Source organism: Tissierellales bacterium (assembly GCA_025210965.1).
Lineage (GTDB): Bacteria > Bacillota > Clostridia > Tissierellales > JAOAQY01 > JAOAQY01.
On record JAOAQY010000072.1, the window covers coordinates 1 to 57,671 of the forward strand.

The following is a 57,671-nucleotide window of genomic DNA, read 5'->3' on the forward strand; positions in this document are numbered from 1 at the left end:
CCTACTAACTATTTAGATGAACAACATATAGAGTGGCTAAAACGCTATTTACAGGAATACGACAACGCATTTATATTAATTTCTCACGATATTCCATTTTTAAACAGCGTAATAAACTTGATATATCACATGGAAAACAGGAAATTATCTAGATATGTAGGTGATTATGATGCGTTCCAAGAAGTATATGAAGTAAAAAAGAAACAGTTAGAATCTGCATATAGAAAACAACAGCAAGAAATCGCTGATTTGAAAGATTTTGTTGCAAGAAATAAAGCTAGAGTCTCAACTCGTAATATGGCTATGTCTAGACAAAAGAAACTTGATAAAATGGCTGTTATCGAATTAGCACAAGAAAAACCGAAACCTGAGTTTGATTTTCTTTATTCTCGTGCCCCTTCTAGATTTGTATTTGAAACTAATGATTTGGTCATAGGTTATGATTCTCCATTATCTAAACCACTAAATTTAACTATGGAACGCGGACAAAAAGTCGCATTAGTTGGAGCTAATGGTATTGGCAAAACAACTCTTCTAAAGAGTATTTTAGGTGAAATCAATCCTATTTCTGGCTCAGTACAATTAGGCGATTATCAAGATATCGGATATTTTGAACAAGAAATTAAAGATGCAAATTACAATACATGTATTGACGAAATTTGGTCTGAATTTCCGTCGTATAACCAAAATGAAATAAGGGCTGCTTTAGCTAAATGCGGACTTATGACAAAACATATAGAAAGCAAAATTTTAGTACTGAGCGGTGGAGAACAGGCTAAAGTCCGACTTTGTAAGCTTATAAATCGCGAATCAAATATACTAGTACTAGATGAGCCTACTAACCATCTTGATATCGATGCAAAAGATGAATTAAAACGTGCCTTAAAAGCATACAAAGGCAGTATATTATTGATCTGTCATGAGCCTGAATTTTATAGTGATATAGTTACCGATGTTTGGAATTGTGAATCTTGGACTACTAAAGTCTTAGGCTAATTAACTTATAGAAATGAGGAATGCAAAATGTCTATTATAATCGGTGGAGCCTGGCCATATGCTAATGGTTCTCTTCATATTGGTCATTTAGCTGCTCTACTTCCTGGAGATGTCCTCGCACGCTATTATAGAGCAAAAGGTGAGAAAGTTTTTTATGTATCTGGCTCTGATTGTCACGGAACCCCAATAATGGTTCGATCAAAAATGGAAAACTGCGAACCAAAGACACTTTCAGATAAGTATCATTCTGAGTTCTTAAGAGATTTTGCTAGATTGAATTTTTCTTATGACTTATATGCGAAAACATCAGATGATTTTCATAAAGATTTTGTAAAAGATTTTTATTTATCTCTTTTTGAATCTGGATCTCTTTTTGAAAAAAATTCATACCACGCTTATTGCAAACATTGCGAAAAGTACTTGCCAGGCAGGTACCTTTTAGGATATTGTTCAAGTTGCGGACATGAAACTACGGGTGGAACTTGTGATTATTGTGGTTTACCAATAGATCCAGAAACTCTGTTAGAGCCTAGCTGCAGTTTATGTGGTTCTACTCCAGTTTTCAAAGTTTCTAAACATCTTTATATAAGATTAAAGCCATTTGAGGATGTTTTAAAAAAATACTTGAGTGAAAAAACTAATTGGCGTCCTAATACTAAAAAACTAGCTCTCGGCTATATACGTGAAGGTCTTAAAAATAGAGCAACTACGAGAGATTTAAATTGGGGCATCTCAGTCCCTGTTGAAGGATTTACTCACAAAAAAATATATGTTTGGATTGAAGCTCTCATTGGGTATCTTTCAACTATAAATGAACTTGCTATTCGTGAAGGTTTAGAATTCGAATCACTTTGGAATTCAAGCTACCACTACTATGTTCATGGCAAAGACAATGTTCCTTTTCATGCAATTATATTTCCTAGCTTGCTTTTATCAAAAGGCAATTTAAAGCTTCCTGACCATATAATTTCGAGCGAACATGTAACACTCAATGGATACAAAATTTCAACTAGCCACGATAAAGCTATTTGGATTTCTGAAATGTTAGAAACTTATACATCTGATTCTATACGTTACTATTTTCTAGCAAAAAATCCAGAACTTCAAGATTTGAATTTTACTATATCTGACTTCATAACAACACATAATGCTGATTTAGTCGGAACTTATGGCAACTTCGTTCATAGAACATTAGCATTTATTGACAGACATCTAAATGGAATCTTTCCTAAAGGTTCTATTGATAAAAATATAGAAAGTAAATTATCTCTTTTATATACTTCTGTTGGTTCTAAATTAGAACAAGGTGCTTTCAGAAGCAGTATCTACGATATATTTAAACTTATACATTGGAGTAATAAATATTTTGACGAACACAAACCATGGATTACCAAGGAATCAAATTTAGTCGAATGCGAGAACGTGTTGTACAATTGCCTTCATTTGATAGCCAATTTTGCTATTTTATTGAAACCTATTTTGCCAGACAGTTCTTCAAAATTAATTAGTTGGTTTAATTTAGATGATTCATGGAATCAAAAACAAATGAAACCCTTTGACAAAATGCCAAGTTATGACGTTTTGTTCAAAAAAATTGACAATGATAATTAGAACTTAATTTAAGGAGGATATAAAAAATGAATAAACCAAATCCAGCCATGTCACGTGGCTTTTCAAAAGTATTATCTGAACCGTTTATAGAATCTATGACAGTTGCAAGTACAATAAACAAAACTTTTATGTTGCTCGCAATTATGATGATTTCTGCAGCCTATACTTGGGCTAGATTTTTTGCAAGCGGAGGCTATCAACCAGATATAATTAAATTCGCAATAGGTGGTGCAATCGTTGGCTCTCTAATAGGTCTTATAACTTCTTTTGCTCCTAAGCTTGCTAAATTTACTGCTCCTCTATACGCTATAGCGGAAGGTTTCTTCATTGGAGGTATTTCTGCTATAATCGAAATGTCTTATCCAGGAATTGTACTTCAAGCTGTTGGATTAACATTTGCGATAGCATTTGTAATGGCTTCACTTTATAGAAGTGGAATAATAAGAGCTACTAGTAAATTCAAATCAATTATGCTTAGTTTGATATTTGGTGTAGTATTATTTTCTGTTATAAACATAGTATTATCTATGTTTGGAATTTATTTCCCTGCTATTTATGGTAATGGACCTCTAGGCATCGCTATAAGTCTTTTCATTGCAGGTGTAGCGGCTTTTAGTTTGATTATAGATTTCGACTTCATATACAGAGCCTCTGAGCATGGCGCTCCTAAATACATGGAATGGTATGGTGCTTTTGCTCTTATGGTAGGTCTCGTTTGGCTATATCTTCGTATTTTAAATCTTTTAAGCAAGTTACAACGTGACTAATAATAAAAAAAGTTGCTATCTTAAATAATCTGAGATAGCAACTTTTTTGTTTTACTATTTAAACTGTTTTTCTTTTTTCTATGAATTTCATCAACATATATATTGGTACTCCAACTGCCAAACCGCCCAGTCCAAATCCTATTTTGTATAGAGATGCTTTAGATAGCATCCACAGTGAAACAGCTACTGCAAGTATAGCTATCGCTGGTCCACAAGGAACTTTAAATGTAGTTTCTAAATCTTTTCTTTTTCTCAAAACAATTATAGCAATACATGTTGGCAAATACTGTGCGAATCTAGAAATTACAGATATAGCAGCTAATGTTGCAAAAGAACCTGACCAAGCCAGTACTAATGCTAATACTACTGTTATCAATATCGCATAACCCGGCGTACCGTATTTAGATTCCTTAGCTATAAATCTTGGAACTAAGCCATCTTCTGCAAGCGCTACACCAGATCTTGGAGTTATAAATGATGCTGCTATATTTATTCCACCTATAGATATTATTGTACCTGCTGATACTATTGAAAATCCGATTGGGCCTAAAAACATTTTAGTTGCATCTGCTATAGGAGCATTACTTGTTGCTAATTGATCTCCTAATGTTCCAATCGATACTCCCATTATAACTAAATAGAATACTGAAACTATACCTATAACCAATACTATAGCTCGTGGTATATTTTTTTCGGGGCTTTCCATATCTTCAGCCGCTACTGCTATTGATTCAAATCCTGTAAAAGCATAGAATATAAGTATTGCTGCTGCTGCAAATGCTCCAGGCTCTGAAGCTTTTGCTATGGTCTCTGCGCTAGGAGTAAAATTACCTCCATTTATGAAAAATATACCTACGGCACAGAACATTATTAACGGTAAAAGTTTACCTATCGTTATAACGTTATTTAGTAATTTAGAAATTTTTACGCCAAGATAATTAAGTGCACCAAGTCCTACTATAACTATAGTTATTATTACGTTTTTAACCAAATTTTGTTGTGCTGGTTCCCATATATTTCCTAGTGCTTGTGCAAATGCAGCTGCCATAGCTGCCCATGCAATAATCGATATTGCCCATTTCATAAATCCAACTTCAAATCCTACAAATTCACCGAATGCTTCTCTTGCGTACACATACGGTCCGCCATTCTTTTTGAAGTAGCCTCCAGCTTCAGCGAAGCAAAGCGCCAAACTTCCCACCAATAATGCATCAAATAATATTACCCATATTGATTTTGGTCCCATTATAGAATATGCCTTATTTGGCAACAAAAATATTCCTGAACCTATTATTCCATTGATTCCTAAAAGTACTATAGACCAAAATCCAAACTTATTTTTCATACTACTCCTCCTTGACAATTACTATATTTACCTTTCCCCAAATAAGTATCTACTTTGTAGCTTCAGCAATAAAGTTATCAAAAACCGACTGCATAGTTTCATTTCTCTCTGACATCATTTCTGGATGCCATTGAAATCCAACAACTAATTGTTCTGAAGTACCCTCTATCAATTCGACAACTCCATCCTTGGCTCTAGCTGTTACTTTCAATCCATCCCCAACTTTTTTAACTGATTGATGATGGAATGAATTAACTAGTACCTCATCTCCTAATATTTCGTGAAAAAAACTATCTTTCTCTATTATTGCAGTATGCGTTGCTAAATGCGATGTATGTCCTTGCCAATGCTTAACATATGAAGACTCACAGTAACTATTGTCTTGATATATGGAACCTCCATGATAAGTATTTAGAATTTGCATCCCTCTACAAATTCCCATAATTGGAATTCCTTTTTTCTTTGCCTGTTTTATCAATTCAAAGTCAAACTCATCTCTTTCTGGAAATATTTGAGTTAATTTGACATCCGGTTCTTCACCATACAATAGTGGATTTACATCATGCCCACCACTCATTATCAAAGCGTCTATTTTGTCAAAAAAAACTTCAATCAAATCCTTGTCATTGAGTATAGGAAGGACCATCGGTACACCTCCTGCTCTCTCAACGCTTTTAATATAATCATTGTTGACATATGTCTTTTGATATCCTGGAAGCATTCCTCCCTGATCAATAACTATACTTCCTGATATTCCTATAACTGGTTTTTTCATAGCAAAATCTCCTTATAATTTATTTTACAGTTCTAATATAAAGCAAAATACATGCCAATTACTTTTTCCCCAAAGCAACTGGCATGTATTCAAGCTTATTTCTTTACAATTACGAAATATTTATATTTTATTTTCATACCCAATATCTTATTTTCACACTATTAGCACCCCAAAACACAACTATAGGCACCCTGTAATTTCTATTCCCAATTCGCTAATATGTGTTCCTGCACTACCTCTTCCAATATTAATATAACCTAATTCTGATAATTTTTTTATTAATTGTCGATATTTCATCTCACTTATAGACCATTTTTGTTCTTTCATCATTTTTATCATATGTTGCCTACCAGTGGGTTCATTTTTTTTATATTTATCCCAAAAGACAAGTAACAAATCACGTTCTATATTACTGAGTTTTACCCCAATATCAGATTCCTTTGTCTTAGTTATATATTCTGGTAAATCTTCCAAATACAAAGTACCTTTATTTTCTCGCATCAATTCGATATATTTAGAAACATTACTCAGTTCTCTAATATTTCCTGGCCAAGAATAATTAACCAATAAATCAGCAATCTTTAAATCAAATTTATACTTTTGATCTAAAAACGTATCAAGTAATAACAATATATCTTCTTTTCTTTCTCTTAGCGGTGGTAAATTTATAGGCAACACATTTAACCTATAATATAGATCTTCTCTAAAACTCCCACTCTTTATTGATTCTTTCAAATCTCTGTGAGTTGCAGCTACAACTCTAACATCTACATTTATAACCTCATATGAACCGATTCGTGAAATTTGATGCTCCTGAAGTACTCTTAATAACTTAGCTTGTAGCGTTAATGGCATATCTCCGATTTCATCTAAAAATATGGTTCCATTATGTGCTATTTCAAACAATCCTTTTTTACCATCTTTTAGTGCACCTGTAAACGCACCTTTTTCATATCCAAATAACTCACTTTCCAACAAATTTTCTGGTATTGCCGCACAATTTACTGCAACAAATGGTTGACCTTCTCTATCTGAATAATTGTGTATTGACTGTGCAAAAAGTTCTTTTCCCGTACCACTCTCTCCACAAATTAGTATTTCATATTCGCTGTTGGCAAGTTTCTTAGATAGTTCTATAACTTTATTCACATTTTCAGACTTCGTAATAATATCTTCAAACCTATACCTAGCAACTTGCCCTTTTTGAATTAATTTACCCGATAATTTTTGTTCTATCTTCTTTATGTAAGTAATTTCTGTGATTACTATCAAAAAACCTTTTTCAAATCCATTGTCTGCCAATTCTGTCTTAGTGATATTAAAATATCGATTATTTCTGATATATACCTCGCCTATCGAGTCAGTCTCTTTCATTATTTTCTGTGCCACATCGCGATCAAATTTAAATTTTGTCATACAATAGTTGAATCCTTTACTAATTTCATTTTCATCAATGTCCATATATATCTTAAATTTGTCATTATACAATTTGAAATTCCCTTCAAAATCTATTATTGCTACTCCACTAGATGAATTATCCAATAATGTCTTTAGTATCTGATTTTTTTCAGCTAATTCCTTAAATTTAGCATGAATACCATCTCCTAGAGCTACTATTTCTTTTATATATGCAATCAATCTCCTGTGAACTATATTCTCTTCTATTCCAAGCTTTGTTATTATTTCTATAAATGTAGAACTATCTATAACTCTATGACCTACATCAACTATATTTTCGTATTTTTTTGGTATTAAACTCCCTTCTCCAGGTGTTATAAACGAACTATCATCTGCATAACTTTCATATGGTTTATATGGTTCCAAATTACAATTTCCAAACATCGAACTTAGCTGTTCTGTAAATTCAATTGTTGTACTATAATGATCGTTTACTATTATGAATTTTTTATCTTTAGGCAATTTTTGCAATTCAAGCCATGCCTCTACAGTTATAGTTCTATTTACAACTAAAATTTTATTCTTATTTTCAACAAAATCATGTAATTCTATAGATCTTTCTTTACTCATTGAAAGTATTAAATCTTCATTTAAGTGTTGACTTTTTTCAAATTTTTTTAGATAGTACAATCTTATATCTACAAATCCACCTAATACTTTCTCAAGATTTAATTTTAATAAATTAGCTAATTTATCACTTTTATCAACTACAATAGCTATTGTTTTCATAAAAACAACCCCCTCAGATAGATTCTATCAGTATATACCAAAATCATCTATTTGAGGAGATTATTTTTAAAGTTTTATATTGAGTTCATTGATTCTCTTTATTAACGTTTCTCCAATTACAGCTGGAGTTTCTGCTACTTTTATTCCGCACTCTTCCATTTTCTTTATTTTTGACTCAGCTGTACCTAATCCACCAGATACTATCGCTCCTGCGTGACCCATTCTCTTGCCCTCTGGGGCAGATGAGCCACTTATAAAACCTATAACTGGCTTATTCATATTTTCTTTTATCCACTCAGCCGCTTCTTCTTCTGCAGTTCCACCTATTTCACCAATCATTACAACAGCCTTTGTTTCATCATCTTCATTAAAAGCTTGTAATACATCAATAAAATCAGTTCCATTGACAGGATCTCCTCCAATTCCAACAGCTGTAGATTGTCCTATGTTTTCATCACTAAGCTGATGAACTGCTTCATACGTAAGTGTACCTGAACGAGAAACTATACCCACAGATCCTTTTTTGTGAATATAACCAGGCATTATACCAATCTTGCATTTTTCAGGAGATATCATCCCAGGACAATTGGGACCTAGAAGCCTAGTACGCTTTCCTTGCATATAATGCTTCACTCTAATCATATCTTGAACTGGTATGTGCTCTGTAATACATATAACCCAATCAAGTTCTGCCTCAACAGCTTCAATTATAGCTTCCGCGGCAAACTTAGGTGGAACATAGATCACTGAAACGTTTGCTCTAGTTTTATTTACAGCTTCTCTAACTGTATCAAATACTGGGACTCCTTCAACTTCTAATCCTTCTTTACCAGGAGTTACACCTGCAACTATTTTTGTCCCATATTCTAGCATCTGCTTTGTATGAAATTTAGCCGTTTTCCCAGTTATTCCCTGCACCAAAACTCTTGTTGATTCATCAATCCAAATACTCATCTTTTACCTCCCTATAAACTTTACTTAATGAACTCTTACTTTTTCAGCTATAAGTTTTGCTCCTTCACCCATCGATTTCACTGTTTCTATCTCTAAAGTTGAATCTCTAAGTATTTCTCGACCTCGCTCTACATTCGTTCCTTCCAATCTTATAACAAGAGGTACTTTAAGTTCTAATTCTTTTGCAGCCTGAACTATTCCTTCCGCTATTACATCACACTTCATTATTCCACCAAAAATATTTACAAAAATTCCTCGCACATTAGAATCTGACAATATAATTTTGAAAGCTTCTTTAACTTTTTCGGTCGTAGCTCCACCTCCTACATCTAAGAAATTCGCCGGTTTAGCTCCATAATGCTCTATAATATCCATAGTTGCCATAGCGAGACCTGCACCATTTACAAGGCAACCAATACTTCCATCTAATGCAATATAAGATAGACCATGCTTAGATGCCTCTAGTTCACGTTCGTCTTCTTCACTCTTATCTCTTAATTTAAGTATATCATCCTGTCTAAATAAACCATTATCATCAAAATTAATTTTAGCATCTAGTGCAACAATTTTATTATCTTTTGTCGTAACAAGTGGATTGATTTCAGCAATACTTGCATCCTTCTCTACAAAACATTTATACAAATTTTTCATCATTTCAGTTGCATTTGAAATCAATTCTGGTGGAATATTTACACTTTTTGCAACATATCTTGCTTGAAATTCTGTTAATCCAGTAAATGGATCTATTGTTAGTTTTATTATTTTTTCTGGATTATTTTTTGCGACCTCTTCTATCTCAGTTCCACCTTCTTCTGATGCAATTAAAACAATTTTAGATTTTGATCTATCAAGCACTAAGCCTATATAATATTCCTTGTCTATATCGCACCCCTCTTCAATCCAAACTTTCTGAACTGATTTACCTTCTATCCCAGTCTGATGGGTTACCAGTGTCTTTCCGAGCATCTCTTTAGTATATTCAATAACTTCATCTATACTTTTAGCAATCTTTACTCCTCCTGCTTTACCTCTACCACCTGCATGAATTTGTGCTTTTACTACAGCTACATCAGTCTCTATTTTCCACGCAATAGACTCCACTTCTTCTAATTTCGTTATTAAAAATCCATTGGGTACATTAATATCATACTGCTTTAGCACTTGCTTTGCTTGGTATTCATGTATTTTCATATTTATCCCCTTTCTTTCATTATGGTAGTGTAAACTATTGCACTACCCAATTACAATTATTTAGACTCTAATAATTAGTCTCAAAAACAAGAAAAACCAGCCATATGGCTGGTTATATAGAAATTGCGTTCTTTTTTGCACAAATAAACAACAGATTGTAAATCTGCTTTCGAACACCTTCTCATCCTCGTGAGTTATAAACAGCGCTGTTACCATTGGCAGGTCTCCTGACTCGAGCATAACAAATTTTTCCCTTCCCACACTTATGTGCAGTGGTTTTGAAAAATTCTATCTCCTACAGTGGCGGGACCGTACTGGACTTTGACCAGTTTCCCTTTTAAGTAAGTTCATCACAAACTCACACCAATAGTCTCCATATGGAGAATTTAAAATTCTCATTTTTATGACGAATTTATTGCAAAAAATGTTCTTTTGCAATATTTATTTCACTATCAAAATAAATATATCATCTCGAATTTTAAAAGTCAAGCGCAAAACTATCACTAGTACTTAATATTTATATTATTTCTCAAGTAATTTTTTTATGCTCTCTGTTGCATCTAACAAAGGCGCTATTGATTTTTCTTGATTCAAATTGTAAATTATATGAGCTAAGAATTTAGAAACATCTACTTCTTCAAACCATTCAGCTTCTTTAACTGAATCTGGAATATAAGTTAAGTTAGTCGAATAAACTTTATCTATAAGACCTTCTTTGTGATATCTCTCAAATTTCTCCACTCCTGATGTAAATAATGCAAAAGTCGTAGCAACTGTAATTTTAGCAGCTTTTCTTGCTTTTAATTCTTTAGCTATATCAAAAACTGATTCGCCAGATGCAATCATATCATCGACAATTAATATATTCATACCTTCAACATCTTTACCAAGATATTCATGCTGAACTATAGGGTTTTTACCATTTACTATTGTACTATGGTCTCTTCTCTTATAGAATAATCCGATATCTACACCCAATACGCTTGAATAATATATTGCTCTATCCATAGCTCCTGTATCAGGGCTTATCACCAACATTCTATCTTTATCGATATTTTTGTTTCCTTCTTTTTTCAAATATGTCTTCACTATCTCGTAAGTAGGATAAATATTGTCAAAAGAAATGAGTGGTACAGCATTTTGAACATTAGGGTCATGAACATCAAATGTAACAATGTCCTCTACGCCTAAACGTTCTAATTCTTGAAGAGCTAAAGAACAATCTAACGACTCTCTCCCCTTACGTCTATGTTGTCTTCCTGCGTAAATCATTGGCATTATGACAGTAACTCGACGTGCTCTTCCTCCAATAGCTGATACCACTCTTTTTATATCCTGAAAATGTTCATCAGGTCCCATTCTGTTTTCAAAACCAAACATATTATATGTGCAACTATAATTCCCAACATCACACAATATATATATATCCTTACCTCTAACTGTTTCTGATAGAACAATCTTACCTTCACCGTTTGAGAAACGAGTTTCTTTCGTTGAAATCAAATAAGAATCCGTATCAGATTTACCTCTCTTAGCTTCTAAATGTTCGTTAATGCTCTCACCTAGTTTGCTAGCACTCTGTAGTGCTACAATGCCCAATTCGCCACACGGCATTGATTTTGAATTTTCACAGCCCATGAATAGTTCCTCCTTTATATTTCCCATTTCGAGTTTATAACTCTATACACTATCCTTCACTATTCTACTATTGTATACAACATTCTGCAAGTCTTTTTACCCATAAATTTATTCTTTTTTGTTCATTTTAAATACTTGCTTTTATCTTCGCTTACTTTTACAATTAAATAAACAATATATTTAGGAGAGGATGCAATGTGTAAATTAACCAAGTTGCTTATATCTACAATTATATTCAGTACATTAAGTATTTCAAATGTTTTAGCAACAGACTCCATATCAATTTTTGATATTTCTGTTCCAAGCAATGTAACTATATCAGACAATTCAAATTTACTAGACACTACTAGTCTACAAGTCTCGACTCTGACAAGTGAAAATACTTACTATAAGTACATTGTCAAAAGTGAAAGACCAAGTGAAATGGATTGGAATAATGCCAAATTAGAACCATTTTACCGAACTTTGATTTTTACTCCCAAAAAAGATAACCAGTGGATAATGTTGATATCCAAAAACGAATCTAAAATATATGGTGTAAAGGGACGAAATACACTTCCTACTCAAAGCTTTCCCATAGATCCATGGGAATACACCTCTAAATTAGGCGCTGGATTTGATGTTACATGGACTCAGTTCAAATCCGGTATAGAATCTTTTTCCGAAACTCAAATAGTTGCAATAAAAAAAGCAGGATTTAACCATGTAAGGCTCCGTTCTACTGCAGCAGCTACTGAATCTGACCTTTTTTCGTTTATGGACAAAACTGTAGAACTATGCCTAAGACACGATATATATCCTATAATCGCTAGAGGAGTAAAAGAAACAAAAGATGGAACTCTTTCTAAATCGCAGCTAGATGATTATGTAAATTGGTGGTCTGCTGTCTCTGAACGCTATAGATATAAGTCTAACAAATTAGCATTTAATTTATTCATTGAAATTTCTGGCAAATCGAAGTTATCGGATTGGTCCATTCTAAATCCATTGTATGAAGAAATCACAAATTCCATAAGAACGTATAATCCAACTAGAAACATTATTTACGCTAGCACTCATGTTTCCAGCCCTCATGAATTAGAGCATCTCATAGTACCAACATCTGCAGGAAATTACTATTTTGCAGAATGGCATAATTGGGCTGCTGGTCCTGGGAAAAGAAATGGCGACAAACTATGGACTACTGGCACTGACATCGAAAAAGAGGCCATTCTTTCTGATATAAATGCAGCAAAAAATTGGTCTAAAATAAATAATAAACCAACTTGGGTAGGTGCATGGATGCCTGGATATTATAATTACAATGATAACGTAATATATTCCGAGCAAATATCTTTTTCAAAATTTTTGATACAATCATTAGAAAATGAAAAGATTCCGTATGCTGTAAACGCTTTTCCGTCTCATTATTACGACACAGAGATTAATCAATGGAAAATACAAAAATTACCATTGCTAGAAGTTTTAAATGGTGCAATTACAATGAATTTAGATGATATTGATGCTGATGGCATTACAAATATAAATGAGATGTCTCTAGGTACAAATCCAAAATATGCAGATACTGATTTTGACGGTATTTTAGATGGCGATGAATTAAAATACGGATTTAATCCTTTAAATTCATCAGATGGCATCGGAGATGCTGATGGTGATAGCATGAGCAATTCTATAGAGATATACTATAATCTCAATCCACTTGATTCTACAGATCAATATCTTGACCCTGACGCTGATGGTCTAATAAACAGTTATGAAATCCTTATAAAGTCAAATCCTTGCAAATACGATAGTAGAAAAAGTGGAACTAGTGATTCGTTAGCTGATTTTGACAAAGACGGAATAAGTAATATAAAAGAATTAAAAAAAGGAACCGATCCAAATATAAAAAACAATAAAAAGAAAAAGAAGAAATAAAAAATAAGCTGTCTTAAACAGATAAATTAATCCATTTGAGACAGCTTGTTTTTTAAATTCCAGGATACTATCTAACTTCATCCACGAATTCAATAAAGCCTATTTTTCTAAAAAAATCTACTTCTTCTAGAGAAGGAATTTGTTTATTCACTATTGACTTTACTATATTTTCTTCAAATGGTATCTCTAAGGCTATATTTAGATTGTGCTCTAAACAATAATCGTTTATACCTTTTCGTCCACTATTTGATAAATCCGATTTATTAATAACAACATATATCGGTAAATTAAATCTATTAATTAATCTATGCACTTTTTCTAAATCATGAAGTCCTGACAGTGTTGGTTCAATAACTATTATAACCTTATCCGTCCCTGTTATAGATGAAATTACATTGCAAGCTATTCCAGGCGATCCATCAATTATTATATACTCAGCATTGGTTTTTTCAGCCAATAACTTAGCTTCTTTTCTAACTCTAGCAACCAACTTACCAGAAGTTTCTTCGCCAGGTATAAGCCTAGCATGCGCCATCGATCCATACTCAGTATCTCTTGTATAAAGATGTCCTACTACAGAATCTTTTAACTCAATTGCATTTACTGGACATACATACTCACAAACCCCACAGCCTTCACATTTGTCATAAATTATATCTATTTCTTCTGTAAATGCTTTAAATTTGCAGTGTTCTCTACATTTTCCGCATTTTATACACTTATCTTTATCGATGCTCGCACGTTTGAGTCCAATAAACTCTTCACTTGTTTTATTTTCTCCCGAAAAAAGTATCTTCAAATCAGGTGCATCAACATCGCAATCAGCTAGCACCACTGAATTCAAATACGGAACCAACGATGCAACAAGTGTTGTTTTTCCAGTTCCACCCTTTCCAGAAATAACTACAATCTCTTTGGTTTTCATCGCCTATCTGTCCTCTCTTTTAAATTCAGCACTAGTCCTATCTATAATGTTTTTTAGTAGCTCATCCATCATTTTTCGGTACTCATCCGATATTTCGCAAAGCAAAAATCCCTGAGCACTTTTTTCTGCAAAGTCTTTCCTAAAAGGAATCTCTTGCAATATATTAATACTCTCAGTTTTACAATATCTATAAATTTCGTCATCGCCAAGTCCAGCTTTATTTACTACCACACCGAAATCAATATCCTTCTCGCGAAGCATCTCTACAACCATAGTCATATCACTAACTCCAAATGGTGTTGGTTCTGATACTATAATTGCAAAATCGACATCTTCTATAGCTGCTACTGTAGAACAAGATGTTCCTGGTGGAGAATCTATCCACACCATGTTTTCATCTTCAACATAATCTCTTAGCGTTTCTATAATAGTAACCCCAGAAACTTCTCCAACCTTCAAATCGCCATAAGCAAATTTAAACATCTTCGATACTTCTCCTAAATGAATTTTCCCAATTATTCTTTTTTCATAGGAAATTGCACCTTTCGGACAAACTAATTCACAACCACCACAATCATGACACATTTCGTTAAATACTAAAACATCCTTTTTTGCTGGTAAAATAGCATTGTAATGACAAAATCGTCCACAATCGCCACACAAATCACATTTATCTAAATTCACCACCGGATGACTCTTATATACTGCTTTTTCTCGCATAGATTCTACGTTTAAAAACAAATGACCATTTGGTTCTTCAACATCTGTATCTATCAAAAAACCTCTACCATATACGCTAGCTAAATTTGTCGAAAGTGTCGTCTTTCCAGTTCCACCCTTTCCACTCAATACCGCTATTTTCATCACTCTGCCTCTCATCTAAGCTCGTCTAAGCCCATGATGCCCTTCATGAGTATTTTCTTTAAGTTCTTTCAAATTTCCTTCTTTAAAAGAATCAACTGCTTCTTGAACTGTACTAGGTATATTATATGAATACGCCTTTATATCGAATGCCTTCAATGCCGTCATTGCTTTTGGTCCTAATTCGGGTACTAGCGCTATCTCTACATTTTCTTCAGACAAAAGTCTAACCGCCATGTTTCCGGCTCCACTAGCTTCATTTTTTGCCTTATTCTCAATAGTTTTTACTAATTTACCATCTTCTACTATGACAAAATAATCTGTTCTACCAAATCGCTCTGACACCTTTGCATCTAATCCCATTGAATCTGAACTAATTCCTATTCTCATATCAATTCCTCCAATCAACTCTATTAGTGACAATCATGTCCGTCTTCATGATTATGATCGCATGGAGTTCCTTTAGAACTCAAATCACCTTTTAAAAATTCACTTAAGTTTGATTCAATAGTTCCATTAGCTCCTAAAATAACATCTATATCTTGTTCTTTAAAAAGTCTAATCGCCATAGCTCCCATTCCACCAGTTATTATTGTAGTTGCCTTTTGTTCTCCTAAGAATCTAGGCATAACACCTGGGGCATGCTCTGGGGCATTAACAAATTCTGTATTCACTATATCTTTATCTTCAACTGTATAAATTGCAAAATATCTGCAATGTCCAAAATGCTCATCTACCGTATTTTTATCTGTTGTTGGAAATGCTATTCTCATTGTTTTTGACATTTTCATTCTCCTTTCAAATCACCATTATAGGCATATGCTCATTTAAATTCTATTCCTCTTTTTCAATAATGTCAAGTTTAATTTTGTTGTTAGCCACCTAGCTCAAAGAGTGCTAATTTTTTATTGACAAAATAATTTACTAAAGTTATCATAATAATTAGATAGAAATTAGATATATCTAATTTATTGTTTAAATTTACTATTAGGAGGTTTTTTTATGACAATAGAAAAAGGAAATTTATCCATCCATAGCGAAAATATATTCCCAATTATAAAGAAATGGTTATATTCAGACCACGACATTTTCATGCGTGAACTTATATCAAACGCTTGTGACGCTATAACCAAAGTAAAAAGATTAAGCAGTTTAGGCGAGACAGATCTAGGCGATAATGATAAATTTGAAATAAAAGTCGTACTCGATGCTGAAAATAAAACATTAAAATTTATAGATAACGGTATCGGTATGACAGATGAGGAGATAAAGAAATATATAAATCAAATTGCCTTTTCAGGTGCTGAAGATTTTTTTAAAACTTACAAAGATAAAGGCGAAAACGAGCAAATAATAGGTCACTTTGGTCTAGGTTTCTATTCTGCTTTCATGGTTGCTGACCACGTTCAAATAGAAACATTATCTCACAAAGATGGATCTAAAGCAGTTAAGTGGTTCTGTGACGGTGGTACAGAATTTGAACTAGATGAGTCTTCGAAAACAGATAGGGGAACCGAGATAACTTTATTTATTGGAGATGAAGGTAAGGATTTCTTAAATGAATGGACTGTGAAATCTACTATAGAAAAATACTGTTCTTTTATGCCTTATCCTATCTATGTAGAAGTATTAGGAAAAGAACCTGAAAAAGACGAAGAAGGAAATGTAATAATTACAGAGCCCGTTTCACTAAACGATACTACTCCTCTTTATGCAAAACATCCAAGCCAGTGTACAGAAGATGAATATAAGGAATTTTATAGAAAAACATTTAAAGATTTTAAAGAACCAATGTTTTGGATACACTTAAATATGGACTATCCTTTCAATCTCAAAGGTATATTATATTTTCCAAAATTAAATAATAATTTTGACACTCTAGAAGGCGAAGTAAAGCTATACAATAGCCAAGTTTTTGTTGCTGACAATATAAAAGAAGTAATTCCAGAATTCTTATTACTTCTAAAAGGTGTTATAGATTGCCCTGATTTACCACTAAACGTCTCTAGAAGTTTCCTACAAAACGATGGATTTGTTAAGAAAACTTCTGATTACATCACCAAAAAAGTTGCTGACAAATTAAAAGCTCTATATAACACACAGCGAGAAAGCTATGAAAATTATTGGGATGACTTGAATCCATTTGTAAAATTTGGAACTCTCAAAAACGAAAAATTTGCAGAAGCTGTAAAAGACTTTATACTATACAAGACTACTAATGGCAAATACTTAACCATACCAGAATATAAGGAACTTCATGAAAATAAATTAGACAATGAAGTTTACTATACTACAGATGAACTTCAGCAATCACAATATATCAATCTTTTAGAATCTAATGATATAAGCCCAGTTCTATTGACTCATCCAATTGACTCTGCTTTTATATCTCACATAGAATCTCAAAATTCTGATTTGAAATTTAAGCGAGTAGACTCTGACTTGTCAGATTTACTAACTGAAAAAGATTCTGATGAAGAAAAAACAAAAAACTCTTCTGAAAAACTACAAAATTTCTTTAGAAATGCTCTCAAATTAGAAAATTTGAACATTGAGCTAAAAAGTTTAAAAAATGAAGACATCTCGGGTATGATATTATTATCAGAGTCAAACCGCCGCATGCAGGATATGATGAAAATGTATTCTATGCCTGGTATGGATATGAATGGTTCTTTCCCTAGTGAAGAAACGCTAGTATTGAATCAAAAACATCCTCTTGTAAAATACACATTAGAAAATGATGAAGATGATACTAGTAGATTAATTGCAAAACAGATTTATGATTTAGCTATGATTAGTCATAAACCACTTTCAAGTGATGCCATGGCCGAATTTGTAAAACGCAGCAATCAAATCATGACTAAACTAATATAGTAAGATTAAAAAAGGGACTCAAATTGAAATTTCACATTAACTGAAACTTCAATTTTGAGCCCTCTTTTTAATTAAAATCTAAAAACTCTATTCTCTATTTTATAAACTCCGCTTTACAAAATCCTGCCCCTAATGCTGAATTTTTTTCCCCTATACCAGTAGCCAATGCAATAAATGCAAGTTTTTGAGATATTTCGTCCTCTTTTACCTCTATGCTCACCTTATTTCCAAGCAATTTTATATTCTTATACTTTAGTCCTACTGGTTTTCTATTTTTAAACTCGATTGATTTTACTAAATTTACTTCTGCTTTCAAATCCTCATTAAAATATGATTTGTACTTCTTTTCTAAATTTGCAATCATTCTTTCATTGAAAATTTTTATATCTTGATTTTGAAGCCATGGTTGATCATCAATTGTAAGTATCACAGGACTTAATGTATGAAGAGTTTTGATTTTTCTCTGTTTTACAAGTTTCGCATCTATTGCTAATATCTTAAAATCAAAACTCCTTAATACCCTCAAACATTTTCGCATTTTTTTCATCATTTCAACGTCTATACTTCTTATTTTGAAAATATATAGTTTGCCAGATTTATATTTTTTATCGCGTTCAAATGGATAAAAGGTATCAAATACATAATTTTTGTATTGGTTTTTAGGATGTAACTCTTTTAGTTCTTCATCAAATAGCATAGACTTGTTTATGTTTTTACCTATCACAAATCCAGCCTCATCAAAATCAATATCTTTTTTCAGCTCTATTGTAATTATTAGTTCTAAATATTCCACATCTTCACCTCAATTATTATTTACTACTATATCATTTTATTCCTTTTATACTTTTCTTTCAAGTTTCTTTACAATCTTTAAATCATTGTAGTATACTCTATACAGTTAATACAAATATTAGGAGGTATATGATGCTTAATATACTATCAGATTGCGATCTATGTCCTAGAAATTGCCATGTAGATCGTTTCTCCCATACGGGTTATTGTAACTCTACAAATGAAATAAAACTATCTAAAGCATATCTTCATATGTGGGAAGAACCTTGTATTTCTGGTTCTAATGGTTCAGGTTGCCTATTTTTCTCAAATTGTAATTTATCATGCATTTTTTGTCAGAACTACGAAATAAGTCAAAATTCTAAAGGTAGATTAGTCTCTATCGATCAATTATCAAATCTAATGCTAAAATTACAGAAAAATGGTGCACATAATATAAATTTAGTAACTCCAACTCAATATGTTCCTCAAATTTGTAAAGCTATCATTTTGGCAAAAAAGTTAGGACTTAGTATTCCAATTGTTTATAATACAAATAGTTATGAATCAACAAAAACAATACAAACGATAGCTCCATTTGTAGATATATTTCTTGCTGATTTCAAATATTTCGATGACAAATATGCAAGAGAATACTCAAATGCCCCAGACTACTTTAATGTAGCTAGTGCTGCCATCAAAACTATGTATGATTATGTCGGAAACCCTATTTTTGATTTAGATTCAAAACTGATGAAAAAAGGTCTTATAATAAGACATTTGATGTTACCTGGACATGGCCTAGATACAAAAAACATAATAAATTATTTATTCGAATCATATGGTTCAAATTTTTATTTAAGCTTAATGAATCAATACACTCCTTATTACAAGGCGCTAAATCATCCAAAATTGAATAAACCATTGTCTCAAAACAGATACGAAAAAATGATAGACTATTGTTCCTCTTTAGGTCTAGAAAATGTATTTATTCAAGATAAAGGATCATCTTCCGATTCATTCATACCTAATTTTGACAATCCGAACTTCTAATAAAAAAACAAAGCCCTGTATCTTACGATACAGGGCATAATATCAAACTTAATTATCTAACTACTTCGATATTTTCTGCTTGTGGTCCTTTTGGTCCTTGAACAACTTCGAACTCAACGTTTTGACCTTCTTCTAAAGTTTTGAAACCTTCTACGTTAATTTGTGAGAAGTGAGCGAATACGTCGTTTCCGTCTTCTCCTGTAATAAATCCAAATCCTTTTTCTGCGTTAAACCATTTAACTGTACCTTTCATAATAAAGTACCTCCTAATATAAATTTTCCTTAAATTCTTCAAAATAGATAACAAACACCGTTCTTAATTAGGACAATACTTCAAACATGAGTTCCAATCAGAAAACATTCTTGTTAAGTTTATTTCTTTTTAATTTAAGTACTACTTGAGTATAACACTAAAATATAGGCTTGTCAAATATAAGTTTCTTTTATTTTTAAGTAAATTACAACACTTACTCCCCTCTTATCATTTCTATGTGAGGAATGCCATCTTCCAAATAAACGTCTGAAACTGTTATAAATCCATGTTGTTTGTAAAATTTCTCCAAATATGCTTGAGCAGATATTTTTATTTTAGTTTCATTTAATTCGTTCTCTATAAATTTAATAGCTTCTACTATCATTTTCTGAGCCAAACCCCTGCCCCTACTCTCTTTTATTACCAAAACTCTGCCTATAGAAATTTCATCATATGATAAACCTCTAGGTAATATCCTCAAATATGCTATAACTTTTTCTTCTTCCTCCAAAAATAAATGATAGCTCTTTAAATCCTTGTCATCACAGTCTTGATAAACACAGTCTTGTTCTACTACGAATACCTCATTTCTTGCCTTTAAGATTTTATAGAGTTCTATACTACTTATCTCATCAATTTTTTTTATTTTAAACATATTTAACCCCCTTGTTTTAACATTTTTTGATATTTATTTAATTTTAGCATTCTGCTATTTTATTTTCAAATAAAATAAGTACAGACACATGATTTAACTAAAATCATGTGTCTGTACCATAAGTGTTAATAAAAAGAGGTTTTATGTTATAAGAAAATCTTTAACAAGCTCGTTGCAAGTATGAGCATAAATGCCCCACCTATTCTAGATGAAATTTGTGCAAATGGCATTAGTTCCATTCTCTTTGATGCTGAAAGTACTGCTACATCTCCCGTACCTCCCATATTAGCCATACACAATCCACCTGTTATCGCTGCTTCTATTGGATAGAATCCTAATAGCTTTCCAACTAGCCCTGATCCTATAACTGATCCAACTACTACTGTAAATACTAGAACAATATAAGTAGGATTAATTGCTGCTATAACTTGATTCAAATCTGTATACGCAATACCTATACCAACTAATAATGCTGGTGTTAAATTCGACATTACAAATCTAAACCATTGAAATGCTCCCATTTCGTACTTTCTTGGCAATATTCCAAGAGCTTTAACTACGGCTACTGAAATAATCATCAATGCATATGAGTGAAGCGGTATATAATTTGCTAAAACCTTTCCCCATACAAAAAATACTGTTGAAAGCAATAATCCTATACCCAAAAGTGGTAATTCTAATTTCAACTCAGTCTTGTCTTCGGCTTTAGAGACTTCTTGATTAACCATTAACTTCCCATTTCCTGTAAGACCTGTGTATTTTTGTCCTATTTTATTTAATAGTCCTCCAACCACTATTGCCATCGCATTTCCAAGTGCTAATGCTGGTACCATGACTGACATTATTTCCTTTGGATCAGTTGACAATGCATTTCCAAATATCTGTGAAAGTGGAACTGCTCCAGCTCCCATTCCACCACCCATAATAGGTATAGTAATATAAAGTATAGCTTGCTTCGCACCATAGCCCATAATAGCTCCAACAACTCCTGTAAGTGCTATAGAAACAATTACTCCTCCTAGTATAACTGGTAAATATCTAACAGAAGCTTTTATCAATAGCTCTCTATCCATTCCTAGTATACTTCCTGTAATAAGTGCTGCTATATAGAAACTTAAAAATCCACTACCTGATTTAGTAAAACTTACCATAACTTCTGTAGTTGCCTCTGGAATCAATCCATATGTTGCAAGTGCTGCTGTTCCAAATATAACTACAATTGCTCCACCACCAAAATAACTTTTTACTATTGGTGTTTTGTTTCCTATTTCATTCAATATTGCTCCTAAAACCATCATAAATGGAAGTGCTCCTACAAGCCCTGATGGTAATTTGCCTAAATAAGATGCATAAAATACTATTGCTGTCAAAATACTAAACATTGGAAGAGACATCCCCATTATTTTATAACCTTGCTTTTCATCCAATCTTTCTACTTGAACCTTTGCTGTACTACCCGCCATAAAAAAGCTCCCCTTTCAATCTACCTAGAGTAATTTAAATTCTAGCTGCGCCTGAATCTATTGCCGCCTTCGAAACTGCTTTTGCTACATTTTCTCCTACGCTTTTGTTAAAAGAACTCGGAATAACATACTCACTAGTTATTTCATCTTCAGAAATTACTTCTGCTATAGCCTTCGCCGCGGCTACTTTCATTTCTTCATTTATATCGCTAGCTCTTACATCCAATGCTCCTCTAAATATCCCTGGAAATGCAAGTACATTGTTTACTTGATTTGCAAAATCTGATCTTCCAGTTCCAACTACAGCAGCTCCTGCTTTTATAGCCAAATCTGGCATTATTTCTGGAGTTGGGTTTGCCATAGCAAATACAATCGCATTTTCATTCATACTAGCTACCATATCTTCTGTAACTACACCTGGCGCTGATACCCCAATGAAAATATCCGTACCTTTCATAGCATCTGCTAAACTTCCTGTAACTCCTTCTTCATTTGTCATCTTTGCTAATGATTCTTTCAGCCAGTCATTATGCTCTGCTCCTGGAACTAAAATTCCTCTTCTATCACAAACTTTTATGTGCTTAGCTCCCATTGCAAAAAGCATTTTAGTGATAGACGAACCAGCTGCACCCGAACCACTTAATACGATTTTTACATCTTCCCATTTCTTATTTACTAATTTTAGAGAATTTATAAGTCCAGCTACCGTTACAATTGCTGTTCCATGCTGGTCATCATGAAATACTGGAATATCAAGCTTTTCTTTCAGTTTTTCTTCAATCTCTATACATCTAGGAGCTGAAATATCTTCAAGATTTATTCCGCCAAATGTTGGTGCCAATTTACAAACCAAATCTACTATTTCGTCTACATTTTTAGTATCAATACATACTGGGAATGCATCTACATCACCAAATGCTTTGAATAAAACAGCTTTACCTTCCATAACTGGCATAGCTGCTTCTGGGCCTATATCTCCAAGACCTAATACAGCCGTTCCATCAGATACTACTGCTACTAAATTACCTTTTGCAGTATACTTATATACATCATCTTTATTTTCAGCAATTCTTCTACATGGCTCTGCTACACCTGGTGTGTATGCAGTACTTAAATCATCTTTATCCTCTAATTTAACTTTGCAAGTTATACTTACTTTTCCCTTATTTTCTTCATGCATTTTAATTGCCATTTCGTTGTAATTCATTTTTCCATCTCCTCTAATTTGAATTAGGTTATATGAAAACCTTTTCCTTATGTGAAGATTATATAAAAAAAACCGACAATTGTCGGTTTTTCTAAGTATTCTATATTTTTTCAAACTAAATAATTTTTTGTTAATATTTTATCTTATATATATAAGCCGGACGTCCTCTAGATCCATGAGACATCTCTATCTCGATTTCTCCAATCTTTCCTAGATAATCTAAATACCTTCTAGCAGTAACTTTAGAGATATCGATTTCCTCAGCCACAAAGCTAACATCGATACTTTTTTTATCCGTCGCTTTCAATATTTTTATAACCCTCTGAAGCGTTTTTTTGTGCAATCCTTTTGGTAATTCTATATTCTCATTTTTCTCTGCATTGAAAAAAGCATCTAAATCATCTTGACTCATTAAACTTTTATTTATAAATTCCTTTTTTATACTTAAATATTTTTGAAGTGCTAGTTTAAGCCTATCGTATTCAAATGGCTTTACCATATAATCAAAAGCACCATAACTACGAGCCTTTTTCAAGTCTTCTGCTGAATTTGCAGCTGTAACGAGTATTACATCAGTCAATATGCCCTTACTTCTAATTTTTTTCAGTATTTCAAAACCATTCAGCCCTGGCAAATACACATCTAAGATAAGCAAATCTATCTCCTCATCTTTTATATAATTATAGGCCTCTTTCCCGTTGTGTATAACATTTACAACTGAAAAAAACTCTATATTCTCAATAAATTTTTTATGAATAAAAGCCAACATTGGATCGTCTTCTACTATTAATACCTTTATCACTAAATCCATCTCCCATCAATTATTGTCTTCAATAGGGATTACAATTGTAAATGTAGTACCCTTATCTTTCTCACTCATAACCTCTATCTCTCCCTTCAATCTTTCCACATTAGATTTTACAAGGTCAAGACCAATTCCATTACTTCCTCTTTTAGTTGTAAATCCCCTATTAAATATTGTTTCTATATACTTTTGTTCTATACCTATGCCATTATCCGAAACTTCTATTACAAGGTTTTCTGATGTATCATTTATATAAAATATAATTTTGCCATCATCTCTATTTGTCTTTTGTATAGCTTCTATTGCATTTTCTATCAAGTTTCCTATAATTATTACCATTGCTCCAGAGTTAATCTTATAACCCTCGCAAAGCAACAAGCTGTCACTTGTAACCTCTATATCTATTTTGTCTTCACTTGCCCTATTAATCTTGCCTATTATCAAAGCATTTATAGTCGCATTTTTTATTTTCCCTGAAACTATATCCTGTATTTTAGTATATCTATATCCAAGCCCCATTACATATTTCTTAGCTTCATCTATCTCGTCAAGTTCTAACAATCCGTTTATTAGATGTAGCTTATTCTTGAATTCATGAGTAGTTGCTCTAAGTGCTCTAACCACTTGCTTTATCCCAGTCATCTCTTCAGCTAATGTTACTACATCACTTAAGTCTTTGAAAGTAGCTAGAGCTCCCACCAATCTACCATTTTCATAAATTGGTATTCTATTTGTAAGGATTTGCGCTCCATTTATAAGCTGCTCCCGATCATATTCAGCTATTCCAGTTTCAAGTATTCTAGGAAGCTTTGTCGTTGGAAATACGCTCTCTATATCTACTCCTATAAAATCTTTACCTTCACAGTTCAATATTTTTTTAGCTGAATCATTCATCAGGTTAATACTGCATTTTGCATCAATCGCTAATATTCCTTCTCTAGTTGATTTCAAAATCACATCTTTTTCTCTATAAAGTTTTGCTATTTGATACGGTTCCAAATTTAGCAAACTCTTTTTTATACTAGTGGATATTAGTATAGCACCAACTCCACCTATCAGTATTCCAAAAAAGGAATACACTAAAACACTCCTTCTAATATTCAAAATAGATTCTTCAACTCTATCATATTTTTGAGCTGTCATTACAAATCCAACTTGATTATTTTGAAAATATATTGGAATAAATACTCTAATAGAACGTCCTAAAGTACCTGTCGCGATAGAAGAATATATACTGCCGGTTTCAAGAACTTGCTTTTCATCTCCTCCAACGAAATATTTACCCAGTCTGTCTCTACTTGGATGTCCATATCTCAATCCATCCATATCAGCAATCGTAATAATTTCAATATCTTCTAGTATATCTAAATACCTTTCAACTATTACCTGTACCTCTTCAGTTTTTTTATAATTTAAATTCCATTGAATATCTTGATTTTCTGCTATTATGTGTCCTACATTTCTTAAATTTGCTTCTATCTTCATCTCCAGTCTATCTACTTCAAATTCACTTATAAAATAACTGCTAAGCCCTATCGATAATATGACCAAAAAGATCATTCCAAACAATAATTTAGTTTGCAAACGCATTGGTGTTCTCTCTCTCATTTTCAAAACTCCTTTGCATCTTTCGCATTAGTATTTTTTATAATTGTATCAAATTATTCACAAAATAGCTACACCATGCTAGTATTAGTACATTTATGATATACTTAAATTATTAATGTTCTAAGCTTATAACGGAGGGGCTTCTATGAAAAAACAACTAAATATAGGATTTGCAGAATCTTTAATTTCTCGTGAAAATCCATACTTACAATATGATGAACTAGAAAAAATTATATTACAAAATAAAGCGCTAGATTTAATTTGTTTTCCAGAACTCTATTTGATCTCAGATTCTAAATCAAAATATATAAACGAAAATATTCTAAATGATATCTTTGATAGAATTGATTATCTTTCAAATACATATAATATAGCTATATCTTACGGTTCGATTCTCCCTGAAAACGACAAACTTTTCATCGCACAAATAGTCTCTATACCAAATAAGTCTAGGATAGTATACAAAAAGACTCATTTAGGTAAAAATGAATTATCTACATTTTCAGTCGGTGATCAATTATTCACGTTTGAATACAAATCATTTACTCTTGGAATTCAGCTTTGCATAGAAACTCATATACCAGAGCTGACTACCATACAGAGGTTAAAAGGTGCAAATATAATTATAGCGCCCTTCAATACTCCGTTAAGCGCATCTAAAAGAATTGATTTATGGAAAAAATACATCCCAACTCGCTCTTATGACAATCAATGTTTTTTTCTATGTAATAATTTTTATGGTGGTCAGTTGATAACATCTCCAAGCGGAAAGATTCTATTTGAATCATGTAAGTCGACCACTCAATCTTTTACAATAGAGTATCAAACCTTGAACTCAAAAACTGATTTTTTGAAATATCGCAGACCAGAATTATATAATAATTTGCTTTGAAAAACCAAAAATAAAGAGCACACTATGCAACAAATGTTGTATAATATGCTCTCTATTTTTTCATTGTTTGATTACTACTTAACTACTATTATTTAACTACTATATTACATATCTTACCTGGAACATAAATTTCTTTAACTATCTGCTTTCCTTCCAGATGCTCTTTTATCTTTTCATCAGCTTTAACTGTAGCCAATACAGTATCGTGGTCAGCATCCTTGTTTATGTTAACTCTACCTCTCACTTTACCATTGATCTGAATTGCCATTTCAATGATGTTCTCTACTGTTTTCTCTTCTTCGTATGTTGGCCATTTTGCTTGATTTAGCATTCCTTCAAACCCAAGTACTTCCCATATCTCTTCTGTCATATGAGGTGCAACTGGATTAAGCAATGTTATAAGCGTCTTATACTCTGCTTTATTAATTTTGCCATGTGCATTCATATCGTTAACAAGCGCCATCATCGCTGCAATTGCTGTGTTGAATTTAAGTTTCTCATAATCAGATGATACTTTCTTTATAGTTTGGTGCATTCTGGTTTCTAGAGCCTCTGAATAAACATCACCATCTTCAACTATTTCCTGCAATCTCCAAACTCTATCTAAGAATTTACGACAACCTCGAACTCCATTCATAGACCATGGAACCGCCTTCTCAAAGTCACCTATAAACATTTCGTAAGATCTAAGAGTATCTGCTCCAAATTCTTCTACTATCTCATCTGGATTTACAACATTTCCTCTAGATTTAGACATTTTTTCATTATTTTCACCCAAAATCATACCATGAGATGTTCTCTTTTGATATGGTTCTGGAATAGGTACCACACCATAGTCAAATAAGAATTTATGCCAGAATCTAGAATAAAGCAAGTGAAGAGTTGTATGTTCCATTCCACCATTGTACCAGTCAATTGGTAACCAATATTTAAGCTTTTCTTCTGACGCAAGTGCTTCATTGTTATCTGGATCAATATATCTTAAGAAATACCAAGATGATCCTGCCCACTGAGGCATAGTATCAGTTTCTCTTCTAGCTGCTTTACCACATTTAGGACACGTAGTTTGAATCCATTCCTCCATCTTAGCAAGTGGAGATTCTCCGTTTTCAGTAGGCTCATAGCTATCTACTTCTGGAAGCTCAAGTGGCAATTCCGATTCTGGAATTGGCTGCCATCCACAGCACTCACAATAAACTAGTGGAATTGGCTCTCCCCAGTATCTCTGTCTAGAGAATACCCAGTCTCTTAATTTATAATTTGTCTTTTTCTCACCAATTCCTTTTTCCGATAAAAATTCTGCAATTTTTACTTTCGCTTCATCTACACTCAATCCATTCAATATGTCTGAGTTAATCATAGTTCCTGTAGCAATATCAGTAAATGCTTCCTCTTCTACATTTCCGCCTTCTACAACTTCAACTATATCTAAATCAAACTTTTTAGCAAATTCCCAGTCTCTAGTATCATGTCCTGGTACTGCCATTATAGCTCCTGTACCATAACTCATAAGTACATAATCAGAAATCCAAACCGGTATTGCTTTTCCGTTTACTGGATTTGTTGCAGTAATTCCTTCAATAGCAACACCAGTTTTTTCTTTAACTAACTCGGTTCTTTCAAAATCAGATTTTCTAGCTGCAAAATCCTGATATTCTTTTATTGCATCCATATTTTTTATTTGATCAACATATTTTTCAAGTATTGGATGTTCTGGCGATATAACCATGTAAGTAGCTCCAAATAATGTATCTGGACGAGTAGTATATACAACCAATGTCTCATCTACCTCATTTAGCTTAAATTGAACTTCCATACCAGTAGATTTTCCTATCCAATTTTTTTGCTGAATTTTTACCCTATCTATATAATCTACTAAATCTAAATCTTTTATAAGTCTTTCTGCATATTCTGTAATTTTAAGCATCCATTGGCTCTTTACCTTCTGAACTACTTCTCCACCACATCTCTCACAAACACCATTTACAACTTCTTCGTTTGCCAATCCTACTTTACAATCCGTACACCAGTTGATAGGCATTTCATTCTTGTATGCCAATCCTTTTTCAAATAATTTCATGAATATCCACTGTGTCCACTTATAGTAATTAGGATCTGTTGTATTCACTTCTCTATCCCAATCAAATGAAAATCCTAATGATTTCAATTGTTGCTTAAATCTAGCTACATTGTTTTCTGTAACTATTCTAGGATGTATTTTATTTTTGATTGCATAGTTTTCCGTAGGTAAACCAAATGCGTCCCATCCCATTGGATAAAGTACATTATATCCTTCCATACGTCTCTTTCTAGCAACAATATCAAGTGCTGTATACGGACGTGGATGACCTACGTGAAGTCCTTTTCCCGATGGATATGGAAATTCAATAAGTGCATAGAATTTCTCCTTATCAAAATCATCTGTTGCTCTAAATGTTTTATTCTCATCCCAACGGTCTTGCCATTTTTTTTCTATTTTTTGTGGAAAATATGTCTCCATAAAAAACCCTCCTTAGATTTAATATATCTCATTGCTTAAAACTCTATTTTAAGTTAATAAGTAAATTTTTAATTATATAAAAAAGAGCCCTATCATCTTTAGAGACGATGGGCTCGCGGTACCACTCTAATTGACACTTAAAATTTAAGCATCCACTTAATGACTATAACGGAATCACCGGCACAAACTAATAATTTCATCTGCACAGCTCATAGACGAGTTCAGAAACTAAGCATGCTACTTTTCACCAACCAATAGCTCTCTAAAATACTCCCATTTCCTACTACTTCTACTCACAGCTTTTCTCTACTGCTTAGCATTATATCAAATATCATCAAAAAATAAAAGAGTCTATTATACTTTTTTATTTTTATTTCTAATCAATTTATCTATATCCAAGTCAGTTTCACTATTTACATCTTGATTTTTCAACTCTAAATCAGCTATCTCTTCTTTATTTTGTCTTTCATAAATTTTGCGTTTGTCAGTTTTTCGTATATAAACATCTACTAGCAATAATATCAAGAATATAACTAAAAAATACCGCCAAAGTTCCTTGTACTCTGTTTTCCTAAATTGTTCTTTGCTTTCAAACTCATCCGAACTTTTTAATTCTTCTCCACCAATTTGCGATAGATAAAATCTAAAATTATCTTCATTTCTAATTGTCCAGTCGTATTCTTTAGAATATTGAGTTACAAAATTATAGTCTATAGTTTTGTTTTCCTTATCTCTAGCTATTAAACTGTAAATATATCCATCACCTTTTTTAAACTCTATTTCCCAACCATCAACACTTTTTTTAGTCATAATTGGATATTCTTGACCACTTTGGTCAATCAATTTAAATTCGTAATCTTCTTCATCAGATTGTCTATATACTATAATTTTATGATTTAATCCCATAGATTTTTCATCAAATTCTAACTTTTGTTGATTTTTCTTTAATACCTCATTTATAAGTTTAAGATAAAAAATTCGTCCATTCTCAGCTTTCAAATACTGCTCATTCCACATGCCGTCAAAATCAGAAGTCCATGCATAAACATTTCCAATACCATAATTCCAATATGCTAGCACAGGCTCTTCTTCATCACTCTCCATTATCAAACTAGCTCTAGGTTTTATAGTAGTGGATACATAACCATTTAGTAAAAGTGGTTCTTCTATTAATCCGCTTACAATTTCATTTGCAGAAACTATATTAGGATAAAAAACTCTATTATTTAAATATCTATCTGCCATCATCGCTGTTTCTTTTGTAAATATCTCTGGCAAATTCAAATAATTATCTACCTTGTAAAAACGTCCACCTGCATTTCTTGCTAAAAAATTAAGCAACCTATTGTCAGCTCCTTGACCAATTCCAAGTGTAGTCAATGTAATTTTTTCATCCTTTAAATTCTTCAGTACTTCTCTGTATCCATCCTGTTCTGCTTGTCCATCAGTAACCAATATTATGTGCTTATGCTGAACATTTGAATCTTTCAAACTTTCATATGCCGATTTTAAAGCTGGAATTATACTAGTTCCACCCTCTGCATCTATAGTCCTTATTTTACGCTTTATCTCTTTTGCATCTTGAATATCTCCTACAGGTACTACCCACTTTCTACTATCCGAAAATGAAAGTATTCCAATTTGATCGCCTGGCATCATACTATTTATAGCTTTTGCAGAAGCTTCTTTTGCTACCTCAATTTTTGATTTACCAAGAGAATCTCCCATCATAGAACCTGATTGATCAATAACTATAACCAATCCCATTTTTTCTAATATATTCTTTTGCTTTTTCTCCATACTTACTGGTAGTAGTTCCTCTAATTTTGTCTTATAATATCCACCAAGCGCATAGCTATTTTTGCCACCTGATACTAACAATCCTCCACCATAGTCTCTTAAATAAGTTTCTAAATTATCTAAGAATTTTTTATTCAAATTCTCAAGAGAAACATCTTCGAATATCACCGCATTGTAATTTAGCAGTGAATTTAATTCTAGCGACAACTTTTCTGGTGTTTTTATATCAACACCAATTTCATTTTCATTCAATAGTTTTTCAAATTGTTTTAGGTCATTTTCATTATCTTTAATCAATAAAACTTGAGCTTTCCCATCTATTTGAATAATTTTTCTGTACTTATTGTTTATTACTTGCTCATCATCATCTACTTCTATTACTGCCTCTATCACATTTTGACCAATTTTATTTGAATCAAATTCTCGAGTTAAAACACTATTTCCTTCTGGTATTTTTACCAATTGCTCTTCAATTAGCTCATCATTAACATATATTTTCAAGAATCCTTCCGTATCGTAATTGCTCTCTACTAAAACTGACAACTTATAATCTTGATTCTCAAAAATTCTATTTGGCCCTACTATATCAGAAATTTGAACATCTTTTTTTATTGCTATTTCGTATGGCAACCAATAGACATTAGCTTTTTTTATTTTTAATTTCTGAATAGTTCTAAGGACATCTCCTTCATTTTCTACTCCATCACTCAATATCACTATATTAGCACCTAACTCATCTTCAAGTTCGCTACTAATCATATTAATTACGTTCTCATAATTCGTCGACGATTCATTTACATTTATTTGACTCAAATCTATGCCTTCAAAGTCTCCTGTTTTATTCATCGCTACAATTGAATCTGAACCAAATGACACAATCTTATACGGCTGATCTTGTGGTAATTTTTCAATCATATTTTCTAAAGCTTCTTCAATACTAACTCTATTATATTTTTGGCTATATGATTGATCTACAGCAAAATACACCGGTACTTTTTCAGACTTTGACATCCATTTTATATTAAGCCCAGCTAATAGTACTAACACTATCAATACTGCTCTCGAAATCGAATGTAACATGGGTATATTTTTCTTGCTAGCATCTACTATAATCATAAAAATAACTATCAATGCTCCTAATATCATTAAAGCATTAGCGATCATATCTATATACCCCCCACTCTAAAATTAATATGAAAAATAATAGTATCAATAACACATACCTATAATTCTCAAAATACTCTCCATTTGTAGCATTAGTTTCACCTACTACAGCCTCACTTTTGTAATTTAAACCCTTTTTTTCTTCTTGTGAATCCAAATTTACCGCTATAGTTCTAGTTATATCCATACTATTTTCATCGTATATCCCTGGATTTTTTAGAACTATACTATTATCATAGTATTCATCTACTACAAATTGCTTTTTGCCTATCTCCTTATCTCCTAATAGCCATGAAATACTATTTTTCATTAATATAGGAAATTCTTTCTTTATCATCAAATCACTATCGTATAAATCAAAACCAAACCTCAGAACATTTAGACTTTCTGTTTTTTTACCATATGCAATTAAATTTTGTCCAGAATACATAAGTGGCAGAACATCATTTGTATTTTTAAAACCTTTTGCACTCATTAAGCTAAAACTAGGCTCAATATATTCAAATACGCTATTATCCGTTAATCTATAACCCTTACTAATATCAATATTATCTTCACCATTATTTTCAAATATTAGGACAGCACCTTTTTCAAGCATCTTCTCTGGAATTTCACCAGAAAAAACATATAAGTCATAGCCTCCTATTAAATTATTCTCTTCACTTCTTGTAACTTTTAATTTTTTCTGTACTGATAATGCCTTATCTAGAAAATCATTTTCATCTCCTAGAAGCAGTACCTTTATTTCTTCCATATTTGACTCCGTGAAATAATAAATATTGTCATCATCATACAAATCTTTTTCTCTTATTTTAGCTACGCCAAATTCAAATGGAATATCAATATCAAAAGTTTTAAATAATCGCTCTTCTGCATTTAACTCTATATCTATACTATATTGACTTTTCCCATCAACTACTATATCAATCGTTTTCTTTGCTGAATTATTACTATAATTTTTAACTTCTATTACTATATTATTTTTTTCAATCTTCATATTTTCTATTCCGACATTATCAAAAATTTCTTGTCCTTTTGTTACTAAACGTATCTTATCAGATAATCCATTGTATTTTTGGTCGCTGTAAAACCAAATTTCGTCAATGTCTTTACTCAAAGCTAATTGATTTAATTCTTCTACTGTTTTTAATTCACTTCTGCTTGAATTACTTCCCTTTATATCTACAAGTTTTCCTCTAAAACTAACACTTCCTAATTTACCTTTTTCAATTTCTTTTATTTCACTATCAATAGCATATAGCATAATTTCTTCGCCATTTTTAAGCTCACTTAATTGATTTAAAATCTCTTTTTTTGTTACATCTAGCCGCGTTTCTTCGCCATCAGCTATATTCATGCTATATGAAGTATCCATTACTATAGCCTTAACTATATTTTCACCATTAGTTCTTAAAAATATTGGTTCTATAAGAATAAATGATACTAGTAGAATCATAAATATTTGCAATAAAAGAGGCAAACTACGCCTTAGTTTATTTAATTTTTTACTCGCTTTTTGCTCATTTAGCACTTCTTCCCACAAAAAATTACTTGGAAATATATTTAGCTTGTCTTGTCTAATCAATTTATGAATTATCAATAATGGTATCAAACTAAGTAGTGCAAATGCAAAACTTGGATATAAAAATTCCATATAGTCACCTCAATATTCCTTCTTTTATAAACTCTTGAAAAAATACATATTCGATATCTTTCTCTAAATTTGGCTGTACTACTTTATAGCCATACTTCTTTATTTCATTCTTCAATGCATTTTCATGTTCCCTAAGCTTCTCTAAATACAAATCCCTTGTATTTCTATTCATTTCAACCCTTATTTCCTCATCAGTTTCTGAATCTCTTAACTTTATATTCCCAGTCAATGGTATCTCTTTTTCATTTTGACCTAATGTATACACTAAAATCAATTTACATTTTTTATACTTAAAATATTTTATGATTTCAGACATTTTATCTGTATAGCAATCTGATATTATTATAATCAGCTCTTGTCTCTTTACACTAGATTTAAGCAACTTAGGTAAGAATTCTTCCTTGTTTAAGTCACTCTCTTCAAGCTCAAATTTAGTTATTTGAGCTTTACTTCTCATTATTTCACTTTGCAAAGTTTTATTTAGGTGGTTTTTGTGCCAATGTACTTCATATCCTTGATTAAATGCTATATACGCTAGACCCTTTGCTATTTCAACTGATTTTTCAAGTTTATTTTTATCGCCCGCGCACATAGATGCAGAATTGTCTAGAAATATGTTTGCTTTAAGTTTTTTTTCAGCTTCATAATGCTTTATATAAAGTTTTCTAGTTCTTGCAAATATATTCCAATCAATTCTTCTAGTATCATCTCTAGGTTCATAGCTACTATACTCTGAAAACTCAAGTGATTGACCTTTACTCCTGGTATGCATGTTTCCTTCATGCGCTGATGTAATATCCTTTATCGAGTTGTTTATTTTTAATTTATCTAAAGTCCTATAATCTAGCATTTTCTTTCGCTTCTTTCAATATTTCATCAACTAATTGATCCGCATTTACATTTTCATGAATAGCTTCATAATTTAATATTATTCTATGTCTTAGTACATCTGGAGCTGTCTTTACAATATCATCAAATGATACATTGTATCTTCCATCCAATAGAGCTCTCACTTTAGCTACTTTTATCAATGCCTGCGCTCCACGAGGACTTGATCCAAAAGAAACAAATTCTGAAACTCTAGCCAAATTTTGGCTTGGATGCGTTCCCAATACTACAGCCATAGCAAAATTCATAACTTCATCCGCTATTAATATTTTTTCCGAAAGTTCTATGGCCTCAGTTAAAAATCGTTCTCCATCAAATGTTTCTAAATTAACCCTATCATTTGTAGTTGTTCTAAGAACTATATCTTTTAGTTCATCATGCGTCGGATAATCTACAAAAAGTTTAAATAGAAATCTATCTAATTGTGCCTCTGGCAATGTATATGTGCCTTCCATATCTATAGGATTTTGCGTAGCTAATACAAAAAATGGTTGGTTTAATATATACGTCTGTTTTCCAACAGTTACCGTTTTTTCTTGCATTGCCTCTAATAGAGCACTTTGCGTTTTAGGTGTTGCTCTATTTATCTCATCTGCTAATATTAAATTTCCGAATATAGGCCCTTTGTGAAATTCAAAATTCATTGCTCCACTTTTTTCAGTCCGTATAAGATTCGTTCCGATAATATCTGATGGCATCAAGTCAGGAGTAAATTGTATTCTAGAAAAATCTAAATTCATAATCTGACTTATCGTCTTTACCAAATAAGTTTTTCCAAGACCCGGATTACCTTCTAATAATACATTTCCTCCACAAATCATAGCTATTATGACATTTTCTATAAGATCATCTTGGCCAACTATAGCTTTTTTTATTTCATCTTTAAGCCAGCTTGCTTCTTCTCTAATTTGTTTAATTCTATCTTCACTCATATTTTTTATACACTCCTTATTATTCATCTTCTGAAAAATAATCTTGAACTAAGTCTCTAACTTCCAAAGGTATTTCATCGTCCGATGATGCATTCCATTTGACTTTGTCTCCATACTCTTCAAGTATTTCTTTTGACTTAATTTCTCCTGCTTGACCGCTCATACCATACCACTCTACTATCCAAGGCTTTTCATCCTCTAAATTTTGTCTTTCTGATTTTGCATTTTTAATTTCACTTTCAGAATTCCCTAGCTCAGATTCCGTTCCTTCTATAAATTCTTTTTCTCCTGTATCAAATATTGATGCTCCATCGCCTTTGCCTGAACTACTTCCATTTGAAGATCCATTTCCATTTTGAGCAGAACTTCCGCCATTTGATGATCCTCACGTTCCGCCTTGATTTTGTCCATTTTGTGAATCAGTTTGACTACAGCTAGATGAACTTAATTCTTTTTGTAAATTTTTCATTATATTCTCTAAAGCCTTTGGATCAATATTTTTTAGAAGCTCTTTTAAACTATCTTGCATTTTTGATAAATTCTGTAAGTCCTTTAGTAATTCATCATTAAGTTGATATTTTTCTAATACTGATTGTAAATTCTCTAAATTATCTAGCTTAAGTAACTCTTCTAGCAATTTACTCTGCTCATTCATCCCTTCTGTTTTCTTTTTCAAAGCATCTTGCGTTTTTCTTATCATATCTTCTAAGCTTTTCTTTTGCTTCTCAATATCTTTTTTATAATCTTTTTTAACATTAGACTTTTTGAGTTCTTTTTTGGTTTTATCCAATGCATTCATAATATCTTTTTTTAATTGATTTTCCAGTTTCATATCTTGAATCAACTTTTTATTATCATTTATCTCTTTTAATACTTCTTTTTTTATTTCACTTGCTGCTTCGATTTTATTTATCTGTGCATTGTGAAATGGCGGCACAAATAAAACTATCAAAAGCACAACTGCTGCAATACTTATTTTTAAAGCCTGCTCTTTGTACCAAAAAATGATAGGTAACTCTTTTTTTATGTCTATACTCGCTACATAACTAATAGCATCTTCTCTCTGCATAATTGAAAGCTCATCTTCCATATCCTCATGCTCTAATGCAGTAATTAGTCTTTGCTTATCATCCAATTTTAGAAGTGAATACTTCCATGTTTTCTTAGTCTTTAAAATCGAAAATACAATCATAATTATAACTAGAAAAAAATATAGTACAGTTAATTTATTTACTACAAAAATAATGGGTACTATTTTTGAACCCATTATCATTGTAATAGTGATTATCACTCCTATAAACAAGATGTTATATATATTTGAATTTATTTCGTTAACTAAATTGATAAACTTAATTCTTGAAATAATATCCTTTATTTGCTTCATTTTATTCTACCTCTATTTTTAAATGGATTTATATTTTTAGTCGCAGCCCATATAAAAAATCCTGAAAGAATTAGCTCAGCGAATAGATTCATTACAAGCGTAAAATTAGCAGACCAATCTAAGTCAGTTATTGCATTTATAAAATTAAATGACGATCCCATTTGTTCTGACAAAATAGCTGATAAACCCGTTCCTGGATTAAATATCAAGAATACAGCATGCAAATTTTTAAATTCGTTAAAATCAAACAACTCGTATCCAATTGCAATTAAAATAAGCATTCCGAAACTTAAAATAAATATGATCACATAACTGACAACTATTGATGGAACAGTACTTTTAAACTGTGTAGAGCAAAAAAGACCTATACTTCCAAGCAAAACCGATGTAACCATAAAAAATATAGTCAGTTTAAACAAATTTGTCACACTAATGCCACCAAACATGAAAAGGCAGCTTAATATTGGTAATGCTAAAATCAAAAGCATGAATGTTTGTAATAAAGAAGCCATCAATTTTCCAAGTATAATTGTTCTATTAGATGCTCTATTACAAATCAACAAATCAAATGTTCTCCTTTGCTTTTCACCGCTTATAGCACTTGCAGTTGTTGCTGGAACTAAAAGTCCTATCAAAAATATCTGAATTATAGCACAAGTTATATAAAGTCCTTGTAATACCTCTGGTGAAAAACCACCTCTATATCCAAAATCAAATTCGGCAGTTTTAAACACTACCACCGCTGCAAAAACCAGTACTAGAGCATATAATGTAATCATTCCTGCATTTTTCCAATTTCTTGCGCGTACTTTAATCTCTTTTTTTAAAACTGGATTAATCATATTCTTCCCCCTTGGTCACTTTCATGAATATATCCTCTAAATTTTGGTCTGTATTTCCAAAATTTACTATTGAAATATTCGCTTTCACAATATCCTTTAACAACTCAGATTTTTTTTCATCGCTCCCGTTAAATTCTACTGCAAATTCATAGTCTCTATTCTGTACTTCAGTAATATAAGGATTCTCTCTCAATATAGTTTCCAATTCTTCAACTTTATTTAAAGTCTTTATCCTAACTATATTATTTTCTCCAGCAGAATTAATTATCCCATCTACACTATCCCTAGTTATTATCTTTCCGCGCTCTATTATTCCTATGCTAGTACATATCTCAGCTATTTCTGGAAGTATGTGCGAACTAATAATTACAGTTTTCCCCATCGATTTAAGCTCTTTAAGTATATTTTTCATGTGAACTCTAGCTCTTGGATCCATACCAGATGCTGGCTCATCTAGTATTAATAGTTCTGGATTATGAATAAGTGCTCTAGCTAGACATAGTCTCTGCTTCATACCTCTTGAAAGCGCATCTACATATGCATTTTTTTTCTCCGTAAGACCTACTAACTCTAATAGTTGATCTATTCTCTTATTCAATTCTTTTTCTGGAACTTTGTTCAAATCCCCATAGAAAGTCATATATTCTTCAACTTTTAAGTCATTATAGACTCCAAAAAAATCTGGCATATATCCAATTTGACTTCTAACTCCATTTAAGTCTTCATTTAAATTTCTATCATTTATCCATATTTCTCCACTTGTCGGTTCTAGTAGCGTTGCAATCATTCTCATAGTAGTAGTTTTACCCGCACCATTTGGACCAACAAAACCAAATATCTCTCCTTTTTTTATTTCCAAATTTAAATTATCTACTGCTATAAAATTTCCATATTTTTTAGTAACATTTTTCAATTTCAACATTAGTTCACAACCCCCTGAACTCTAATTTCTGGAAGGCTCACAGAATCATCAACATTTGAATTTATTTTCAGCACTATAGTTTTGTCTTCATCCATATATTTATCTATGTCTTCACTATTTAAAATTTTTCCATTTTGGATATCTTCCCAATTATTTTCTTTAATATTAAATATTTGATAATTTGTTCCCTGACTTTCATCTAAATAAAATTGCCACTCATTAATATCAACGTCACTCTCAACTTCTCTATAGTGTATTTCTGCACTTCCTACACCATATAGATAATCTCGCCTTGTATCATACTCCAAACCATTTACATTTTTAACCTCAACAACGAGCAAATCAGTTGACCCTGTCACTACACTTCCCTTTTCCATTTGTATTTCTCCAAATGAATAAATCATATTTCTATTAAGCTGATTCATTTCCTTTCCATTCATCATCGAACTAAAATCTAGATTTTCCTCATTCCAAGCTACAATTATATAGTTTCCAAACCTTTTTTCACTTGATTTATATTTAGAATCGAAAAATCTATTTGAAAAGCTTTGTTTAAAGTCTTCTGTCAAATAATTTTTTTCATTATTCTCACTTGTATCTATTCCCTGCGATTCTAAATACTTAGATCTTTCATCTGAATAATAGAGATCACTTATTTCTATGTCACTCCAATTAGTTTCTTTTCCTCTTTTCAAATCTATTTCTACTATTTTTTCCTCACCAACTCTAAGATCTCCTAAAAACACTATTGTTTTATCAAATACAAATACCATATCCTCTAGCAAATATCCAGTTTCATTCTTTATAATACCTCTAATAGTGTTATCTTCTAATTTCAATTCAGTATTTATATTTCCAATACTATCGGTTTCCCAGTCAATTGGTATTGTTGTTGGTGACCAAAAACCATTGTTTTTATACTTTAGAGTTTTTTGCACAATATTGTTAGTTACAAAAACATTTTCCTTATTTTTATTAAAATCATATGCTCTTATTTTCCCATAATTTACTTTCACATCGTTTAAAAATTCTAAAATACACTCATTCTCTGTAGTCGCAAAGATCGAACTAGAACTGCTAATTTTGGCAACATTACTATTAGGATTTAATTCTACATATGATGCCTTACTCATAACAGGACCTTTAAGCTCTGTATTAGAGCTAATTGCGTATACTCCTATAGAAAAAACTAAAACTATAGCTGGTACCGATATCCACAAAAATTCTCGTCTGTCAATCTGCTTCAATACCAAGTAATTCACCGGACCTACAACTACTACAAAAATCATCAATACTATCTTTAGTAAATCAAACTTTGGTGCTAATTTAGCCGGTATAGTCGCTGTGTACCAATCACTATACCAATATCTATCATTATCATTTGAAACTACTTTTCTATCTTTAAGTAGTTCATTTATCATATCTATACTATTGCTATCAATCTCAGAGTAATTCGTATTTGCTAATCCTATATTATTTTCTGCCCACGCTTTACTACGACTATCAACTATAAAATAGCCTCCACTATTTCGCCATTCTTTCAAGTAGTCAATTTGCTCGTTTGTCAATTTGTTAACTTCATTTGACAATATAATATATTGAAATAGATCAAGAACTTCTTTATTTATTATTTTATTGTTTTCTAATTGTATAAGATTACCATTTAATTCTCTATATTGTTCTACTGATTCTGCAATAACTCCGATTTCACCATATCCAGCACTCTCAGAATATTCCTCATTGAACCATGATTCGCTTTTTTCAAAAATAATATTCCCATTGTTATCAACTATTTTCACTACGTATTCGTTAGTCTCTGGTTGTTCTGCATAAATAGGCAGTACTATTTTCTTGCTTGAATTTTGAGGCAAATTAAGATTTTCTTCATATTTTAAAAATCTTGGATCGCGTTCATCTTCGTAATTTACATACACTTCTACTTTTCCATCAAAATCCTTACCACTATTTGTTATATCTATACCAAATGGTATAACTTCATCATGCTTTACAAAACCAGAAAAACCAGGTTCTATCTGAACTAAAAACCCGCTACTTGCTATTACTGATGTGCTTATTACAAAAAAAACTATCATAATTAAAGCACTGACTAAAATACTATTTTTTTTCACCCTACTCGACATTTTTGCCCTCCTCTTAATCTTATGATTTTCACATCCATTGTCTTTTACAATATACCTCATAAAGATTAAAAAAAGATTAAACAATAATTGCTTATGATTACATTTCTAATACATTTCTAATCAAAATACAATATATATCTAAATTTCTTTGACTAAAATACATATATATTGTATTTTAATTATAAAAGGAGGCTTTTTCATGTCAACTTCATTAGAAAAAATAGATTTAATAAAAAATCGTACACATGTATCTTATGCCGTTGCTAAAGATGCTCTAGAAAGAAACAACAATGATTTAGTTGAAACACTAATATATCTAGAAAATAATAATTTAATTATCAATATTGAACAAATAGGATACAATCAAAAAAAACAAACATCTTTTATGAAAAAATTAAAGAAATTCTTATTATCATATACTATTGTCACAAATAGGAAAAAGCAACGTATCTTTCAAATGCAAACAATTCTGACTTTAATTATTATTGTATCTTTATTGCCAGTTTCCATTCCGTTTCTAATAATTACCTTACCTATGAAACAAACTTGGGATTTTGTAAGTCTTGATTCTATAGAACCTTTAGCTGAACCTGAGGACGATAATAATGATTCAAAAGATATAGATAACCAATAGTTACCTTTCAAAAATAATTAATTCAAAAGAGGGATTCAATATGAATACAAATATTCTCATAGTAGAAGATGAAGTCAAAATAGCACGCTTTCTAGAACTCGAGCTAAACCATGAAGGCTATTGCATAACTACTGTATTTAACGGTAGAGATGGATTAGAACAAGGCTTGTCTAATCAATATGATATGATACTTCTAGACGTAATGCTTCCTGGTCTAAATGGTATGGAAATCTGTCGTCGCATAAGACAAAAATCTGATATTCCCATAATAATGCTTACTGCAAAAGATGACACCATGGATAAAGTAATGGGGCTTGATTTTGGTGCAGATGATTATGTAACAAAGCCATTTGAAATTGAAGAATTATTAGCACGTATTAGGCGAACACTTCGTCATATAAAAACTTTAGATTCTGATTCTCAATCTTCAAAATTACTTTGCAGGAATCTATCGCTTGACGACTCTAGGCACATAGTTACGTACAACAATTCAGAAATTCAATTGACTAAAAAAGAATACGATTTATTGCAATATTTAATGATAAATAAAAATATGGCATTATCTCGAGATCAAATACTTGAAAATGTATGGGGATTCGATTTTGTTGGTCAAACAAATATAGTTGATGTGTATATACGCTATTTGAGAAGTAAAATAGATGATGTATTTCATGTAAAACTCATCGAAACTATCCGTGGCGTCGGCTATATCATGAAGGATAGTAACAAATGATTCTAAGTATTATAAAACAAATCATTCGGATTATATTGTGGCTCGTTTGGGCACCATTTAGATTTATCTCTTTTACATTTTCTAAAATATGTAATTTACTAAGATTTAATATTTCTTTTAAGCTAACTTTGTTTTTTGCTATTTTAATTCCAACTTTACTAGTTATAGAAAATCTATACTTATTAAATTATGCTCATTCAAGTTACTTCGACTCAACTTACACTCAATTAGTAAAATCGAGTGATTATTTGCATGATTTAGCAAAAGCTATAGATTTAGATCAAGAAACAATTGAAAAATACGCATACCATAATACTTTAGATGTTTATGTATACGATAAAAATGGTACTCTACTAAATTCTTTTGTTCAAGATAACTCTCTATATGACAACCCTTCAGATGTCTATAATTTGAGACGTGGTTTTGGCCTTGAAGAACAATTATTATTTGGATTTGACTTACCATCTATAGTAAAACTAAATGTTTACTATGATGACTTAGATATTATCCTTGTTATGCCATTTTTAAACCAAAAGAATTCATTTCAATCATTGATTTTTTTATCAGTATTTTTCAATTTTTTCCTCATATTGTTAGCAATACTGCTTAGCAACAAAATGAGCCGAAAACTTTTGAAACCTATAAAAAATATGACAGCAACAGTACAAAATATAAGCATAAGTAATATTGATGAGAGGATAAACATAAAAGGTACTAAGGATGAGTTAAAAGATTTAGCTCTCACATTCAACGATATGATGGATAGACTTGAAACATCATATGTAAAGCAACGCCAATTTGTAAATGATGCGTCACATGAACTCAGAACTCCCATCGCAGTTTTGAAAGGTTATGCCAATATGCTAAATAGATGGGGTAAAAAAGATCCTCAAATTTTAGAAGAAAGTATTCAATCCATAATAAGTGAAACAAATCAAATGCAAAGCCTTGTAGAAAAATTACTATATCTAGCGCGAAATGACAAAAATTCTTTAAAACTCGAAAAAAATAATTTTTCTATGAATGTTTTAATCGAAGAAGTTTTTCAAGATATGGAATTAATAGATCAGAATCATAAATATTTTTCTAAAACTAATGAACATATAGATTTCTATGGCGATAGAGTAGCTCTAAAAGAAGCAATCAGAATATTTATGGATAATAGTATGAAGTATACACCTGAAAATGGTAGCATCTATTTATCAACTAAATCATCTAATAAATCCATCTTTATCTCAATCGCTGATAATGGAATTGGAATCTCAAAATCTGACCTGCCGCATGTTTTTGAAAGGTTTTACCGTGCTGATAAATCTAGAGCTAAATCAATGGGCGGCACTGGATTGGGATTGTCAATTGCAAAAATAATAATAGAACAGCATAGTGGAACTATTTGGATTGATAGCATTGAAAACGAAGGTACAATAGTAACTATAATATTACCGCGTTAAGTTAACAAAAAAACACGTTGCCATATTATTCAATACACAAATATCGAATAATACCCGGCAACGTGTTTTTAATTAAATAAAACTTCTATACATTCTTCAATACGTCATTCAATAATTCCCAAGTTCTTATTGTTGACTGAATTTCTAAACGCTCATTCGGAGAGTGAACTTCATACATATTTGGTCCCATAGAAATCATGTCAATAGCACCTAATTTTTCTGTAAGTAATCCACATTCTAGTCCTGCATGAATTGCATCTATTTTAGCATCTTTATTAAATAATTTTTTATAACTAGATTTAAAGACCTCTCTGATATGAGAATCTTCTCTGTATTCCCATGCTGGGTAATCTGATATCAATTTAAAATCTGCACCAGTAAGCATTGCAGCCTCTTGAATTCTTTTAGCTATCTCATGCTTCAATGTCTGTACCGAACTTCTTATTGCACTTTCAAATAATACAGCATCTCCCTCTGTTGTTAAAACTCCAATATTGCTTGAACTTTCAACAAGTCCTTCTATAGCTTGACTCATAGTTTGTGGTCCATAAGGAATTAAACGCAATAAAGCAATTACATAATTTCTAGATTCTGTAGTCATAGATTTCATTTCAGATTCTTCACTAGTTGTAGTTATTGTGATATTTTTTTCGACCATTCCATATTCTTTGCTATAAGTATTTCTTAGTGAATCAACTAATTCATCTAGCTTATCTTTATGGCTAGTTCTTATAATAGCTTCAGCTCTATTTGGTATTGCATTCATTTTTTCTCCACCAGTTAAGCTTACTAACTCAAATTCGAAGCTTTCTTTAAAGCTTTGAAGCATTCTTCCCAATAATTTTATAGCATTAGCTCTACCTGTATGAATCTCAGAACCTGAGTGTCCTCCAAGTAAATTTGAAATCTTCACTTTATATGTTTCTTTAAATTTAGAATCAGTTCTCTTAACTGTTTGAGTTACTATATTCCTAACACCACCAGCACAACTTCCCAAGAATATTCCCTCTTCTTCTGAGTCAATATTTATCATTATCTCGCCTTCAACATGAGTAGGATCTAAATTAGCTGCTCCGCCCATACCACTTTCTTCGTCAACTGTAAATAATGCAGTAATTTTAGGGTGTACTGCCTCTTTATCTGTTAGCAAAGCTAACGCCATAGCCACAGCGATACCATTGTCGGCCCCAAGTGATGTTCCATCTGCTGTTATTAAATCTTCAGTATATATAAGTTTGATTGGATCTTTGTCAAAATCATGATTACAATCTTCTTCCTTAACATTAACCATATCCAAATGTCCTTGTAAAATCACACCTGGTCTATCTGCCATAGTAGAATGCGCAGGTTTTTTGATAATAAGATTATTCATCTCATCTTGATACGCTTCTAAACCGTTTTCCTTAGCAAACTCATAAATATGGTCACTAATAGCTTTCTCATCTCCTGAACCTCTTGGAATTTTTGAAAGTTCTTCAAAGAAATAGAATAATTTGTAATTTTTTAATAATGTTTCTCTTGTCATGATCTTCCCTCCTGTTTGGATTAGCCAGCATATAACATGCCACCATATAGTCAAAGAATACTCTTTACTCCATTCTATACCTTGGCGTTTAAAAATTCTAGTCCATTAAGTTTTTGTCATATTTTCAAAATAAAAAAGGTGCTTCACAGCACCTTAGCTTTTTATAAATCCATCTACTATCAAGTCTATTTTTACATTTTCTAAATCTAAAAATAGCACAAAATTATCAATTATATTCTTTTGTATATCTCTTGTCAGTTCTGGAATATTTACTCCAAATGGAACTTGTATTCTCACATCAACTTTCAATTGTTTCGTTTCATCAAGTTTTTCTATATTGGTTTTATTTCTCTTTAAGAATTGATTAACTCCTTTTTTGCCACCAACGTAGTTGACATTCGAGTATTGATTCAATGTTTCAACTATAATATTTGCTATCACCACATCAGATATAAATATTTCATGGTGTCCATAATTTTGTAACAACATTTCTTTCATAAATACCACCTCTCATTAGCTCTAGTAAATTGTTCATCTCAAAGTATTTTACTATTAATCTTATACCCTTAAATTAATAATCTAAAATTCTATATTTTTAAAGCCCAACCCGTGTATCTCTGATGTGTCTATAATAGACATAAATGCTTTAGGATCAATCTGATTAATTATTCTTTTAAGATCCGCCATCTGACGCTGAGATACTATGCAATAAACTATTTTTTTCTTATTTTTAGTATATGCGCCTTCGCCTTCGAGATAAGTTACTCCCCTTTTTAATCCTTTCATTATAGCCTGTGCCATATTTTCTGATTCATCGGTAATAATCAATATCATCTTTCTTCTATCAAAACCTTGAAGCAATACATCAAAAACTTTTGCAAATATAAACATATTAATAAGTGTGTACATAGCAATAGTATAATTAACTGTAAAAGCTCCCATAAGTACAATAAACGCATTTAACACAAATCCGATAGAAGATATACTTATATCGTATCTTTTCTTCATTATCACAGCAACTATATCTGTTCCTCCTGTCGATGCACTCTGTCTGAAAATAATTCCAGCTCCAAGTCCACTAAACAGGCCACCATAAATACAAGATGCCAACAAATCCTCAACTATCACATAGCTAGAATACTTTTCTGTCAAAACCAAGAAAATCGAAAGGCTAAGCATACCATACAAACTAGTTAGTATAAATTCTCTATTGATTTCCCTCATTCCAATCAGAAACAATGGAATATTTATAATTAAAATCAAAACTCCAGCTTTTATCCCAGTCAAATATTGTAATATCAAAGATAAACCAGTTACTCCCCCTGATACTAAATGATGCGGCACTATAAATAAATTTATCGCAATTGCCATAATAAGTGCACCAATAGTAATCCATATAAATCTAATTATTTTTTTCTTAGTATCATACAAATCAATATCACACCTTTCCCTCTTACTTAGTAGTATAACATCGATTGATTAAAAACTCATTTCAAAAATATTACATTTACATTATTCTTAAGAATAAAAAATACTATCTTAAATCAATATTGATTAAGATAGTATTTTTTTACAAATTAAATTTTCTCTTTTTTTTCATAGTGAGTATGCAACAATTCGTGAGCTTTATCGCCGTAAGGTTTTCCTAAAAACTCATCATACAATCTCTTTATTTCTTTATTTTCATGTGATTTTCTTATAGTTTTCTTTCTATCTTCATCATAAATTGCAGCTTGTCTTTTTTTGAGTATTTCAGTATCTCCATGATGATATGGCTGTCCTCCACCACCTATGCATCCACCAGGGCATGCCATTATTTCTATTGCATGATACTTAGATTCACCACGCCTTATCTCTTCTAAAAGTTTTCTAGCATTTCCTAATCCATGTGCTATTCCTATACATATGTCTTGATCACCGATTTTCACTGTAGCTTCCCTTATACCTTCTATACCTCTTAATTCATTAAATTCAACATCTTTAAGTTCTGTTTTGGTAATCCATTCATAAGCAGTACGAACAGCAGCTTCAATTACACCACCAGTTGTGCCAAATATAACAGATGCACCTGTACTTTCTCCCATCATTTTGTCAAAATCGCTATCATTTAGATTTTTAAAATCAACACCAGCTTCGTGTAGCATTTGACCTAATTCTCTTGTTGTTATAACTACATCTACATTGCTCTCTTCATCTTTCGTCAATTCTGGCCTACTAGCTTCCGCTTTTTTTGCTACACATGGCATAACCGATACCACAATTAAATCTTGCGGATCTATACTCATTTTTTGTGCATAATATGTTTTCGCTATAGCTCCAAACATTACATGAGGAGATTTGCACGTAGACGGTACATCTAAAAGATCTGGGAACTGATGCTCAAAGAACTTAACCCATGCTGGGCAACAACTTGTAAGCATAGGTAATCTTCCTCCATGCTCCAATCTATGAACAAATTCCGATGCCTCTTCCATTATTGTAAGGTCTGCTCCAAAATCAGTATCAAAAACACCATCAAAACCTAATCTTCTAAGTGCCGTAACCATTTTACCGGTAACTATAGTTCCAGGCTCCATATCAAATAATTCTCCTAGTGCAACCCTTACCGCTGGTGCAGTCTGAACTATAACATGTTTTCTAGGATTGTTAAGAGCCTCCCATACTTTTACTGTATTATTCACTTCAGTCAATGCTGCCGTAGGACATACTGCGACACATTGTCCACAATAGGTACATGATGTGTCTTTCATTGGCAAATTAAATGCCGGTCCTACAAATGTATCAAATCCACGATTCACCGCCGATAGTATATTGCAGGTTTGTATTTCATTACACATAGTTTCACAGCGTCTACACATTATGCATTTATTGGGATCTTTAACTATGGCATCACTAGATACGTCCTTAGCATAATCCATTTTTTCTCCGTCCCACTTAATTTCCCTAACCCCTAGTTCTTGAGCTAGTGCTTGTAAATCACAGTTTAAGTTTTTTGCACAAGTAAAGCATTCGTTTGGATGATTTGAAAGAAGCAATTCTACAGCCATACGCCTTCCTTGAATTGCCCTTAGTGTATCAGTTCTAACTACCATTCCTTCTGATACTTTTGTAGCACATGATGGTGCTAAATTTGGTCTTCCTTCAACTTCCACAACACACACTCTACAAGTCGCAGGATGGTTTTCTATCTTAAAATCCTCAGATTTTAAGTAACAAAGTGTCGGAATATGGATATTTAACTGCTTTGCAGCTTCCAATATCGTTGTCCCTTCATCTACTTCTATTTGCATTCCATTTATCATTAGACCGATTTTTTTCGTCATCTTTCCACCCCCTATGGTTTTATTATTGCCCCAAATTTACATGCTTCGTAGCAGGCACCACATTTTATACATTTTGATTGATCTATAATATGAACTTCTTTTACCTTTCCCTCTATACATGAAACTGGACATTTTTTTGCACAAGCTGTACATCCTATACATTTATCTGGATTTACCTTGTATTTCACAAGTGCTTTACATTCATTAGTCCTGCAATGTTTATCAAATATATGTTCTTCATACTCTTCTCTAAAATAATTTATTGTACTGAGCACTGGATTAGGTGCTGTTTGACCAAGTCCACAAAGAGCGGTATCTTTAATCATTTTTCCCAATTGTTCTAAATTAGCAATATCATCGGGTCTCCCATGACCTTCAGTTATTCTTTCAAGTATCTCATGCATCCTCTTAGTACCGACTCTACAAGGCGTACATTTACCACATGACTCTTCTTGAGTAAAATCCAAATAGAATTTAGCTATATTGACCATGCAGTCATCTTCATCCATAACTATCATTCCTCCAGATCCCATCATAGAACCTATTTTCTTTAGTTGCTCATAGTCTATAGGTGTATCCAAATCATTCCTTGTTATAACTCCTCCAGATGGACCACCTGTTTGAACTGCTTTGAACTTTTTACCATCCTTTATTCCGCCACCTATTTCATATATTATTTCTCTTAATGTAGTTCCCATAGGAACCTCAACAAGACCTACATTATTTATCTTTCCAGCTAACGCAAAAACTTTTGTACCTTTACTTGTTTCGGTTCCTATAGAGCTGAACCAATCTGAACCTTTTAATAATATTGGTGGTATATTAGCAAATGTTTCTACATTATTTACGCAAGTTGGTTTTCCTCTATACCCAGAAACTGAAGGATATGGTGGTTTGTATGTAGGTTCACCCCTATGTCCCTCAACAGAATGAATAAGTGCAGTTTCTTCACCACAAACAAAAGCACCAGCGCCTAATTTTATATCTAAATCAAAATCAAATCCCGCACCAAATATATTTTCTCCAAGCATTCCGACCTCTCTTGCTTGATGAATTGCGGTTTCCAGTCTATTTATAGCTAAAGGATATTCCGCTCTTATATAAATAATCCCTTTATTAGCTCCAATAGCATATCCACCTATAGCCATAGCTTCTATAACGCTGTGTGGATCACCTTCTAAAATACTTCTATCCATAAATGCACCAGGGTCGCCCTCATCTGCATTGCAAATAATATATTTTTCATCCCCTGGCGATTTCTTAGTAATTTCCCACTTCAAACCTGTAGGAAATCCTCCTCCTCCTCGACCTCTTAATCCACTATTCTTTACCTCTTCTATCAGCTCATCTCTGCTCATTTCTAATAGCGCTTTCCCAAGAGCTGCATAGCCATCAAATGCAATGTATTCTGATATATCTTCCGGATTTACAAGTCCACAATTTCTAAGTGCAATTCTATATTGTTTCTTATAAAACGCCATATCTTTATGCTCTTCTATAGGTTTGTGCTTTTCAGGTTCTTCATACAATAATCTTTCTACCTTACGACCTTTAACAATATGCTCATTTACTATTTCTTCTACATCACTAGGTTTGACTTTTACATAAAACACATTATCTGGATGGATTTTTACAATCGGACCTTGTCCACAAAATCCAAAACATCCTGTTTTTATAACTTGAACTTCTTTTTCATATCCTATTTTAGCTATTTCTTTTTCAAATAAACTAATAATTAACTCACTCTCTGCTGATATGCACCCTGTTCCTCCGCATACCATTATATTCATTCTATACATATTATCCCCCCTATCATGCTCTATTAAATGTATTTATTAGTATTGAGTCTTTGAGTAGGTCTCCTCCAACTATATGTTTTTTTACTATTTCTTTTGCTTTTTCTTTATCTACCTTTCCATACAAGACAGGCTCTTCTCCTGGTATATTTACTTGAATAACTGGCTCTGAATGACAATATCCCAAACACCCAACTGAAACAACTTTTATATTTTCTAAACCTTCAGCTTCTATAGCCTCTAACAATCCAGCAAGTGTCTCTCTAGCTCCTGCAGCTATACCACATGTTGCCATCCCAACCAATATCTCTACTTGACTACTCCCTTCTCCCGATTCTCTCAGCTTTACTTTTTTCAGATTATCATCTCTTATTTTTTTTAGTTCTTCTAGTGATTTAATAGTCATAAAATCCCCCTATTCCATATATTCGTTCAATATTCTTTCTACATCATCTTCTGTAACATTTCCATAAACCTTATCGTCCACCATAAGTACTGGAGCCAACCCACATGCTCCTATACACCTTATATTTTTGAGAGTAAAATGAAAATCCTTTGTAGTTTCTCCAACTTTTATATTTAATATATCTTGTATCTTTTGATTTACCTTATCCGCTCCTCTAACAAAGCATGCCGTTCCCATACAAAGACTTAATCTATGTCTTCCTTCTGGTCTAGTATTAAAATAAGAATAAAAACTAACAACTCCAAAAACTTCTGCTCCTGATAAATCTAATTCTTTAGCAATAAATAGTTGTACTTCTCTCGGTAAATAGCCAAATATTTTTTGAGCCTTATGCAACACCTTTATAAGATTCCCTTCTTTTTCCTCTAATTGATCAATAAATAATTTCAGTTCATCATAATACTCCTTTGGCAAATCGGGTACACTTATCAATTGTGCTTGCATATTTTTATCACTCATGAAATCCCTCCTTAATAAATAAATTCATCCTTCTATTCCATACCCTAATTTATTTTTAATTAACTAAAAAAATTATCCCAAATAAATAATATTTGAGATAACTATATTTGAAAAATAAAATATATTGCTAAGATAATTTACTATCAAAAGACTATTGTTTTTTCGATAATTAGAATAATATGGGTACAAAATTCCAATCAATCTTACATGAAATTTTGTACCCATTATTAGTTTTTAATCAAACCTCCAACAACCTTAATATTTGCCAAATTCTGAATCATCAAGATTTATTTCAATATCTGGTTGATTCAAAGGTTCTGCTATATTTTCCACTTGGGCAGGTTTATCATCGTAATTTTGTGTATAATTATTTGTTGTATTTCTATATACTTTCGCCAATTCGAATTCTGAAACTCTCTCTCTTAACAAAGTAGCCTGCGAATTCATTTCTTCACTTGCCGCTGCCGTTTCTTCAGATGTAGCAGTATTCATTTGAACTACTTTAGATACTTGTGATACACCTTCGTTAACTTGAGTTATAGCAGATGCCTGTTCATTAGATGCTTTTGCTATTCCCCCTACTATTTCTGCAGTCTCTCCAACTCCTTCAACAATCTTATTGAGTGATTCAGACGTCTCATTCGCAATCTTCGTTCCTTCATCTACTTTGAGTATAGACTCTTCTATTAGTGTTGTAGTTTCTTTAGCCGCATCAGCACTTCGTGCTGCTAAATTTCTGACCTCTTCAGCAACTACTGCAAAGCCTTTACCATGCTCTCCAGCTCGTGCCGCTTCTACAGCTGCATTTAGTGCAAGTATGTTTGTTTGGAAGGCAATATCATCTATTACTTTTATGATTTTAGAAATATTAGTTGATGATTCTTTAATGTCTGCCATCGCTCCAACCATTTCTTGCATCTGAACATTACCTTCTGCTGCATCTGTTTTAGATGATACAGACAAATCACTTGCTTTATTAGCATTTAGAGCATTTTCTTTAGTTTGTTCTGCTATCTCTGTAATACTTGCAGTAATTTGCTCTATACTACTAGCTTGTTCTGTAGATCCTTGAGACAATGTTTGGCTAGAATCCGACACTTGTCTAGACGCTGTTGCAACCTGCTCTGCTGCTATATTTATCTCATCTAAAACATCATTTAATTGTGATAATATAGTATTAAATGCTAATTTTATCTTATTCCAATCACCAGCATAATCTTTAGTTACTTTTTGACTAAAGTCCTTATCTGCCATGTAATTTAGCATCTTAACTACATCTTTTATCATTTCTTGTGTTGCAATCATAGAACTATTTAGTGAATTCTTAATTTTTGCATGATCACCTTTATAATCGCCTTTTACTCTGGCTGAAAAATCTCCTTTTGCCATTTTTTCGAGTACATCTCCCGCTTCTTCAATAGGTTCAATTACTGCACCTAACATAGTATTTATTCCAGCAATTATTTTTTTGTATCCGCCTTCATGTCTTTCTTCATCAGCTCTTGCAGTCAAATCACCTTTAACAGCGCTATCAATTAATTCATTTGTGTCATCGATAATTGCATTGATTTTTTCTACAGCTGCTTTTAAACCAACATTTAATATATCTTTTTCAGATTTTGGTTTTACTTCTAGTTGTAAATTACCGTGTGACATATTCGTAACTATATCAGCCTGTTCTCTAATAGATTTAATCATTTCATCGAATGCGTCCCCTAGCATCCCAATTTCATCATTAGAATCTATGTTTACATCAGCTTCTATATCTCCAACAGCTAACTTTTGAGCTGCTTCAGTTATTTTCTTGACATCTGAAACTATTTTCTTGATTATATATACATTGATTATTACACCAAGAACTATAGCTATTATAAATCCTATAATCATAGTGACTATAGCTGAACTTATAGAATTTACCGATGACTGTGCTTTTTCTACTGATAATGTTAAACCAGCATTAGAAATATTTTTTGCACTTTCTAGCATAGCATTTCCAGCAGCTCCTCTTTCTTCTTTTAGAGTTAACATTTTAGATTGTATAACTATCATATTCTTTATAGATTCATGATAATTGTTCATAGAACTCTCTACTTTACTTAATTGATCTAAATTTGCTGACTGACTTGTGTCACTTTTAATCATATTTCCAATTCTATCAATTTCATTAAATTTATTTTCTATTCCTTCATAATGAGAAACATCACCAGTCGACTGAGCTTTAAAATTAGCTATTCTAATTTCATTTCCAATATCTAGAACATCATTCATCTCAGCAATTTTGTCAACTCTTGAAATTAATGCATTAGAAGATTCTGCCACTCTTATCTGCGATTTCAACTTAGTATCTTGACTAGCTAAATAATCATTGACATTCTTTACAAATAATGCAGCTGAACTATCAGCAACTATTCTAACCTCATCTTTTTGTTCTATAGCATTTTTTGTATCTGCTATGAGCCCTTCATACACTTCTAAGTTGGTCTCTGCTTGCACAAGCCCTTCTTTCAATTTTACCAAAAGTGGGTATTTTTCTACGAGTGATTTTCCCTGAGCTATATCTTCTTTTGTTAATTCTATAGCTCTGATAGCATCATCATAATATGCACTTTCTTCAGAATATGCATAATTGCTCATACCATACATGATATCTCTCGTATGACTTTCAAGCGATGTCGCAATGCGAACCTCTTCTATGTACTCATCCGCCATCCTAATCGAGTCACTCTTTATTCCATTCATGCTTACAAAAACTACACCCATAACAACAGCTATTACCAATACCATAATTCCTATTCCCATAGCAATCTTTGTCCCTATTCGCTTGTTCTTTAGCATAAGCTCACCATCCTTTTATAATATGAAAATCTCCCCCTCGCCAATTAATATGTACCCAGCTTTTTTGAATATAACTCAAAATAGAACTAAAAAAGTGCGTTGTAAATATCTTACAACGCACTTTTCATCTATATTTCAAGTGTTTAAAAATCTAAACCCTACAAGACTATTAATTCTATATGAATTTTTACCAATTTATTTTCTTTCTAACAATTTCAACTATTTGAGCGTTTCCTACAATCAATGAAATATCTCGCTTATTCTCTATATATTGAACTTTTCCACCTGCTTCTTCAATTATTATTTGTCCAGCTGCTACATCCCATTTTTTTATTCCCATTTCCCAATAAATATCATATATTCCATGTGCAACTAAGCATAAATCATACGCAGCGCTTCCCAACCTTCTAATACCTCTAACCGCAGGTATCATTTTATTTATTTCATTTAAATTATTTTCATCGTTTATATGCTTATCATATGGAAAACCCGTCGCAGCCATACATTCTATCAATTCTTTTTTTGCTCCACAACTTATTCTATTTCCATTACAATACGATCCATTATTTTTTGTAGCCCAATATGTCTCTTTTAAATACGGCATGTGAACTATTCCAGCTATTATATCATTTTTATATTCAAGCGCTATAGATATTCCAAATATTGGAATTCCGCATGCAAAATTATTTGTTCCATCTAAGGGATCTACTATCCAAGTATAATCGCTACCAGTACCGATTGTGCCTGTTTCTTCAGTTAATATATTATGGAGTGGAAAAAACTCTTTTATTTTATCAATAATCATCTTCTCTGATTTTTTATCTACCTCCGTAACCAGATCAGTTTGTGTAGATTTTCTGTCTATCTTTAAATTCTTTGATCTGTAGTTATCAAGCTGATATTTAGATACTTCATTCACCATTTCATTCATTCTTTCTAAAACATAATTTAAATCCATTTTCATTCCTCCTATCTATAAATAAAAAGACGCAAATTGCGTCTTTTAATGAACTTTAATTTCAGTCCAAATTCTATTATAATCTTTAAGTGCTTCTCCTAAATCTATAAACACTTCACTCTTTTTTATTACCGATTCTTCTGGATATGCTCCGGGAATTTCTTTAATTTCCGAATCAAGTAAATCATATGTTTTGTCATTTGGAGTCGAGTATCCTATATAGTCTACGATTTTCTTGCCGCTTTCAGCTCTCAACAAGAAATCTATAAACAACATAGCTTCTTCTTTATTTTCAGATTCTTTTGGTATTGCCATAGTATCGAACCACAAATTAGTACCCTCTTTCGGAGTTATATACTTAAGATTAGGATTATTCTCCATCATAAACATAGCTTCTCCAGAATATACAACAGCTAATGCAGCCTCTTCGCCAATCATCATGTCCTTGACATTATCCCCTACATACGCTCTCACTAAAGGTTTTTGCTCTATCAACAAGTTTTTAGCTTCCTCAAGTTCATTTAAGTCAGTTGTATTCATAGAATAACCTAATTTTTTGAGTGCAACCGCCATAGTATCTCTTAATGAATCATACATCAATATTTCTTTTTTATATGCAGAATCCCACAATACTGACCATGAATCAACGGGCTCTTTAACTGTTTTAGTATTGTATATTATACCAAGTGTTCCCCAAAGATATGGCACTGAGTACTCATTTTCAGGATCAAATGATAATCCCAAAAAATTGCTCCCAACATTTCCAATATTTTCTAATTTTTTTATATCAATTTTTTCAAGCAAATCTTCTTTCGCCATTCTCTCAACCATGTAATCTGATGGGAATATCAAGTCATAGTTTGCGCCACCTTGCTTTATTTTATAATACATATCTTCATTCGTTGCATATGTATCATAATTTATTTTCACGCCATACTCTGCTTCAAATTCATCTAGCAACGTTTCATCAATATAATCTCCAAAATTATATACATTCAATACTCTCTCATCTGAATTTCCACATCCAGTAAAAATAATCAAACTCACAAAAAAAGATAAAATCATTACAAGTTTTTTATTCAAAAAAATCACCCCTATATTATTTATTTACTCTCTTAACTTTAGTATCCCTAAAGCTAATTATCAATAATAAAAGCAACACCACTATAAACATAAGCGCAGAAAGGGCATTAATCTTGGGATTTATTCCTCTCTTGGCCATAGAATAGATAACTATGGACAAATTTGTAACTCCCTTCCCAGTCGTAAAAAAGCTAATTACAAAATCATCTATTGACATCGTAAATGCTATCAAAAATCCAGTTATAATACCCGGTTTTATTTCTGGAAGCACAATCTTTCTAAGTGCATACATTGGTGTTGCACCTAAATCTAGTGCTGCCTCTACCATACTTTTTGGCATTTGCCTAAGTCTAGGCAATACAGAAATTATCACAAACGGAATATCAAATGTTATATGTGACAACAAAAGCGTTAAATATCCAAACTCCATTTTTATTGACTTAAATAAAATCATAATAGCAATTCCAGTTACTATATCCGGATTCAATATAGGCAAATTGTTTGCTGTTAGCCAAAACTTTCTAGGCTTCCTTTTCATTTTGTACAATCCCATAGCTGCAAATGTTCCAACTATTGTAGATATAACCGATGCTAAAACTGCTATGCTAACAGTATAATACAGCGCTTTCATGATTTGTCTATCATGAAACAACTGCCTATACCAGTCAAATGTAAACCCTGTCCAATGTGCTGTTGTTTTTTCACTATTAAATGAAAATACAATCAAAACTATTATAGGAGCGTACAAAAATAAAAACATAAGTGCCATATAAAAACGGCTAATTCCTTTTTTTACCATAATACATGCCCACTTTCATCAGTATCATATCTAGTCATTGCTGCCATTGAAATAATTATTACAATCATCATAATAATTGATATTGCAGAGCCAAAATACCAGTCGCCAGCCGATTTAAATTGTTGCTCTATTAGATTTCCGACTAACATATACTGTCCTCCACCTAAAAGTGCTGAAATAACAAATGTACTTACCGCAGGCATAAAAACCATAGTAATACCAGAAATTATTCCTGGTATGCTTAATGGCCATATTATTTTTCTAAATTTAACCCATTTATTTGCTCCCAAATCTTCTGCTGCCTCTAGCACATTTTTATTCATTTTACTTAAAACCGTATATATGGGTAGTATCATGAATGGAATAAAATTATATATCATTCCAAGCATTACCGCACCATCATTAAATAGTAAGTTTAATTCTGGTAAATTAAACGACTTCAAAACTGTATTAATTAGCCCATTTCTACTCAGTATCGCAAGCCATGCATACGTCCTAAGTAAAAAATTCATCCACATAGGCATTACGAATAAAATTACGGCTATCTTTCTTGTTTTTTCTTTCATCTGTGAAAGTATCCACGCCATAGGATAGCCAAGTATCAAACAGCATAGAGTAGATAATCCAGCTAATA

Annotated in this window: 49 protein-coding genes, 1 riboswitch and 1 other annotated feature (1 of these 51 running past the window's edge); of the genes, 10 read left to right on the forward strand and 39 right to left on the reverse strand. The window is 32.1% G+C overall.

Going from position 1 to position 57,671, the window contains the following annotated elements; all coding sequences use genetic code 11:
• From N4A40_05000 to N4A40_05010, 3 genes are all read left to right on the forward strand, one after another.
• On the forward strand, positions 1-996 hold a 996-nt coding region (locus N4A40_05000), incomplete at its 5' end, for an ATP-binding cassette domain-containing protein (protein MCT4661200.1).
• Between the two features lie 27 nt (positions 997-1,023).
• On the forward strand, positions 1,024-2,607 hold the full coding sequence (metG, locus tag N4A40_05005) for a methionine--tRNA ligase (protein MCT4661201.1): 1,584 nt from the start codon (positions 1,024-1,026) through the stop codon (positions 2,605-2,607).
• Between the two features lie 26 nt (positions 2,608-2,633).
• Positions 2,634-3,374, forward strand: a complete 741-nt coding sequence (locus N4A40_05010; protein MCT4661202.1) for a Bax inhibitor-1/YccA family protein — start codon at positions 2,634-2,636, stop codon at positions 3,372-3,374.
• A 58-nt stretch (positions 3,375-3,432) separates the two neighbouring features.
• Here the strand turns inward: N4A40_05010 and N4A40_05015 are convergent, their stop codons facing one another.
• The 6 genes from N4A40_05015 to N4A40_05040 form a co-directional block, all read right to left on the reverse strand.
• The gene (locus N4A40_05015) at positions 3,433-4,719 is read right to left on the reverse strand and encodes an APC family permease (protein ID MCT4661203.1); all 1,287 of its coding nucleotides are present in this window, start codon (positions 4,717-4,719) and stop codon (positions 3,433-3,435) included.
• 49 nt (positions 4,720-4,768) lie between these two features.
• The gene (locus N4A40_05020; GenBank protein ID MCT4661204.1) at positions 4,769-5,494 is read right to left on the reverse strand and encodes a gamma-glutamyl-gamma-aminobutyrate hydrolase family protein; all 726 of its coding nucleotides are present in this window, start codon (positions 5,492-5,494) and stop codon (positions 4,769-4,771) included.
• Positions 5,495-5,674: 180 nt separating this feature from the next.
• Positions 5,675-7,681, reverse strand: a complete 2,007-nt coding sequence (locus N4A40_05025; GenBank protein ID MCT4661205.1) for a sigma 54-interacting transcriptional regulator — start codon at positions 7,679-7,681, stop codon at positions 5,675-5,677.
• Between the two features lie 66 nt (positions 7,682-7,747).
• Positions 7,748-8,635 (reverse strand): succinate--CoA ligase subunit alpha, encoded by an 888-nt coding sequence (gene sucD, locus N4A40_05030; protein MCT4661206.1) that lies wholly within the window; start codon positions 8,633-8,635, stop codon positions 7,748-7,750.
• A 24-nt stretch (positions 8,636-8,659) separates the two neighbouring features.
• On the reverse strand, positions 8,660-9,826 hold the full coding sequence (gene sucC, locus N4A40_05035; protein MCT4661207.1) for an ADP-forming succinate--CoA ligase subunit beta: 1,167 nt from the start codon (positions 9,824-9,826) through the stop codon (positions 8,660-8,662).
• A 199-nt stretch (positions 9,827-10,025) separates the two neighbouring features.
• Positions 10,026-10,209, reverse strand: a riboswitch (cobalamin riboswitch).
• A 139-nt stretch (positions 10,210-10,348) separates the two neighbouring features.
• The gene (locus tag N4A40_05040; GenBank protein MCT4661208.1) at positions 10,349-11,464 is read right to left on the reverse strand and encodes a ribose-phosphate pyrophosphokinase; all 1,116 of its coding nucleotides are present in this window, start codon (positions 11,462-11,464) and stop codon (positions 10,349-10,351) included.
• 195 nt (positions 11,465-11,659) lie between these two features.
• Between N4A40_05040 and N4A40_05045 the strand changes: the two genes are divergently transcribed.
• Positions 11,660-13,381 (forward strand): glycoside hydrolase family 5 protein, encoded by a 1,722-nt coding sequence (locus N4A40_05045; protein MCT4661209.1) that lies wholly within the window; start codon positions 11,660-11,662, stop codon positions 13,379-13,381.
• Positions 13,382-13,448: 67 nt separating this feature from the next.
• On the opposite strand, the gene N4A40_05050 is transcribed toward N4A40_05045, so the two are convergent.
• The 4 genes from N4A40_05050 to N4A40_05065 are packed head-to-tail and all read right to left on the reverse strand — an operon-like array spanning position 13,449 to position 15,952.
• Complete coding sequence (locus tag N4A40_05050) at positions 13,449-14,306, reverse strand: ATP-binding protein (protein MCT4661210.1); 858 nt, start codon at positions 14,304-14,306, stop codon at positions 13,449-13,451.
• Positions 14,307-14,309: 3 nt separating this feature from the next.
• Positions 14,310-15,170, reverse strand: coding sequence for an ATP-binding protein (locus tag N4A40_05055; protein ID MCT4661211.1), 861 nt, complete (start codon positions 15,168-15,170; stop codon positions 14,310-14,312).
• Between the two features lie 15 nt (positions 15,171-15,185).
• Complete coding sequence (locus tag N4A40_05060) at positions 15,186-15,557, reverse strand: NifB/NifX family molybdenum-iron cluster-binding protein (protein MCT4661212.1); 372 nt, start codon at positions 15,555-15,557, stop codon at positions 15,186-15,188.
• A 23-nt stretch (positions 15,558-15,580) separates the two neighbouring features.
• On the reverse strand, positions 15,581-15,952 hold the full coding sequence (locus tag N4A40_05065; protein MCT4661213.1) for a NifB/NifX family molybdenum-iron cluster-binding protein: 372 nt from the start codon (positions 15,950-15,952) through the stop codon (positions 15,581-15,583).
• A gap of 217 nt (positions 15,953-16,169) precedes the next feature.
• On the opposite strand from N4A40_05065, the gene htpG reads away from it, so the two are divergent.
• Positions 16,170-18,041, forward strand: a complete 1,872-nt coding sequence (htpG, locus tag N4A40_05070; GenBank protein MCT4661214.1) for a molecular chaperone HtpG — start codon at positions 16,170-16,172, stop codon at positions 18,039-18,041.
• A gap of 94 nt (positions 18,042-18,135) precedes the next feature.
• On the opposite strand, the gene cas6 is transcribed toward htpG, so the two are convergent.
• Positions 18,136-18,834 (reverse strand): CRISPR-associated endoribonuclease Cas6, encoded by a 699-nt coding sequence (gene cas6 / locus N4A40_05075; protein MCT4661215.1) that lies wholly within the window; start codon positions 18,832-18,834, stop codon positions 18,136-18,138.
• Between the two features lie 131 nt (positions 18,835-18,965).
• Between cas6 and N4A40_05080 the strand changes: the two genes are divergently transcribed.
• The gene (locus N4A40_05080) at positions 18,966-19,865 is read left to right on the forward strand and encodes a radical SAM protein (GenBank protein MCT4661216.1); all 900 of its coding nucleotides are present in this window, start codon (positions 18,966-18,968) and stop codon (positions 19,863-19,865) included.
• 52 nt (positions 19,866-19,917) lie between these two features.
• Here N4A40_05080 and N4A40_05085 read toward each other — a convergent pair whose 3' ends face one another.
• From N4A40_05085 to N4A40_05110, 6 genes are all read right to left on the reverse strand, one after another.
• A complete protein-coding gene (locus tag N4A40_05085; protein ID MCT4661217.1) occupies positions 19,918-20,121 on the reverse strand; it encodes a cold-shock protein in 204 nt (67 codons plus the stop codon).
• A 211-nt stretch (positions 20,122-20,332) separates the two neighbouring features.
• Entirely contained in the window at positions 20,333-20,773 is a 441-nt protein-coding gene (locus N4A40_05090; GenBank protein MCT4661218.1) for a GNAT family N-acetyltransferase, read from the reverse strand.
• Positions 20,774-20,919: 146 nt separating this feature from the next.
• Positions 20,920-22,236 carry a 2-hydroxycarboxylate transporter family protein gene (locus N4A40_05095; GenBank protein ID MCT4661219.1) on the reverse strand — a complete coding sequence of 439 codons (1,317 nt, stop codon included), beginning with the start codon at positions 22,234-22,236 and terminating at the stop codon, positions 20,920-20,922.
• Between the two features lie 34 nt (positions 22,237-22,270).
• Positions 22,271-23,443: an NAD-dependent malic enzyme gene (locus tag N4A40_05100; GenBank protein MCT4661220.1), complete on the reverse strand. Its 1,173-nt coding sequence runs from the start codon at positions 23,441-23,443 to the stop codon at positions 22,271-22,273.
• Positions 23,444-23,573: 130 nt separating this feature from the next.
• Positions 23,574-24,245 (reverse strand): response regulator, encoded by a 672-nt coding sequence (locus N4A40_05105; protein MCT4661221.1) that lies wholly within the window; start codon positions 24,243-24,245, stop codon positions 23,574-23,576.
• Positions 24,246-24,260: 15 nt separating this feature from the next.
• Positions 24,261-25,856, reverse strand: a complete 1,596-nt coding sequence (locus N4A40_05110) for a sensor histidine kinase (protein ID MCT4661222.1) — start codon at positions 25,854-25,856, stop codon at positions 24,261-24,263.
• Between the two features lie 145 nt (positions 25,857-26,001).
• On the opposite strand from N4A40_05110, the gene N4A40_05115 reads away from it, so the two are divergent.
• Positions 26,002-26,748, forward strand: coding sequence for a hypothetical protein (locus N4A40_05115; GenBank protein MCT4661223.1), 747 nt, complete (start codon positions 26,002-26,004; stop codon positions 26,746-26,748).
• Between the two features lie 88 nt (positions 26,749-26,836).
• Here the strand turns inward: N4A40_05115 and leuS are convergent, their stop codons facing one another.
• From leuS to N4A40_05165, 10 genes are all read right to left on the reverse strand, one after another.
• Positions 26,837-29,248: a leucine--tRNA ligase gene (leuS, locus tag N4A40_05120; GenBank protein MCT4661224.1), complete on the reverse strand. Its 2,412-nt coding sequence runs from the start codon at positions 29,246-29,248 to the stop codon at positions 26,837-26,839.
• Positions 29,249-29,345: 97 nt separating this feature from the next.
• Positions 29,346-29,554 (reverse strand) — a binding site (T-box leader).
• A 48-nt stretch (positions 29,555-29,602) separates the two neighbouring features.
• The gene (locus N4A40_05125; protein MCT4661225.1) at positions 29,603-32,212 is read right to left on the reverse strand and encodes a VWA domain-containing protein; all 2,610 of its coding nucleotides are present in this window, start codon (positions 32,210-32,212) and stop codon (positions 29,603-29,605) included.
• On the reverse strand, positions 32,202-33,866 hold the full coding sequence (locus tag N4A40_05130) for a VWA domain-containing protein (protein MCT4661226.1): 1,665 nt from the start codon (positions 33,864-33,866) through the stop codon (positions 32,202-32,204). Before N4A40_05130 ends, N4A40_05125 begins: the two co-directional genes overlap by 11 nt.
• A gap of 4 nt (positions 33,867-33,870) precedes the next feature.
• A complete protein-coding gene (locus N4A40_05135; protein MCT4661227.1) occupies positions 33,871-34,716 on the reverse strand; it encodes a DUF58 domain-containing protein in 846 nt (281 codons plus the stop codon).
• Positions 34,703-35,713 (reverse strand): MoxR family ATPase, encoded by a 1,011-nt coding sequence (locus N4A40_05140; protein MCT4661228.1) that lies wholly within the window; start codon positions 35,711-35,713, stop codon positions 34,703-34,705. Before N4A40_05140 ends, N4A40_05135 begins: the two co-directional genes overlap by 14 nt.
• Positions 35,706-35,849 carry a hypothetical protein gene (locus N4A40_05145; GenBank protein ID MCT4661229.1) on the reverse strand — a complete coding sequence of 48 codons (144 nt, stop codon included), beginning with the start codon at positions 35,847-35,849 and terminating at the stop codon, positions 35,706-35,708. The genes N4A40_05140 and N4A40_05145 overlap by 8 nt, the downstream gene beginning before the upstream one ends.
• Before the next feature lie 222 nt (positions 35,850-36,071).
• Positions 36,072-37,070, reverse strand: a complete 999-nt coding sequence (locus N4A40_05150) for a hypothetical protein (GenBank protein ID MCT4661230.1) — start codon at positions 37,068-37,070, stop codon at positions 36,072-36,074.
• Positions 37,067-37,912 carry an ABC transporter permease gene (locus tag N4A40_05155; GenBank protein MCT4661231.1) on the reverse strand — a complete coding sequence of 282 codons (846 nt, stop codon included), beginning with the start codon at positions 37,910-37,912 and terminating at the stop codon, positions 37,067-37,069. Before N4A40_05155 ends, N4A40_05150 begins: the two co-directional genes overlap by 4 nt.
• On the reverse strand, positions 37,905-38,834 hold the full coding sequence (locus N4A40_05160; GenBank protein ID MCT4661232.1) for an ABC transporter ATP-binding protein: 930 nt from the start codon (positions 38,832-38,834) through the stop codon (positions 37,905-37,907). Before N4A40_05160 ends, N4A40_05155 begins: the two co-directional genes overlap by 8 nt.
• Entirely contained in the window at positions 38,834-40,975 is a 2,142-nt protein-coding gene (locus N4A40_05165; protein ID MCT4661233.1) for a hypothetical protein, read from the reverse strand. Before N4A40_05165 ends, N4A40_05160 begins: the two co-directional genes overlap by 1 nt.
• Before the next feature lie 199 nt (positions 40,976-41,174).
• Here N4A40_05165 and N4A40_05170 point away from each other — a divergent pair, with 199 nt between their 5' ends.
• From N4A40_05170 to N4A40_05180, 3 genes are all read left to right on the forward strand, one after another.
• Positions 41,175-41,609: a hypothetical protein gene (locus tag N4A40_05170; protein ID MCT4661234.1), complete on the forward strand. Its 435-nt coding sequence runs from the start codon at positions 41,175-41,177 to the stop codon at positions 41,607-41,609.
• A gap of 40 nt (positions 41,610-41,649) precedes the next feature.
• Positions 41,650-42,342 carry a response regulator transcription factor gene (locus N4A40_05175; protein MCT4661235.1) on the forward strand — a complete coding sequence of 231 codons (693 nt, stop codon included), beginning with the start codon at positions 41,650-41,652 and terminating at the stop codon, positions 42,340-42,342.
• A 128-nt stretch (positions 42,343-42,470) separates the two neighbouring features.
• Complete coding sequence (locus N4A40_05180; protein ID MCT4661236.1) at positions 42,471-43,793, forward strand: HAMP domain-containing histidine kinase; 1,323 nt, start codon at positions 42,471-42,473, stop codon at positions 43,791-43,793.
• An 85-nt stretch (positions 43,794-43,878) separates the two neighbouring features.
• Here N4A40_05180 and N4A40_05185 read toward each other — a convergent pair whose 3' ends face one another.
• The 12 genes from N4A40_05185 to N4A40_05240 form a co-directional block, all read right to left on the reverse strand.
• The gene (locus tag N4A40_05185) at positions 43,879-45,318 is read right to left on the reverse strand and encodes an aminoacyl-histidine dipeptidase (protein MCT4661237.1); all 1,440 of its coding nucleotides are present in this window, start codon (positions 45,316-45,318) and stop codon (positions 43,879-43,881) included.
• A 153-nt stretch (positions 45,319-45,471) separates the two neighbouring features.
• The gene (locus N4A40_05190) at positions 45,472-45,816 is read right to left on the reverse strand and encodes an Asp23/Gls24 family envelope stress response protein (protein MCT4661238.1); all 345 of its coding nucleotides are present in this window, start codon (positions 45,814-45,816) and stop codon (positions 45,472-45,474) included.
• Between the two features lie 81 nt (positions 45,817-45,897).
• Positions 45,898-46,749, reverse strand: coding sequence for a YitT family protein (locus tag N4A40_05195; GenBank protein ID MCT4661239.1), 852 nt, complete (start codon positions 46,747-46,749; stop codon positions 45,898-45,900).
• 146 nt (positions 46,750-46,895) lie between these two features.
• Positions 46,896-48,641, reverse strand: a complete 1,746-nt coding sequence (locus N4A40_05200) for an NADH-dependent [FeFe] hydrogenase, group A6 (protein MCT4661240.1) — start codon at positions 48,639-48,641, stop codon at positions 46,896-46,898.
• Positions 48,642-48,652: 11 nt separating this feature from the next.
• Positions 48,653-50,440: an NADH-quinone oxidoreductase subunit NuoF gene (gene nuoF / locus N4A40_05205; protein ID MCT4661241.1), complete on the reverse strand. Its 1,788-nt coding sequence runs from the start codon at positions 50,438-50,440 to the stop codon at positions 48,653-48,655.
• A gap of 13 nt (positions 50,441-50,453) precedes the next feature.
• Positions 50,454-50,843 (reverse strand): (2Fe-2S) ferredoxin domain-containing protein, encoded by a 390-nt coding sequence (locus N4A40_05210; GenBank protein MCT4661242.1) that lies wholly within the window; start codon positions 50,841-50,843, stop codon positions 50,454-50,456.
• A 9-nt stretch (positions 50,844-50,852) separates the two neighbouring features.
• Positions 50,853-51,362 (reverse strand): NAD(P)H-dependent oxidoreductase subunit E, encoded by a 510-nt coding sequence (locus N4A40_05215; GenBank protein ID MCT4661243.1) that lies wholly within the window; start codon positions 51,360-51,362, stop codon positions 50,853-50,855.
• Positions 51,363-51,617: 255 nt separating this feature from the next.
• Positions 51,618-54,197, reverse strand: coding sequence for a methyl-accepting chemotaxis protein (locus tag N4A40_05220; GenBank protein MCT4661244.1), 2,580 nt, complete (start codon positions 54,195-54,197; stop codon positions 51,618-51,620).
• Positions 54,198-54,384: 187 nt separating this feature from the next.
• Positions 54,385-55,155: an inositol monophosphatase gene (locus tag N4A40_05225; GenBank protein ID MCT4661245.1), complete on the reverse strand. Its 771-nt coding sequence runs from the start codon at positions 55,153-55,155 to the stop codon at positions 54,385-54,387.
• A 45-nt stretch (positions 55,156-55,200) separates the two neighbouring features.
• The gene (locus tag N4A40_05230; protein ID MCT4661246.1) at positions 55,201-56,247 is read right to left on the reverse strand and encodes a spermidine/putrescine ABC transporter substrate-binding protein; all 1,047 of its coding nucleotides are present in this window, start codon (positions 56,245-56,247) and stop codon (positions 55,201-55,203) included.
• A gap of 7 nt (positions 56,248-56,254) precedes the next feature.
• The gene (locus N4A40_05235) at positions 56,255-57,037 is read right to left on the reverse strand and encodes an ABC transporter permease (GenBank protein MCT4661247.1); all 783 of its coding nucleotides are present in this window, start codon (positions 57,035-57,037) and stop codon (positions 56,255-56,257) included.
• Positions 57,031-57,671, reverse strand: the 3' portion of a protein-coding gene (locus N4A40_05240; GenBank protein MCT4661248.1) for an ABC transporter permease. Its footprint extends 184 nt past the window's final position; the window shows 641 of its 825 coding nt (coding positions 185-825); the start codon falls outside the window, past its right edge; its stop codon occupies positions 57,031-57,033. The genes N4A40_05235 and N4A40_05240 overlap by 7 nt, the downstream gene beginning before the upstream one ends.

Excerpts from the sequence above, each read along its gene's own strand:
- metG (MCT4661201.1), top strand. The coding sequence starts at position 1,024 with ATGTCTATTATAATCGGTGGAGCCTGGCCATATGCTAATGGTTCTCTT.
- N4A40_05010 (MCT4661202.1), top strand. The coding sequence starts at position 2,634 with ATGAATAAACCAAATCCAGCCATGTCACGTGGCTTTTCAAAAGTATTA.
- N4A40_05015 (MCT4661203.1), bottom strand. The coding sequence starts at position 4,719 with ATGAAAAATAAGTTTGGATTTTGGTCTATAGTACTTTTAGGAATCAAT.
- N4A40_05020 (MCT4661204.1), bottom strand. The coding sequence starts at position 5,494 with ATGAAAAAACCAGTTATAGGAATATCAGGAAGTATAGTTATTGATCAG.
- N4A40_05025 (MCT4661205.1), bottom strand. The coding sequence starts at position 7,681 with ATGAAAACAATAGCTATTGTAGTTGATAAAAGTGATAAATTAGCTAAT.
- sucD (MCT4661206.1), bottom strand. The coding sequence starts at position 8,635 with ATGAGTATTTGGATTGATGAATCAACAAGAGTTTTGGTGCAGGGAATA.
- sucC (MCT4661207.1), bottom strand. The coding sequence starts at position 9,826 with ATGAAAATACATGAATACCAAGCAAAGCAAGTGCTAAAGCAGTATGAT.
- N4A40_05040 (MCT4661208.1), bottom strand. The coding sequence starts at position 11,464 with ATGGGCTGTGAAAATTCAAAATCAATGCCGTGTGGCGAATTGGGCATT.
- N4A40_05045 (MCT4661209.1), top strand. The coding sequence starts at position 11,660 with ATGTGTAAATTAACCAAGTTGCTTATATCTACAATTATATTCAGTACA.
- N4A40_05050 (MCT4661210.1), bottom strand. The coding sequence starts at position 14,306 with ATGAAAACCAAAGAGATTGTAGTTATTTCTGGAAAGGGTGGAACTGGA.
- N4A40_05055 (MCT4661211.1), bottom strand. The coding sequence starts at position 15,170 with ATGAAAATAGCGGTATTGAGTGGAAAGGGTGGAACTGGAAAGACGACA.
- N4A40_05060 (MCT4661212.1), bottom strand. The coding sequence starts at position 15,557 with ATGAGAATAGGAATTAGTTCAGATTCAATGGGATTAGATGCAAAGGTG.
- N4A40_05065 (MCT4661213.1), bottom strand. The coding sequence starts at position 15,952 with ATGTCAAAAACAATGAGAATAGCATTTCCAACAACAGATAAAAATACG.
- htpG (MCT4661214.1), top strand. The coding sequence starts at position 16,170 with ATGACAATAGAAAAAGGAAATTTATCCATCCATAGCGAAAATATATTC.
- N4A40_05080 (MCT4661216.1), top strand. The coding sequence starts at position 18,966 with ATGCTTAATATACTATCAGATTGCGATCTATGTCCTAGAAATTGCCAT.
- N4A40_05090 (MCT4661218.1), bottom strand. The coding sequence starts at position 20,773 with ATGTTTAAAATAAAAAAAATTGATGAGATAAGTAGTATAGAACTCTAT.
- N4A40_05095 (MCT4661219.1), bottom strand. The coding sequence starts at position 22,236 with ATGGCGGGTAGTACAGCAAAGGTTCAAGTAGAAAGATTGGATGAAAAG.
- N4A40_05100 (MCT4661220.1), bottom strand. The coding sequence starts at position 23,443 with ATGAATTACAACGAAATGGCAATTAAAATGCATGAAGAAAATAAGGGA.
- N4A40_05110 (MCT4661222.1), bottom strand. The coding sequence starts at position 25,856 with ATGAGAGAGAGAACACCAATGCGTTTGCAAACTAAATTATTGTTTGGA.
- N4A40_05115 (MCT4661223.1), top strand. The coding sequence starts at position 26,002 with ATGAAAAAACAACTAAATATAGGATTTGCAGAATCTTTAATTTCTCGT.
- leuS (MCT4661224.1), bottom strand. The coding sequence starts at position 29,248 with ATGGAGACATATTTTCCACAAAAAATAGAAAAAAAATGGCAAGACCGT.
- N4A40_05125 (MCT4661225.1), bottom strand. The coding sequence starts at position 32,212 with ATGATCGCTAATGCTTTAATGATATTAGGAGCATTGATAGTTATTTTT.
- N4A40_05130 (MCT4661226.1), bottom strand. The coding sequence starts at position 33,866 with ATGGAATTTTTATATCCAAGTTTTGCATTTGCACTACTTAGTTTGATA.
- N4A40_05135 (MCT4661227.1), bottom strand. The coding sequence starts at position 34,716 with ATGCTAGATTATAGGACTTTAGATAAATTAAAAATAAACAACTCGATA.
- N4A40_05140 (MCT4661228.1), bottom strand. The coding sequence starts at position 35,713 with ATGAATAATAAGGAGTGTATAAAAAATATGAGTGAAGATAGAATTAAA.
- N4A40_05145 (MCT4661229.1), bottom strand. The coding sequence starts at position 35,849 with ATGAGCGGTCAAGCAGGAGAAATTAAGTCAAAAGAAATACTTGAAGAG.
- N4A40_05150 (MCT4661230.1), bottom strand. The coding sequence starts at position 37,070 with ATGAAGCAAATAAAGGATATTATTTCAAGAATTAAGTTTATCAATTTA.
- N4A40_05155 (MCT4661231.1), bottom strand. The coding sequence starts at position 37,912 with ATGATTAATCCAGTTTTAAAAAAAGAGATTAAAGTACGCGCAAGAAAT.
- N4A40_05160 (MCT4661232.1), bottom strand. The coding sequence starts at position 38,834 with ATGTTGAAATTGAAAAATGTTACTAAAAAATATGGAAATTTTATAGCA.
- N4A40_05165 (MCT4661233.1), bottom strand. The coding sequence starts at position 40,975 with ATGTCGAGTAGGGTGAAAAAAAATAGTATTTTAGTCAGTGCTTTAATT.
- N4A40_05170 (MCT4661234.1), top strand. The coding sequence starts at position 41,175 with ATGTCAACTTCATTAGAAAAAATAGATTTAATAAAAAATCGTACACAT.
- N4A40_05175 (MCT4661235.1), top strand. The coding sequence starts at position 41,650 with ATGAATACAAATATTCTCATAGTAGAAGATGAAGTCAAAATAGCACGC.
- N4A40_05185 (MCT4661237.1), bottom strand. The coding sequence starts at position 45,318 with ATGACAAGAGAAACATTATTAAAAAATTACAAATTATTCTATTTCTTT.
- N4A40_05190 (MCT4661238.1), bottom strand. The coding sequence starts at position 45,816 with ATGAAAGAAATGTTGTTACAAAATTATGGACACCATGAAATATTTATA.
- N4A40_05200 (MCT4661240.1), bottom strand. The coding sequence starts at position 48,641 with ATGACGAAAAAAATCGGTCTAATGATAAATGGAATGCAAATAGAAGTA.
- nuoF (MCT4661241.1), bottom strand. The coding sequence starts at position 50,440 with ATGTATAGAATGAATATAATGGTATGCGGAGGAACAGGGTGCATATCA.
- N4A40_05210 (MCT4661242.1), bottom strand. The coding sequence starts at position 50,843 with ATGACTATTAAATCACTAGAAGAACTAAAAAAAATAAGAGATGATAAT.
- N4A40_05215 (MCT4661243.1), bottom strand. The coding sequence starts at position 51,362 with ATGAGTGATAAAAATATGCAAGCACAATTGATAAGTGTACCCGATTTG.
- N4A40_05220 (MCT4661244.1), bottom strand. The coding sequence starts at position 54,197 with ATGCTAAAGAACAAGCGAATAGGGACAAAGATTGCTATGGGAATAGGA.
- N4A40_05225 (MCT4661245.1), bottom strand. The coding sequence starts at position 55,155 with ATGGATTTAAATTATGTTTTAGAAAGAATGAATGAAATGGTGAATGAA.
- N4A40_05235 (MCT4661247.1), bottom strand. The coding sequence starts at position 57,037 with ATGGTAAAAAAAGGAATTAGCCGTTTTTATATGGCACTTATGTTTTTA.